We start from the raw sequence: 57671 nt of genomic DNA on the forward strand, positions 1-57671 counted from the left end.
CTAACCTTACGAGTAACCTAATGGAATTCATCCCTAAGTACCTTAACAGTGTCTAAGTGAGTTTCTATGTTCAATTGACCATGAGCCTAGACAATTAGCTCATCATCTTTCATCTGATTAAATTAAATGAACTGAGGTTCGCTTCAAGTCCTAACTGATAAGTATAAGTTAAAGAGAACTTATAAGTTACGGGGAATAGGATGAGGATAGGTAATACTTTAAAGCTAACTCTTAGAGTAACTCTTAAAGTAACTTTGAGAGTTTCATTTCCTTCTCCTGTGCAACTTAATTATTTCACCTTTTTTAGGGCGTAAAATACAGAAGCCAATGCTGACGCGCGACCGTAGTAACTGATCCAAACTGTGACGTGCATTGTGGCAATGGCTAGAGCGCAGATAAACTATTAACCGAACAGCAACTTAGGCACAGTTTTATGGGTAGGGCGGTTAAGGTTTAATTGCGCGTGGTCTCCTGCACCTCGTAACATTTGTTTTTTAACGCCCAACAAACTAAAGTGACCAATCGACTTTCCTAATGACGTCTTCCAAAATGTGATACTCTAATCCTTCAACATTATATGTATCAAATGTAAGGGTCCCAATTTTGTGCCCCATCAATCGCTGAATTTCACGATCCATAACTCGTGCGTTTTCTAGCTTGTTGGTAAATCCGTGTCTGAAACTGTGAAAAACTTTTGAGCGAGTTTTGAAACCCAACTTTTGCTTAAATGCAGTAAATTGGCGAGATAGTGATTTTGATGAAAAAGAGTAATTTTGCCAAACTTCAACATCGCGGTAAATTTCTGGGTGACAAGGTATTATTCGCGGCCGCGTCTCGCGTTTGGTTTCATTCAAGAACAAGCTTCTTCCATGCTTTTCGTCCCTCACTTCAAGCCTCGCGACGCCTTGTGTACCAGCACCCGTATGAGCCGCTATACGAATGGCTAAATAAAGATCATCTCGCCCGAACTTTTGACATTCGTTCAACAAATACCAATATTCTTCATTTATCCATTTGAGAACGACAACGGATTCTACGGAGGACGCCATGCCTTTTATAGACCAAATGTTACTTGGTAGACCAATCTGCTCCCATACGCCTTTAAACGCGCCACAGTAACCTTTTACAGTTCTAGGGTTTAGCTCTTCGAGAAGTTCTGAGAGGAATTTCTTTGCCTTCCTCACGGTCACATCTTCAATATATGTGAACTCATTCAACAACGTGCTTATTGCTTTGTCATATCTGTAAAGTGTTGAGGTGTTGAGATGTCGTTTGGTTTGCAACCATTCGTCCGCCAATGGGCGTATTGGAGTTAGTTTTCTGGACAACACTTTAGATGCTTGAATGATCTCTTTGCCTTCAGGAGACGCCCTCACTTTTTCTTGTGCTTTTCGATAAGATTCCTCATCTTGATCAAGAGGGCGAAACTCTGGTTTCATTAGGAGTTCTTCGAAGCTTTCGTCTAATGCAATCTCAAAATTTTCAATTTCTTCGTATTGATCACGCTGTACTGCATCAAATGCCCATTCTTCATATCGGTTAAAATTTTTGGACTGCCTCTGCACCGTCGATCTAATTTTGTTCTTGGTTCTACTTTTCTCCCAAATTAAACTTAATTCGGCTAACCTCTTATCCCTACGTAGCCTTGCCTGCCTAATATCGCGAGTTCTAAGTGTTTCAAATTTGCTGGGAGAACGGTCGCTGTTAAAACCACTCCAAACATCTTTTGGTACATCATATCTAAGGTGGAAAATACCGTTGCGAGAGATTAAGTGATGATCTTTATTTTTCATAGCGTTCAACTTTGTAGCAAAATTCGTAGCATAAGTTTCATGAAAACCATTTTATTACAACAAATTAAAGGATGAGCGAAGGATTCAATTCGATTCCCATCACCCGCTCCATTCCACCATCTTTGACTTGTCCAACCGCAATGTAAGCGATACTCATTTGCGCATGTCTACACCCGAATCCACCAGCGCGATTTCCGAAGAACGCGCCAAGGGCAAAGATGTCGGCGCATTGCGCGGCCTCTATCCCTTTTTTAAACCATATAAATGGATGACGATTGCCGCGTTGTTCATGTTGACCTTTACCGCATCGATTTCGTTGATCATGCCACTGGCCGTGCGCCAAGTGGTAGATGGGTTCAACACCGATGATGTATCGGTGATGGACAGCTATTTCATGATTGCAATTGCGGTTGCGGGATTGTTGGCAATTGGTACGGCTTTTCGATATTATTTTGTCACACGGCTCGGTGAACGAGTGGTCGCGGATATCCGCACTGCCGTTTATAATAAAATGATCGGGATGAGCCCCGCATTTTATGAAAAACTGATGACTGGCGAAGTGTTAAGTCGCATCACAACCGATACATCGTTGATCCTGTCTGTGATCGGATCATATATTTCATATGCGCTGCGCAATATGTTGATCTTGGTCGGCGGTTTGATTTTGATGTTATTTACATCGGGGAAACTGACGGGTTTGGTATTATTACTGGTGCCATTCGTGTTAATCCCAATTTTTACCATGTCGAAAAAAGTGCGGGTTTTGTCAAAGTTAAACCAAGACAAAATCGCGCAAAGTTCAGGCAACGCATCCGAAACATTGTTAGCGGCGCAAACGGTTCAGGCGTTCACCCATGAAACCGCCAGCCGTGGAACGTTTTCACGTGTGACAGAACAGGCATTTGATGCCGCGCGCCAACGCATCGGTATGCGCGCAATCATGACCATGATCGTGATTTTTCTAATATTCACAGGCGTTGTTGCTGTGTTGTGGATTGGTGCACGCGATGTGCGTGATGGCAATATGTCCGCAGGGGTTTTGGTGCAATTTGTGATCTATTCGGTGATGGTTGCAGGGTCCGTTGGGGCATTGGCCGAATTTTGGGGCGAAATGCAACGCGCGGCGGGTGCAACTGAACGTTTGGTTGAATTGTTAAACGCCGATGACTTGGTCGAAGACCCTGATCAGCCCGCAACGCTCGCTACACCTGTACGTGGTGCGATCACATTTGATGATGTGACATTCCGTTATCCCGCGCGCCCAAAAGTGGCCGCGTTGGAAGGGTTTTCGTTGGATATCAAGGCGGGGGAAACCGTTGCACTCGTTGGCCCGTCTGGAGCGGGTAAATCAACCGTGTTTCAATTGCTTTTGCGGTTTTACGATTTGTCGGCGGGTTCAATATCCATTGACGGAATGAAAATCACCGATATGGCACGCGAAGAATATCGCAAACATATCGCGCTGGTTCCACAAGATGCGGTTATTTTTGGCACCTCTGCGATGGAAAATATCCGTTTTGGGCGCCCTGATGCGAGCGACGATGAGGTTATTGCCGCGGCAAAGGCCGCAGCTGCGCATGATTTTCTGTCAGCGCTGCCCGATGGATATGAATCCGATGTGGGTGAGCGCGGTGTGATGCTATCAGGTGGGCAAAAACAACGCCTTGCAATTGCGCGCGCGATTTTGCGCGACGCACCGATCCTGTTGTTGGACGAGGCGACATCAGCATTGGACGCGGCCAGCGAACAAGCAGTGCAAAAGGCCGTGGATGCATTGGCAAAAGAGCGCACAACATTGATCGTGGCGCACCGTTTAGCGACCGTGAAAAAGGCGGACCGCATTGTTGTGCTGGACGAGGGTCGGGTTGTGGCCCAAGGCACGCATAGCGAATTGGTTAAACAAGGCGGACTTTATGCTCAATTGGCAAAACTACAGTTCACTGACCAAGTTTAATCGACTTTTTTCGCGGATTTACTTGCAATTTAGCACAACCCGCCCCAAATCTTACTGGGGCGGATAAATCGCCCAACAGTTTAAAAGGAGAGTACGATGGGTCTGTTAAGTTTTGTGAAAAATGCCGGTAAATCTTTGTTTGGCGCGGCTGAGGCTGCTGAACCAACAGCGGATGTTCTGCAAAAAGAAATCAAAGAGCTGGGTCTGGATGCATCTGGTCTGGATATCACTGTTGATGGTGACAAGGTAACGGTTGGCGGCAACGCGGTTGACCAAGAAACCAAAGAAAAAATCATTCTGGCCGTGGGTAACGTCGAAGGCGTTGCCGGTGTAGAAGATAACGCAGGCGGTGGTGGTACATTCCACACAGTTGAAAAAGGCGATACGCTTTGGGCGATTGCGGAAAAAACAATGGGCAATGGTTCAAAATACACTGCGATTTTCGAGGCAAACAAGCCAATGCTGTCTGATCCAGACAAGATTTACCCAGGTCAAGTTTTGCGTATTCCAGTATAATCCTTTCGTATTATACGATTGACGGAACGAAATTTTGAACAAGGGCGGGTTTTCCCGCCCTTTTTTTGCATTTGTACGTACCGTAAGCCTTGCTCGTGATGTGTTTTTTCACCATGCTACGCCCCTATAAGAGCAGCACAGACTGCCTGTTTTGGGAGGAACACATTGACATATCCATTTCGCGACGCCGCCGATATCACGGCGGTTGAACAAAAAGAGCCACTAGGATCCGCTTGGGAATCGAAAACTGTTTATCAACAGCTATCAAAAACCACTGCGCGTTTTCCAAATAACAACGCGGTAAGTTTTCAAATTAAATCTGGACCAAAAGACAAGGCGACAACGCTGACGTGGACAGATTTAAAACGCAACGTAACACAGGCGGCGAACCTGTTTCGTTCACTTGGCGTTGGCGAAAAAGATGTGGTGGCATATTTGTTGCCAACGACACATGAAACATTGATCACGCTTCTTGGCGGTATGACTGCGGGCGTTGTTGCCCCGATCAACCCCACGCTTGAACCTGATCAAATTGCTGCATTGTTGCGCGAAACAGGTGCCAAGGTATTGGTCACGCTCAAAGCATTCCCAAAAACCGAGGTGGCGCAACTGGCCGCGGCTGCGGTTGCAGCGGCGCCAAATGTAAAAACGGTTATTGAAATCGATTTGGTGAAACACCTATCGCCACCAACATCTTGGATTGCACCGCTGATCCGCCCGAAAAACCCAGTGACCCATTCTGCGAATGTGATCGATTTTGATAAATCTCTGTCGCGCCAAAATGGTGATGCATTGGACTTCGAAGAAAACCTTGATGACCGCTTTTGTGCATATTTCCACACAGGTGGTACAACGGGCATGCCAAAAATTGCACAGCACCGTCATTCTGGTGTGATTTATAACGGTTGGATTGGTGGCCGATTGTTGTATTCGGAAAAAGACGTTGTTCTGTGCCCATTGCCATTGTTCCACGTTTTTGCGGCCTATCCGATTTGGGCGGGTTGTATGCATTCTGGTGCACATATGATTTTACCTACACCTGCGGGTTATCGTGGGGATGGCGTGTTCGATAATTTTTGGAAACTGATTGATCGTTGGAATGCGACATTTATGGTGACGGTTCCAACCGCGGCGGCGGCGTTGCTGCAACGCCCTGTGGGTGATGCGGATATTTCCACCTTGGATGCGGCGTTTTGTGGTTCCGCACCTTTGCCAATTGAATTGTTCAAAAAATTCCAATCCGTTACAGGTGTTGAAATTGTCGAAGGCTACGGCATGACAGAGGCCACATGTCTTGTGTCCTGTAATCCCAAGGACGGGTTGCGCAAGGTTGGGTCTGTGGGTATCCCATTGCCACATACCGATGTGCGCATTTTAGATTGCGATGCTGCTGGCAAAGTTACGAAAGAAATGGGCGTCGATGAGGTTGGCGAAATCTGCGTGTCAAACCCCGGTGTTGCGGTTGGCGAAACCTATACCGAGGCTGCGAAAAACAATGGTTTGTTTGCCGATGGCGGCTATCTGCGCACAGGTGATTTGGGTCGTATCGACAGCGATGGATATTTGTGGATCACGGGTCGTGCAAAAGATCTGATCATTCGCGGTGGCCACAATATCGACCCTGCCTTGATCGAAGAAGCATTGGCAGGCCATCCAGCAATCGCATTCGCAGGTGCCATCGGACAGCCCGACGCGACGGCGGGCGAATTGCCTTGTGTTTACGTTGAACTAAACGATGGCGCACAGGTGGATATCGATGAACTGGCTGCGTTTTGTAAGGAACATGTACCAGAACGCGCTGCTGTTCCGAAGTACATCGAAATCATGGATGAATTGCCGAAAACAGCCGTGGGGAAAATCTTTAAACCCGATCTACGTCGTTCTGCGATCACACGCGTTTATAACGCTGCATTGGCCGATGCGGGGCTTGGCGCAGAGGTAAGCGAAGTGATTGAGGATAAGAAACGTGGGCTAGTTGCACGCCTGAGCAAAACAGGTGACGCGGATGATGCGGCGGTGACTGCGGCATTGGGTGGGTTTGTGCGCCCGTGGGAATGGAAATAATTTCCACTACATATAATTTGAAAAGAGCGCGGAGGTTTCCGCGCTCTTTTTTGTTTAGGCTGTTGCCGTTGCCAGCGCCTGATCCAAATCGGCGATTAAATCTTTGGGGTCTTCGATCCCAATCGACAGGCGCACAACGTTTGACGCGGCACCCGCAGCCTCGCGCTGTTCATCGGTTAGCTGGCGATGTGTGGTCGATGCAGAATGGATCACCAAAGAGCGTGTATCGCCAAGGTTTGCGACATGGCTAAACAAGTTCAAACTATCAACCAGTTTCACACAGGCATCATATCCACCTTTGACGGCGATGGTGAAAAGGCCACCCGCACCTTTGGGGCAGATTTTTGCGATACGGTCGTGATAGGGCGATGATTTCAGCCCTGCATATGTGACCGCCTCGATCCGTGGATCGGCTTCTAACCATGTTGCGAGTTCCACTGCGTTGCTGACGTGGCGTTCCATGCGCAGGCTCAGCGTTTCAATTCCCATCAACGTGTAATGTGCTGCCTGTGGGTTCATTGTCATGCCCAAATCACGCAATCCAATGGCGATGGAATGGAATGTGAATGCCATTGGACCCAATGCTTCGTGGAATTTAATCCCATGATACGCAGGTTCTGGGGCAGATAGGGACGGAAATTTATCCGATGCTGACCAATCAAATTTACCAGAATCAACAACCGCACCACCCATGACCGTTCCATTACCGGTCAGGTATTTGGTGGTGGAATGGACAACCAATGTCGCACCGTGTTTAATTGGATTGCACAGGTATGGTGTTGCGGATGTGTTATCCACGATCAACGGAATGCCAGCATCATCTGTGATTGCTGAAATCGCATCCAGATCGGTGATATATCCACCCGGATTGGCGATGGATTCACAAAATACCGCACGGGTATCATCATCAATCGCCGCCTTCACTGCATCCAGATCATCAAAATCGACGAATTTCGCAGACCAGCCGAATTTTTTGATGGTCTGGTTGAACTGTTGCACCGTCCCGCCATACAGGCGCGTTGATGCAATCACATTTTTACCTGGTGACATCAGCGGGAACAGCGCCATAAGCTGTGCCGCGTGCCCTGATGAACAACACACCGCACCAGCGCCGCCTTCCAATGCAGCAATACGGTTTTGTAGTGCGCCAACGGTTGGGTTGGTCAGGCGCGAATAAATATATCCGACTTCTTCGAGGTTAAATAATTTCGCCGCGTGATCCGCATCGCGAAAAACATAAGCGGTTGTTTGATAGATCGGTATTTGGCGTGCGCCAGTGGCGGGATCAGGTTCGGCACCTGCGTGCACCTGTAATGTATCAAAGCCAAGGGTGGGGGTATCGGTCATGCTGTCCTCCGTTAAAAACAGGCTGACTATATCCCCACTAATTTTCTTTGCAATCGGATTAGGCGTTTTGCCCCGCAAATCGTGCTTGCATTTCATCGCGTTGATCATCGCTGATTTTTGCGAACATTACGTCTGGCACGCTAAATGCATGACCCGCGGGCAGGGCGTTTAATGCCGCTCCAACATCCTTGGGCCATTCAATGCCAACATTCATCGCATCCGCCATGGTTTTTGCGGCGTCGGGAATGAACGGTTCGGACAATGCCGCATAAAGCGGGATCAGGTTTAATGCAAAACGCACGGATGTTGCCGCCGCATCTGGGTTTTCCTTGAACACAGTCCAAGGTGCCGCCGCTTGCAAATATTCATTACCAGCAACCCAAATCGCACGCAGATCACCCGTGGCCTTGCGCATTTCCATCGCCGCCATATTGGTTTCATATGATTTAAGGCGTGCAGTGATGGTTGCAATCACATCCAATTCCGCAGCACCATATTCGCCCCCTGCGGGGACCTCTTCGCCGAATTTAGCGCGGCAAAATTTGGTGATGCGCGATACGAAGTTGCCCAAGACATCGGCCAAATCTTTGTTCACGCCTTGTTGGAAGCTGTCCCATGTGAATTCGCTATCCGATCCTTCTGGAACGTGGGTCATCAACCACCAGCGCCAGTAATCAGAAGGCAGGATATCCAAAGCTTCGTTCATGAAAACGCCGCGCCCTTTGGATGTGGAAAACTGGCCGCCATCATAATTGAGGTAATTGAACGACTTGATGTAATCGACCAGTTTCCAAGGTTCACCCGATCCCATGATCGTGGCGGGAAATGACAGCGTGTGAAAGGGGACGTTATCCTTGCCCATGAATTGGACGTAATTCACATCATCCGCACCCTTATCTGTGCGCCACCAGCGTTCCCAATCGGCATCGGTTTTGCCATTGGCGTCGGCCCATTCTGCGGTGGCGGCGATATATTCGATGGGGGCATCGAACCAAACATAAAATACTTTGCCTTCCATCCCACCCCATTCAGCGTCGCCGCGTTTCACGGGCACGCCCCAATCCAGATCACGCGTAATCCCGCGATCTTGTAATCCATCCCCATCATGGAGCCATTTTTTGGCAATTGATGTGGTCAGGATTGGCCAGTCTTTTTTGGTATCAATCCATGCATCCAATTTATCGCGCAGCTTTGATTGGCGCAGATACAGGTGTTTGGTTTCGCGCACTTCCAAATCTGTCGAACCTGAAATTGCGGAACGTGGGTTGATTAAATCGGTTGGCTCCAACTGTTTCGTGCAGTTTTCACATTGATCGCCGCGTGCACCGTCATACCCACAATTGGGGCATTCGCCCTCGATATAACGATCGGGCAGGTAACGGCCATCTGCGTTGGAATAAACTTGTTTTTCCGACACTTCTTCGATCATGCCCGCATCGGCCAAACGCCCTGCAAAATGTTGGGTCAGAGCATGGTTGCGTTGGCTGGATGATCGCCCGTAATGATCGAATGACAGGCGAAAACCACGTGCCAATTCGGCCTGAACATCGTGCATTTCTGCGCAAAAATCGGCAACATCTTTGCCAGCCTTTGTCGCGGCCAATTCGGCGGGTGTGCCGTGTTCGTCAGTGGCACAGATATACATCACCTCGTGCCCGATGGCGCGACAGTATCGTGCGTAAACATCAGATGGCAATTGGCTCCCGACAAGATTGCCAAGGTGTTTGATGCCATTGATATAGGGCAGGGCGGATGTAATCAGGGTGCGTGACATTTTGCGTACCATTCTATTGCGTGTTTGCGTTGATTTAACGCAAACTAACGCCGACTGCTAGTCGCGTTTTTGACGTTTTAACAGCTTGCCAATTTGAAACGACGTGCGCGGCATATAGCGATAGCTGGTGCGTTTTGTAGCTGAGGGGCGCGCCAACATGCGCCAGCCACCAAAAATGACAAGACCAAAATGCGCAACAGATATAAAGGCGAACAATGCAGTCGGGCCATGTGATTGGATCAGGCTTGATGCAATAAGTGGACTGAAAATAGCGCCAATACCGTAACAAAACATCAGGGATGCGTTCAATTCCACGCGTTTTTCTGCGGTGGTGAAATCATTGGCGTGGGCGGCTGAGACAGAGAAAATTGGAAATGTCGTTAACCCAAATAATGCCGCCATTGCATAAACGCCCATTGGATGGGTATTGCCAAACATGGTGAGCAGAATGCAAACCGCGATGCTTGCCAGTGATAACCAGATCAGAACCCAACGGCGATCAAATTTATCGGCCAGATAACCGACCGGAAATTGTGCAATCGCCCCCCCGATTAAAACCGTTGCCAGAAATGTACCAATTTGACTGCGCGTTAATCCAATTTCGCTGCCGTAAATCGGGCCGACCATACGAAACGCCGCAGATGAAACACCGGCGACAACCACACCTGCCACACCAAGCGGTGATGTGATTGCTGTGCGGATAGGATGGAGGCGGGGCGCGGATGGCACCGCGGGTTGTTGCGATGTGGTAAGTGTCAGCGGCAAAATACAGGCACAGGCCAATATCGCGAGGATATTATATGACACATATGATGCAGGTTCCAAAAACGCGATCATGGTTTGCGCCAAAGCAGATGCAGAAATATCGACGACACGATATGCGCCCATCACGCGCCCGCGAATTTCATTGGTGAGTTTCGCTTGAAACCATGCCTCGATCACAGTGTAACATCCCGCGACGCAAAGTCCGCTTAGGATACGCAAAAACGCCCATGCGTTGGGTCCGATGATAATCGGGTGCGCCAACGCGCCAATTGCACCCATGGCGGCAAACACGGCAAACGCGCGCGAATGCCCGATTGTGCCGATCAATCGTGGTGACCACCAACAACCGATGAAAAAGCCCAGAAAATGGGACGACCCAAGCAAACCAATTTGTGTGGTCGTGAAACCTTCTTGGATGCCAGACAGCACATCCAACGGGCCAATCGCACCAGATGACAATTGCAACAGGGTGATCGAAAACAAAAGTGCCGCGAAGGAAATTAAAAGACGCATTGGAAACTGCCGTGCTGTTTTTGGCACTATGGCAGTTTTTGCCGATTAAGAAAGAGGGGAATGTTAACGAATTGTCATACGGCGAAGCGTGTCATCGCGTTTGATGAAATGGCGATACAATGCTGCCCCTGCATGGGCGAGCGCCAGGATCACCAATAGGGTGGCGGCAATTTCATGTATGCGAAATAAAATCAGTTCTAATGTTTCATTTTCGGGTGCGATATTTGGCATGTTCAACAGGTTGAAAAACGATGCGCCCAATCCGCTTGCCGAACTACCTGCCCAGCCAAGTAATGGTACCAAAACCATCAACAGATACAGGATGCGATGCATGATTTCCGCCAACCGATTGGCACGCGCGTCATCACCCAAAGGTTTTGGCGTAGGGTTTGATTTGCGCCAAAATATACGCATCACGATCAACGCGATTAGCAATATGCCAAATGATTTATGTAAACCGTAGTAATAAATTAGATCACGGCTGGGTGGCAGGCCCGTCATATATCGCCCCATCCCAAACATCGCCAAGATCAAAAACGCCATCACCCAGTGAAATGATTTTGTTATCGTGCCGAAACGATCCTTGGAATTGCGCCACATGTTATTGTGCCTGAATTTTTGCGTCGATGGCGATGCGAAGAATATCGCCAACCTCTTTGGCGTAACCTGTTGCACCAAACTCTGTGCGATCAATCTGGCCAGTGATTTTAAGGGTTAGGCTGTCACGTTCATCCGCTGTTGTTCCAACTGCACGAAATAACTTTGCTGTCAGGGTTAATGGTTTGGTGATGCCGCGCACTGTCACATTGCCATTGATGGTGGCGGTATTCCCATCCCCTGTGATGCTGGTTGATTGAAAGGTAATATTGGGAAAATTATCAACGTTCAAAATTTTCTTTGACCGCAATGCTTGCGTGGCAAATGGAAACCCGGCCGTGGCCCTGGTTGTATCAAGGCGCACATTAACGGTACTGTTTTTCACGCGGTCAAAATCAATACGCAAATCGGCGTCATAATCATTGAACTTGCCCGTGATTATTTCTGGGCCAAACCGATAGGTGAAACCAACAACACTCGCATCCTTGTCAATGTCATAGCTGATCGGCGCAGCAAATGACATTTGCACGGATAACAGGATGGTTGATATGATCACGATCAATCGCACATGCACACCTTTCATTGATGTATCATGGTCAGATTGTAGCTCGCTTAGCAAGCAAAGCTTGCGTGATTAGGCGAATGCCTCTGGGTTGATGGCGCGTGCCATGTGATCCAATACCGCGTTTACAAAGTTCGCTTCGCGACCCTCTGGGAAAAACGCCTTGGCGACATCAACATATTCGCTGATGGCAACACGTGGGGGCGTTTTACCCAAAACCAATTCGGCACCTGCGGCGCGAAACAGAGCGCGTAATGTGGGATCAATACGATCAATCGGCCATTTTGCCACCAATGCCTTGTCGGTCATCTGGTCAATTTTGGCCTGTGAATTCACTGCCTCGAATATCAACGATTCAAACAGATTGACGTTACCATCTGCCATCTGACCCTCAGCCATTTCGGCACCAAATCGGTGGTCAATAAATTGTTGGCGCACCTCGTCCAATGTTTGATCGGATGCTTCCATTTGAAATAATGCCTGTACGGCATAAAGCCGTGATGCAGATTTCATTTGGCGTCGGTCTGTGCCTGTCATGTTGTCTTTTTTCCCTGATCGCGTTCAGCGATCAAAATATGTTCACTGGCAGGCTTAAAGCCGATGCCCTTCTTTTCGCCGTTTAACTTTCTGAACAGCGAGATCAAGTGCAAAGCGGCGGCTGCGGCATCACCGCCTGCATCACCGCGTTTGACACTGGCATCTTTAAAAAGGTTTTTACGGCTGTCGGAACAGATGACGCCCATCCCAATGGCAAAGCCTTGTGTGCTGATCTGGGTGATGGCTTGAACGCATTGAGCATAGATGGTTTCTTGGGCGATATCGCCATCAACAACGCCACCCAAGACGATATAGGCGTCAAAATTTCCCGTATTGATTGCCATGCGCAATGCAGGCGCCAGTTCAAGAACACCAGGAACCTGATGGATTTCAAAATCGGCATTTGATTTGCGTAACCGTTCGCGAGCACCGTCAACCAATGCCTGTTCAACATCTTCGTAATATTGCGCGGAAATCACAATCACGCGTGGCGGGTTGTCGCCAAAATCATGCGTTGGTTTTACATTCGTTTTCGTCGCACCCAGCATCATAGCCCCCTATATTTGCCGCAGTTCAACCAAGCGCGAAACATATCGCGCCAAGGTGTCAATTTCCAGATTAACCTGATCGTTAAGCGCCACATCACCCCAAGTGGTATGGGTTTTTGTGTGCGGAATCAGGTTTACATCAAATCGATTTTCGGTGACGCCGTTTACCGTCAATGACGTGCCGTTCAACGTTACTGAACCCTTTTGCGCAATGAATTTTGCCAAATCTTCGGGCACTTCAAATTCAACGCGAGTGCTGTCGCCATCGTTTTCAATATTGGTAATCACGGCGATGCCATCAACATGACCAGACACCAAATGCCCGCCCAATTCATCGCCAACCTTTAATGCGCGTTCCAAGTTGAGACGGCGGCCAATTTTCCATCCATTTTGCGCGGCACCAATATTAGTTTTGGAAACAGATTCCGCCGAAATCTCAACGTCAAACCAATCCGTGCCTGTTTCGATGACGGTCAAACAAACACCGTCATTTGCAATGGACGCGCCCAAATCGATGGTGTCTGTTTTGAATGCCGTTTTGATACGCGCACGCAAATCACCACGCTGTTCCAATTCGATTATTTCGCCGATGTCGGTAATGATCCCAGTGAACACAACTTTATCCTTTTACAGTTATCGCGCAGATATATTTTGTTTGCGTGGCGTGCAAGCCTAACCGCGTGAATACCTTATACATAAAACAACACTGTCGCACAGAATTGTTTGTAACTTTCTCATTCGCCACGATGTGGCCATGTTAAATGATTATTGTTGTTGTATTGATAAATAACTGTCAGATATTATCTGTTCATAATTGGTGATCGTACAAGGGGATGTAAATGTCTGAAAAGGCATCGCAAAATCAAAAACACTTTGTGTTTTTACAAGGTCCCCATGGCCCGTTTTTCTTTGAACTGTCGCGAACATTGATGGCGTCAGGCGCCAAAGTTACCAAAATCGGATTTAATCAGGGTGATCGTCATTATTGGCGTGATGCGAAAACCTATGTCCCATTTGCAGATGCAGGCGATCAATGGGCAGAATTTTTCAAAAACCTGTTGGGGCAGGGTATCACCGATTTGGTTTTATATGGCGATGTGCGATCGCATCATAAAACTGCGATTAAAATTGCCGAAATCCACAATGTCACCATCCACTGTTTCGAAGAGGGTTATTTGCGCCCCTATTGGGCAACCTATGAACGGGGCGGGGTAAATGGACATTCACGCTTGATGGATATGAGCGTGGGCGATATGCGCAAATCGCTCGCCAAAATTGACGAAACTCAGCCAGAGGCGCCCGCGCGCTGGGGTGACATGCGCAAACATATATTTTTCGGGGCGATGTACCATTGGCATGTAATGTTTCGAAATGGAAAATACCCACATTATCGCCCGCATCGCAATCTGCCTGTGTCGCGTGAATTTTGGCATCATTTCAAAAAACTGGTTGGCTTGCCGATACATTCTGCATTGCGTTTCGCCGCGACAAGACGGCTAAAACGGAGCGGGAATGTATATCATCTGGTGTTGTTACAGCTGTCCCACGATGCATCCATTCAAGACCATAGCGATTTTGAATCCACCAGCGAATTTATGGATCTGTGTATCACGGAATTTGCCGCAAACGCGCCGCGACACCATCATTTGGTGATCAAGGCACACCCGCTGGAGGATTACCGCATACCGTTGGAACACTTGGCGCACAAAATGGCTGATCAACATGGGCTGGCGGATCGGTTGCATTTTATTCGTGGCGGCAAATTGGCGGAACTGCTGGATTACGCACGCTCCGTCGTCACGGTAAATTCCACGGCCGCGCAACAGGCCTTGTGGCGTGGATTGCCGATACGCGCATTGGGCAATAGTGTTTATTCAAAACCTGAATTCACGTCGAACCAACCGCTGGGTGAATTTTTTGCTCATCCACGTAAACCAGATTTAAACGCGTATCGCGATTACCGCCGCTATTTATTGGCCACATCACAGGTTTCAGGCGGATTTTATGCACGTACCAGCCGTGTGCGATTGGCACGCCAAGTTGTCGATATGGTGCTGTCGGATCGCGATCCATATGATCTGTTATTGCAATCTGATGCTGCACCCGTGCAACAGTTGAAACTAGTACTGTAAATGTCATCCTATCTTTGCTAGAAATTCGTCATTGCGTTGAGGATACTTCAGGGCAGAATCATAATGCGCTGCTTTGAGGAGCAATAAATGAATTTTTCAAACGTCATCAAATTCGCAACGATACTTGGTGTTTCCGCTGCGCTGGCTGGTTGTGCGATCTTGCCGCGAACGGGCCCAAACAAATCGGAAATCTACAAAGGTAGCGTAAACAAAGGTGGCAACGCCTATGTTATCGGGGTCGATGATCGGGTTGCGAAAACGGCCAATTTGGCGCTGCGCTCCGGGTTTAGCGCGGAATTCCGCAATTCTGGCGCGGTGGTTACGGATCTGGTGCGTCCGGGCGATGTTTTGGTGATTTCCGTTTATGAAAACGTTGAAATTGGTGTTTTGGGCACCGCTGGTGTGCCATCCAACCTGAATGAAATTCAGGTCGATCGTTCTGGCAATATCTTTATTCCATACGCAGGGCGCATTCGCGCAGCAGGGCGCACACCTGACAATTTGCGCCGTATTTTGACGAATATTCTGGCCAGCCAAACGCCCGATCCACAGGTGATTGTGCGCCGCGCCTCTGGTGGTGGTTCAAGTGTTTCCGTCATCGGTTCGGGTATTCAAGGTGTTTATCCAATTGAACAGGAAACAACCCATCTGTCGGGCATGTTGGCGCGTGCTGGCGGTGTGAACACCGAACCAGAGGTAACCCGCATCACCGTCGTGCGCGGTAAAAACCGTGGGTCAATTTGGTTGCGCGATTTGTATGAACATGTGGATCAAGACATCCACCTGCGCCCAGGTGATCGCATTATCGTCGAAGAAGACATTCGTCGTTTCTCCGTTCTTGGTGCGATTTCGTCGCAAGGGTTAACAACATTCCCCAAGCCAACCATGAGCGCGCTGGAAGCGGTGGCATATGCGGGTGGTTTGTCCGGGCAAACATCTGATCCAACGGGTGTTTTTGTGATCCGCGATGAACCTGCATCTGTGGCGAATACGGTGTTGGATCGTTCCGATATTACAGAACCTGTGCGCATGGCATATGTGTTGAACCTGACCAAAGCGAACGGTCTGTTCACCGCGCGTGATTTTGATATTCGCGATGGCGACACGTTATACGTGACCGAAGCGCCATATTACCAGTTCACCAAGGTTATCAGCTCGCTATTGTCACCAATCAGCGCCGCTGGGCAAATCAATCGCACACTGAACTAATATGAAAACAAAACCAAAGACGGGGCTAGGAACAACGCGGCCGCGTCTTTTTGTTTACAGTCTGGGTCTGATCTTTCGCCCGCGTATCCGGCGAATTTTACGTGCCAGCGGTTGGTCAGTGCGCATCGGTATCCCACGTAAACATCGCGATAGTGTTGGTGTCTGGGGGCGTAAAAACACATATCGCCGTGGTCAACGCATGGCACAATGGCGCAGTGTTCCCATGGTCACAGTCGAAGACGGCTTCGTGCGATCCATTCGCACGGGACGCCAAGGCGAGGCGGGCTTAAGCGTTATTATTGATAAATCGGGTGTGTATTTTGCAACCGATAAAGCAAGCGACCTGCACGATTTGATTTTATCTGCCGATACCATGCGCCCCTTGGAATTGGAACGTGCCAAGACGGGTATTCAGTCACTGCGTGAAACGCATTTAACCAAATATAATGCGAACGATTTATCGCCTCCCGTGCTGCCCGACGAATTCGTTTTGGTGATTGATCAAACCCGTGGCGATGCATCCATCACGCTGGGTGGGGGTGATGCAAATACCTTTGCATCCATGCTGTTGATGGCGCGCACAGAACATCCAGATAAAACTATTCTGATCAAAACTCACCCTGAAACCAACGCGGGCAAACGCAAAGGGCATTTTCAAAAATCCGATATTGATGCCAATTCGATTTTGTTCGACGATGCTTGTTCGCCGTGGCACCTGTTCGATCGGGCCAGTGCGATTTATTGCGTGACCTCGCAAATGGGTGTTGAAGCCATTTTCGCAGGCAAAAAACCAATTGTATTTGGACGGCCGTTTTATGCGGGTTGGGGGCTGAGCGATGATCGTAATCCTGACCAAACCCAACATGAAAAACGCAGCGCGGAACAATTATTTTGGGCGGCATATCTACGCTATACACGTTGGTACGATCCCTATTTTGATCGTGCATCGGATTTTTTCAAAACTGCACAGGTGATGATCGCGCGGCGTCGTGCGTGGATCGTGGCACGAAAACCCGTTGTGGCATATGGCATGCGTATGTGGAAACGCGGGTTTTTGCGTCGCTATTTGAGCGCTGCAAACAGCGAAATACGCTTCACATCCGATCCAATTATTGCGGTCAATCTGGCGCGTGAAAATCAGGCGCAATTGCATGTTTGGGCTGGCAAAGAACCTGCCACTATGGCGGGTGAGGCGGCGCGCCAAAACGTGCCATTGATCCGTGTTGAGGATGGTTTTCTACGCTCTGGCGGATTGGGGGCGGCATTGGTGCGCCCTGCGTCATTGGTGTTTGATGATCTGGGGATTTATTATGATCCCAAACGCGAAAGCAGGTTGGAATATCATATTAATCACAGCGCAAAATTGAACGCGCAGCAATGCGAACGCGCCCGCAAAATTCGCCAAGCATATGTGAAACTGGGGCTGTCAAAATACAATCTGCAAGGCGCGCGTTTGGATATTAATCCAACGGGACGCCAAAAGGTGATTCTAATCCCTGGACAGGTCGAAGATGACGCATCCATATTAACCGGGGCGGGTGACATTCGCACCAACAAAGATTTGGTTTGGGCCACGCGCCAGATGTATCCAAATGATTACCTGATTTACAAACCCCATCCCGATGTTGCGGCAGGTTTGCGCAACGGGGTTGTGGAACGCGAGATTTTGAACGGTTTGGTTAACAAAATAGCAACGGATGTCGATATTTCCAGCCTGTTGGGACAGGTAGATCGTGTGGCGACCATCACGTCGCTCACTGGGTTCGAGGCGTTGTTACATGGGAAAAAAGTGACCTGTTTTGGCACACCATTTTATGCGGGATGGGGTTTGACGGACGATCACATAAGCGCACCAGCACGGCGCGTCGCACGCCCAAGTTTGGATCAGTTGGTTCATGCCAGCTTGATCGATTATCCAATGTATTGGGATCCCGTGACGGGCGCACCTTGTCCGATTGAAATCGTGGTTGAGCGGTTTGAAAAAAAACAGTTTGGCAAATCGGGCGCGGGTGTTCGCACATTGTCAAAACTTCAAGGTGTGTTCGCAAGCTATGCGCATTTATGGCGCTAGGATCGCGACCAAGTTGCCATGACATCGCCATCGAAATTTTGCATGGATTGCAATGCGAAACGGGGCGCGTCGGATAGCTTTTCAACACCCATTGATGCAAGCGAGGCTGTGCCATCGCCACCAATTGCAACACCCGCCTGAAATGTGATCAGTTGATCCACCAGATTAGCGCGCAACAATGCAGCGGCGAGTGTGCCGCCGCCCTCACAAAAAATCCGGGTTAATCCACGTTGGCCAAGCTGTTTTAAAACATCGTATAAATCCAAGCCTTGGGGTGCATAATTGCATTTTATCAAAGATGCTGCATTATCCGCCCAAGCGGCAGTATCCGCATTTTTCCCATGGCAAAGCCATACTGGGGTATCATTCGCTGTTTGCGACAATCGGCTATCAGTTGGGGTTTTTAGATTGCTATCCAACACAATGCGCACTGGATTGCGATCACCCAAACCCACGGTGCGAACGCGCAAATCGGGGTTGTCCGCTAGCGATGTGCCGCGTCCAACCATCACCCCATCATGGGTGGCGCGCAACATATGAACATAGGCACGCGACTGTGCGTTGCTGATCCATCGGCTCTCGCCTGTGCGGGTTGCAATGCGCCCATCAATGCTATTAGCGAGTTTCAATGTCACCATCGGGCGACCATTTGTGATGCGCATAAAAAATCCGATATGCGCGGCATTCGCTTGATCTTTCAGGCATCCGATATCAACAGTGATCCCTGCGTCGCGCAGCATTTGAAACCCTTTGCCGCTGACCCGTTCATCGGGGTCTTGGGTGGCGCAAACCACACGTTTGATGCCCGCATTAATCAACGCCTGTGAACAGGGTGGTGTTTTGCCATGATGCGCACAGGGTTCCAACGTGACATAGGCCGTCGCACCGCGTGCGGCGACACCTGCCTGTGCAAGCGCGACAACCTCGCCATGAGGGCGGCCCGTGGGTTGGGTCCATCCGCGCCCCAAAACAATCCCGTCTTTGACAATAACACAGCCCACGGATGGGTTGGGCCAGACACGGCCCAATCCGCGCGCACCCAATGCGAGTGCAAGGCGCATCCAGCGTTCATCAATGGAACGCGACGGCATGGTTATTTGTCTTCTTTGGGGGCGGGTGGGCGCAATTCGTGAACAAAATCCTCGAAATCATCCGCCGCCTGAAAGTTTTTGTAAACTGAGGCAAAGCGGACGTAAGCGACCGTATCAATCCGCGCCAAAGCGTCCATTACGATTTCGCCGATTTTATCGCTATCAACATCGCTATCGCCAAGGCTTTCAAGGCGGCGCACGATGCCGCTGATCATTTGATCAACGCGTTCAGGTTCGATTGGGCGTTTTTGCATGGAAATTCGGATCGAGCGATCCAATTTATCACGATCGAAATCTTCGCGTTTGCCGTTCTTTTTCACTACAACCAAATCGCGCAATTGCACGCGTTCGTATGTCGTAAAACGCCCGCTACATGCGGGGCAGAAACGGCGCCGACGAATGGCGACGTGATCTTCCGCAGGGCGGCTATCTTTGACTTGGGTGTCGGTATTTCCACAAAACGGACATCTCATTTGGCCTGTTCCTCGATGTTTTCTTCTTTTTATTGTGGATAACTATAAATTATTTGGCACTGCTTGGGTAGAGTCTATTGCGCAACACTAAATAATGTATGAACGACTAGTTCGCCGTGTCATCACCGATGGCCGCACGCCAGTGTTTTCGACACAGCGAAACATAGGTATCGTTGCCGCCAATCAGGATCTGATCACCTGATTTTTGCACTTTCCCATTGGCATCTTTGCGTACAACCATTGTCGCCTTTTTCCCGCACCAACAGATGGTTTTGACCTCTCGCATTTCATCGGCCATGGCAAGCAATGCGGCGGAACCTGGGAACGCATGACCCAGAAAATCCACGCGCAATCCATAACACATCACGGGCACGTTCAGATCATCCACTACGCGTGCCAATTGCCAGACCTGATCTGGAGTTAAAAATTGGGCTTCGTCAATGAAAACACAGGCAAATTCATCGCCGGCCAAGGCGGATTGAATGGTGCCAAACAGATCGGTCTCTTTGGTGTAACGTGTGGCATCTTGGGAAATGCCGATGCGCGAAGCAATTTTGCCCGCACCAGCGCGATCATCAAATGCAGCCGTGAGCAAAAACGTATCCATGCCCCGTTCGCGATAGTTATAGGATGCTTGCAACAACGCCGTCGATTTACCCGCATTCATGGTGGAATAATTGAAATATAACTTTGCCATGAACGCCCCCAGATCGCTGTTCAACCCTTGTGGCGGATCACTTGGATTCGGGCAAGGCTTGGACGCAGAAATATTCAAGAAATTTTGAACGCACGTGCGACGGAAATCAGTTTATGATCCGTATAAATGAAACACCCCCAACAAGGAGAGACCAAAATGAACAGAATGACCGCAAAGGATTTCGATCAGGAACTGCTTGATTTATATGACTATTATGCCCATGGCATGATGTCGAAACGCGAGTTTTTGGACAAGGCTGGCAAGTTTGCCGTGGGTGGGATGACTGCTGTTGCCTTGCTCAATATGTTGTCGCCTGATTATGCGATGGCCGAACAGGTCTCGTTTAATGACCCTGATATTTTGGCCAGTTACGAGATCTATAATTCGCCAAACGGGAACGGCGATATCGAAGGTTACATGGTGCGCCCCGCCAATGCGACGGGCAAGTTACCAGCGGTGTTGGTGATCCATGAAAACCGTGGTTTGAACCCCTATATCAAAGATGTTGCACGCCGCGCTGCCAAGGCTGGATTTTTGGCATTCGCACCTGATGGATTGTCATCTGTTGGTGGCTATCCTGGCAATGATGTTAAGGGCAAGGAATTACAGGCCACGGTGGATAACGCCAAGTTAATGAACGATTTTTTCGCAGGGTTTGAACATTTGTTGAACCATGCAGACAGCACCGGCAAGGTTGGCGCGGTTGGTTTTTGTTACGGCGGTGGCGTGTGTAATGCGCTGGCGGTTGCTTACCCTGAAATGGGGGCATCTGTGCCGTTTTATGGCCGCCAAGCATCCGCCGAGGATGTGCCAAAAATCCAAGCACCATTGTTGTTGCAATATGCCGGTCTTGATGAGCGCGTGAATGCGGGCTGGCCGGCGTATGAAGCGGCGTTAAAGGAACATGGCAAAACCTATACCGCGCATATTTACGAGGGCGTGAATCACGGTTTCCACAACGATTCAACGCCGCGTTATGACGAAGCCATGGCAAAATTGGCATGGGATCGCACGATCGCATTTTTCAACGAACATTTGGCGTAAAACCAGCGTAGGACACGTGTCGGACAACCGTGCGACATGTGTCAGACACCCGTCGGACAGATTGTCAGGCGAAATGTGCAACAACGCGGCGTGCATGTGGCGCGTCGCGATGTTCAAACAGATAAATCCCCTGCCACGTTCCCAGCGCCATGCGCCCGTTTGAAACGGGAATGTTTAATGACACGGGCATCATCGCCGATTTGATATGGGCGGGCATATCATCAACACCTTCGTAGGTGTGGGTGAGGTATGACATTGATGGATCACTGGTGGGGGGGACAAGACGCGCGAAATAATTGCGCAGATCGATTTGAACCTCTGGGTCGGCATTTTCTTGGATCAACAATGAGCAAGACGTGTGTCGCACGAATAAGGTTAGCAAGCCGTTACCACATGCCCCTGAAATCTACGATTTCACGTCGCGGGTGAATTCATACAACCCTTGGCCGTTGGTGTGGATTGTGAATGTATCCTGCATCTTATGTGAACCACACGGCCAGCAGGGCGATTGTGGCAGGAACCGTTTGGACATAGAGGATTTTTTTGGATGCGGTTGCGGCACCAAAGATCCCAGCCACCGCGACAAAGATCAAAAAACACGTTGCCACATTACGCGCCCAAACGGGATCGTTGATGAACAGCGCCCAGAGCAATCCAGCCGCCAGAAACGCATTATAAATCCCTTGGTTTGCTGCCATTGATTTTGTTGGTGTGAACAAATCCTTGGGGAAGCTCGCAAAAACTTTGGGCCCACGTGTTTCCCACGCAAAGATTTCAAACCACGCGATATAAAGGTGGAGAAGAGCGATCAAAGTAACGAGGATGATGGCGAGCATGGACATGGGGTGCGGTTCCTTTTTGAGGAACCTAGCATGTGGGGAAGGTTTGTAAAATAAAACGGAGCGCTTGGTCATACGGAGTCAGTTTTCAGGCTCAAAAATTTGAATTTTTGATAGCGATGCGTCAAAATTAAGCGCCCAATGTTTTGCGCGGTCTACAAGGCGTGTATCGGCATTTATTAGAAAGAACGTTCTTGAACTTCCATATCGAACACGAATAGCTAGTTTGGAATTTAGCTGTTTAATCCAATATTTAATTTCATTCTCATGGCCACCTTTGAAGCGTGTATTGTGGTGATAAATTATCGCTGGGCGTCCCCGTGATAATGCGTTCACTTCGGAAACAGGAATTCGTTTCCACATTTTTCGATTTCCCGATTTGTAGGTACTCGTAAGGCAAAGTCCGTTATCTGGATCGGCAAAAACAATACTACAATCCTGAAGGGTGTTTTGCACTCGATCAAACCATCCCTTTCGCCATTCGGATCGCTCGCAATAGTTTCCGCTGTTGTTTGATAAAATTTCTCGCGCATAGGCGCGTGCATTCAAAATTTGTAGCTGTTCGATAGAATGAAGGTTTCGTTGACCTCGATCAATTAATAACTTTAATTTTTTGAAAACAGTTGGATCTTTATTTTCCCATTTATCGGCACCAGCCAAATAAGTGATATGCTTTCCGTCGTTATTATGCCCTTCGTTGGGATAATAATACCAAGCAATACCAAGATTTCGATCGGTACTTAGGGCATTGATTAGCGAATATTTTGCGTAATCACCGATGTCACCTACATACCGATCTTGCATTTTTTACTGATCCAAGAAACTCCGCAACTTGCGTGATCGCGACGGATGTTTCAGTTTCCGCAGTGCTTTCGCCTCAATCTGGCGGATACGTTCGCGGGTTACGCTGAACTGTTGACCGACTTCTTCGAGCGTATGATCCGTGTTCATGCCAATGCCAAAGCGCATGCGCAGCACGCGTTCTTCGCGTGGGGTCAGGGACGCCAGCACGCGTGTGGTGGTTTCCTTGAGGTTGCCTTGGATTGCGCTATCCAGTGGTAGGATCGCGTTTTTATCCTCGATGAAATCGCCCAGTTGTGAATCTTCTTCGTCACCAATGGGTGTTTCCAGCGAAATTGGTTCCTTGGCGATTTTCATCACTTTGCGAACCTTTTCCAGTGGCATTTGCAGCTTGGCTGCCAATTCCTCGGGCGTGGGTTCGCGACCAATTTCGTGCAACATTTGGCGCCCTGTGCGCACCAATTTGTTGATCGTTTCGATCATATGCACCGGAATACGGATCGTGCGGGCCTGATCGGCGATGGAACGCGTGATCGCCTGGCGTATCCACCATGTGGCATAGGTTGAAAATTTGTAACCGCGACGGTATTCGAATTTATCCACCGCTTTCATCAGACCGATGTTACCTTCTTGGATCAAATCAAGGAATTGCAGACCACGGTTGGTGTATTTTTTCGCAATCGAAATCACCAGACGCAAGTTTGCCTCGACCATTTCTTTTTTGGCGATGCGGGCTTCTTTTTCACCCTTTTGCACTTGGTTCACGATGCGGCGGTATTCGGGAATATCCACGCCCACATATTGGCCAACTTGTGCCATTTCAGCGCGAAGCTCTTCGGCCTTGTCACGATGCTTTTCAATGAAGAGCTGCCAGCCGCGCCCGTCTTTTTCGGCGATTTTATCAAGCCAATTTGGATCCAGCTCTTCGCCGCGATAGGCGTCGATGAATTCACGACGGTTGATGCGGCTTTGGTCGGCCAGTTTCACCATGCCACTGTCCACAGACATGATTTTGCGGTTGATGCCGTAAAGCTGATCAATCAAGGCTTCGATGCGGTTGTTATGCAGGTGAAGCGAATTTACCTGTTCCACAAGCGTTTTGCGCAGTTTTTGATAGGATTGCTCGGATTTGTCGGAAAACTTTTCGCTTTCGTTCAATGTTGCCGAAATCCGCACGTCCTGCATATCGGACAGTTTTGCGTAGTTTTTCGCGATTTTTTCCAGCGTGATCAACACTTCTGGTTTTAGCGCTGCTTCCATCGCGGCGAGGGACAGATTTGCTTGTTCGTCCTCTTCGTCATCGTCATCATCGGTGCTGATCGGGTTGCCGTCGGCGTCCAATTCCTGTGCTTTTTCGGAATCGTCGCTGTTTGCGGCTGGGGTCGCTGTGACCTCTTCTTCTTCGCCCTCTTCGAGCGTGTCGCCAAATGTGGTTTCCAGATCAATCACATCGCGCAGCAAGATTTCCTCTTCCAACAGCTCGTCACGCCAAATGGTGATCGCTTGGAATGTGAGGGGGCTTTCGCACAGGCCTTCGATCATGGTTTTTCGACCCGCTTCGATGCGTTTCGCAATCGCGATTTCGCCTTCGCGAGACAACAATTCAACGCTACCCATTTCGCGCAGATACATGCGCACGGGGTCATCTGTGCGATCAAGCGTTGCCTTGCCAGTTTCGGCCAATGCGATATCTTTTTTGCCATCATCAACGATGGTCACGTCCTTGGGGCCGTCATCTTCGTCGACTTCGTCATCTTCGATAATATTAATGCCCATTTCGGACAGCATCGACATCACGTCTTCGATTTGTTCGGAGGATACCTGATCGGGGGGCAAAACTTCGTTCAATTCGTCGTATGTGATATAGCCACGCTCGCGCGCAACGGCGATCATCTTTTTGACGGCGGCTTGGGACATATCGCCCATGCCTTCTTTTGCGTCGCCTTTGTTTTGCTCGTTGGTGTCTTTTGCGGCCATGTGATGCTCCTTAAGCGGTGCGGTGTTCGCGAATCATGCGAATCAGTTAATTATAGGCGAATCAACACGACAGGTGACTGATTCGCAATGCTATTAGCGTTTTTTCTTTACCCAAATCTCGTCATCGAGCATTTTTTGAAGCTGATTTTTCAATTCTTGCGTGTTTTCATTGCTTGAACCTTGGTCATCGTCCTCTGCGCGGATGGCTTTTTCGCGTGCTTGGGTGGATTGTTGGATGCGCCATGTGATGCCCTCATCGGCGAGACCTTGCAAATCTTGCTCTGCTTCTTTTATTTCGTGGGCAGAGCCGATTAATGCCGCATGTTTATCTAATTCTTCTTTAAGAGTGCGTTCGCTGAATTCTAAATCTGTATTCGCCTTTAAATAGGGATGTTCGCGCACAGGTTTTAGCGTGAACAGCCGTTCAATGGGGTTATAGCCAAGCTGTTCTGACATCGCTGAAATAAGCGTATCAGAGGCATCTGAATTAGATAGTTCGATATGTAGCTTTGCCAAGAGGGCGTTTTGAATTTCGTGCAAATCGGGTGTGGAAATTGGACAACGTTCCAGTGCCGTTTCAAATTTTTGCGCCGCCAACGGATTGCGGATTGCCGCGGCAAGGATCACAGATTCACGCAATCGCGCCATGCCCTGATCGGTGGGGGATGCCAATAGCGACGATTTGGTGCCTGCAAGGGCGGGTGCATTGATTGGTTTTCGCGCCGTTCCTGGTTTCCAATTGGGTTGCCACGGGCGATTGGTTCCCGCATTTTTTGGGGCGAATAATGTTGCGCGCAAATCTTTGATCGCGGCACCATAGTGATTGCGGATTGATCGATCCTGAATGGTTTTGATTGCATTGCGCAGGCTTAAATCCAAGGCGGCACGCCGCTCTGGGCTGTCGAAAACTTTGCCCTCGATTTCGCGCTGCCACAACAGATCGACCATCGGTTTTGCATCGTTTAGCAGATTTTGCATCGCATCCGCGCCTGATGATTTTAACAAATCATCGGGATCAAGCCCCTCTGGCAACACACAGAAACGCAACGATTTTCCAGCCTCAAGCAATGGCAGTGCGAGATCAATTAATCGTAGTGCCGCGCCCATTCCCGCCTTGTCACCATCAAGGGCAATGATCGGTTCGGGATGGATGCGCCACATCAACGCGAGCTGATCCGCGGTGATCGCAGTGCCAAGGGGGGCAACCGCGTGGTTAAATCCAAATTGCGCCAATGCGATCACATCCATGTAACCCTCGGCAACAATCAGGCAATCAGCCTTGCCCGCGGCCTCTCGTGCGGGGGCGTGGTTGTATAATGATTTGCCCTTATCAAATAGCGGGGTTTCGTTGGAATTGAGGTATTTAGCCCGTGCGTTTGGGTCCATCGCCCGCCCGCCGAATGCAGTACATGCACCTTGGGCATTGCGAATGGGGAACATGATGCGCCCGCGAAAACGATCATACGGATGGCCGCCATCTTCGGGTTTGATCGCCATGCCACATTCCACGATTTCATCAATCTTGGCCCCCTTATCCAACAGATGTTTGGTCAATGCGCCGCGATCATTTGGGGCGTATCCCATTTCAAATCGCGCTTGGATTTCACCGCTTAAACCACGCCCATTGATGTAATCACGCGCAGCAGCACCAGCGCCCGTATTTAATTGCAGACGAAAATATTGCACCGCCTGTTCCATAACGCCTGCCAAAACTTTGTTACGGTCATATTTTTCCTGTGCCTTGGGATCACGCGCGGGCATGGGCATGCCTGCTTCGCCCGCCAAAATTTCAATCGCCTCCATAAAGCCAACATTTTCGGTTTCGCGCACAAATGTGATCGCGTCACCTTTTTGGTGGCAGCCAAAGCAATAATAAAAACCCTTGCGATCATCGACGTGAAAACTGGCGGTTTTTTCGGTGTGAAATGGGCAGGGTGCCCAATAATCACCCTTGGCGGCATTGGTTTTTTTCGATTCCCACATCACCTTGCGCCCGACAACATCGGACAACGATAAACGATTGCGCAATTCTTCGACAAAACCGGGTGGTAAACTCATGTTGTGAATATCTGTTTTGTGAACGTCTGATGCAAGTGTATAGCGATGGTATGGACAGAAAAACTTTTGATGAATATTGCGCAGGGCTTCATGCCAGCGAAAATGTGATCCAATGGGGAAATGCATCGGTTTGGAAAATCGGTGGCAAGATTTTTGCGATTTGTTCCAATTGGGGGCAGGGCGCGGGCAATATCAGTTTCAAATGTTCCGATTTGGCGTATCAGGTGTTAACCGATATGCCCGACATAATTCCCGCACCATATTTGGCGCGCGCAAAATGGGTGCAATTGGCCGCGCCCGACGCATTGTCGGATGATGAAGTTCGCGCACATATTGATGCGGCCTATGACATAATCGTACGAAAATTGACACGGGCGAAACGCGCTGAACTGGGTATTGTCGTGACCTAGGTCATTTCACATTCAGCGTGTGGCGCAACGCACCATCGGCACGATTGTAGATCAATATTTGGTCATCATCCGTGACAATCGCATACCAGTCATCCCCTTGGGTAAATGCCGCAGCGTTCGTTCCATCGGGCAGGGTGATTTCATTCGGTAACGCGATTGTCGCAGGTTCTTGCGAGAAGCGCATGACAAACAGAAAAATCAACGCTACAAAGCCAACGATCATTGTGATCAGCAGGATTGTAATCAAGCGACGTAGAAAGCGCAGGTTGGCTGGTTCTGGCATTTCTTCTTGGGACGTTTCGCGCATGGTTGACCTTTCTGATGATATTCTTGTTTTGACGGTAACAGAAACACCGCCACCGCGTCTTGATAAAGCCTTGGCCGAGGTTGTGCCAGAGGGTGTTGTGTTATCGCGCTCGCGTTTGGGTAAGCTGATCGAAGTAGGTGCGGTTCGTGATGGTGATGGCCGCGTGATTGATGCGCTGAAATTCAAGGCAAGCGCGTTTCAGGTATTTCACGTTCAAATGCCAGCGCCCGAAAATTACGAGGCAGCAGCACCCGAAAATATTCCACTGGATATTGTTTATGAGGACGACCATTTGATCGTCGTGAACAAGGCCGCCGATATGGTTGTGCACCCCGCACCCGGATCGCCAAACGGGACGTTGGTTAACGCATTGCTTCACCATTGTGGTGACAATTTACAAGGTGTGGGCGGCGAAAAACGCCCTGGTATCGTGCATCGTATCGACAAGGGCACATCGGGCATTTTGGTTGTGGCAAAAACCGATGCAGCCCTGAATGGATTGGCCGCGCAATTTGCGGATCATTCGATTGATCGACGTTATCAAGCGATCGCCATAGGCGTGCCCAGTAAATCAGACCCGCGTTTGGCGGGAATTTCTGGTGTTGGTTTCGAAGACGGCGGCGTGGTGCGTATTGCCACCAATATCGCGCGCCATAAAACCGATCGTAAACGCATGGCAGTCACGGCCCATAGCGGGCGTCATGCCATCACCCGTGTTGTGGTTGTTGAACGGTTTGGTGATCCAGACCGCCCGAATGCATCGCTGGTGGAATGTCGTTTGGAAACAGGGCGCACCCATCAGATTCGCGTGCACATGAGCCATATTGGCCATGGCTTGGTCGGTGATCCGATTTATGGGCGGCGGCGCAAACTGGCAACAAGCGGTTATTTGCCTGATGATGCTGTCTTTATAGACAGTTTCCCACGTCAGTGTTTGCATGCCAAAAGTTTAGGGTTTATTCACCCGGAGACCCAAGAATTCATGCAGTTTGAGGCGAAAATGCCAGCGGACATGCAGCGAATACGCGAAATTTTGCTGAGCTAATTTGTTATAATAATGTCAAAGATATTTACTGTGATATAGTGGAATTTACATGAAATAACGCTGCGTATCGCATACAGATACTTGAAATTAACGAGTCGCGTACATAGGTCAACGATGCAGACCTAACTATGCAAGCCTGGGGGGCAAATATGAGCTACCAAAATTTACCAGCACCATCACCCGAACAAGGGTTGAACCGCTATATGCAAGAAATCCGTACCTTTCCGATGTTGGAACAGGAACAGGAATATATGCTGGCGAAGTCATGGGTTGAAAACGAAGATACAGACGCCGCGCACCAATTGGTGACGTCGCATCTGCGTTTGGCTGCGAAAATTGCGATGGGTTATCGTGGTTATGGCTTGCCCACAGCAGAGGTGATTTCAGAGGCAAATGTTGGCCTGATGCAGGCGGTGAAACGGTTTGATCCGGAAAAGGGTTTCCGTTTGGCGACCTATGCCATGTGGTGGATACGTGCCAGCATTCAGGAATATATCCTGCGTAGTTGGTCATTGGTAAAAATCGGCACGACATCGGCACAGAAAAAGCTGTTTTTTAACCTGCGTAAGGCCAAGAATAAAATTGGCGCGCTCGAAGACGGCGATATGCGCCCTGAAAATGTGAAACGCATTGCAACCGAATTAAACGTGACCGAGGATGAAGTGATCGCAATGAACCGCCGTATGTCGGGTGGGGATGCGAGCCTGAACGCGCAAATCGGCGACAGCGAAGAGGGTGCCGCCGAATGGCAAGATTGGTTAGAGGATGAAACCGCTGACCAAGCGGGCGATTATGAAAAGCACGACGAATTGCAAACACGCCGCGAATTGATGGCCGATGCTATGAGCGTGTTGAATGATCGCGAAAAAGACATCCTGATGCAGCGCCGATTACAAGACCGTGCAACAACATTGGAAGTGTTGTCCGAACAATATAGCGTTAGTCGTGAGCGCATTCGCCAAATCGAAGTGCGCGCATTTCAAAAGTTACAACATGAAATGCGCAAACTCGCGGTTGAACAGGGTTTAATGGCGCCACGCCCGCGCGGAAAGTAAACCCGAAAGGTTTCTTGCCTGCCAGTTATTCTGGCAGGCGATCACGCAAAACGCGGATCATATTTTCACCCATGACTTTGCGAATTTGTTCCGCGCTCAAACCAAGTGCGATCAGTTCATGGGTTAGCGCGGCCAATTCAGATGTATCATACCCAACCCGAACAGAACCATCATAATCCGAACCCAATGAAACGTGATCTTCGCCAAGCAATTTGATCGCGGCGTTGATTGTGGCAGCAACACCCTTGGGCGTGGCATCACAGGTGACATCTGCCCAATACCCAATGGCAATCACGCCCCCCTTTGCTGCGATTTCTTTCATCAAATAGTTGGGATAGTTTCGCTTCGCTGGGCAATGATTATAAATGCCGGTGTGGCTAACCACGATGGGGGTGTTGACGATGTCCAACACATCTTTGGCTACTTTGGGGCTGGAGTGCGCAAGATCAAGGATCAGTTTTTCGTCGTTTAGGCGGCGCACAACAGCACGGCCAAGATCGGTTAGCCCTTGGTTGCCAACACCGTGCAGCGATCCGCCCAATGCGTTGTCAAAGAAATGTTGCAAACCAAACATGCGATACCCCGCGTCAATCAGGCGATCCAGATTGTCGATGTCACCCTCCAACGGGTGCGATCCTTCGATCCCCAGCAATCCGCCGATAATATTTCTACCAGCTGCGCGTTCGGCCAACACAAATTCCAAATCACGTTGATTGCGGATGATATGCAAATCGTTTGGCGATTTTTCTGCAAATTTGTGAAGCTTACCTGCCTGATAAACTGCGCGTTCAAACAGACTATTCCATGTGCGCAGAGGCCACATCTGTCCCATGGCGAGCAGAGTGATATTATCACCTGCATCGGCTGAATTTTTTTCGTAATTTTGATTTTTCGGGCTTTTGGTGACGGCGGTGAACATCTGAATGGCGACGTTTCCCTCTTGTAGACGCGGAATATCTACATGCCCGCGATCCGCACGTTTCAACAGATTGCGTTTCCACAGCAAGCTGTCAGCGTGCCAATCCCCGATGGTCAGTGTTTGATGCAAAGCGGTCGCATCACTGGAAACAGGATAGGGTTCATGGGTTAACATCGTGTTTTGCTGCTTTTCAACGATTGCAGGTGCAAAAATCAGAAAGGCGGCAATTCCCAAGATGGCCAACACGGGCAAGGTGATCGCAATAAATTTGATGAAACGCATGATAACTCCTCCAGATTGTTGCCATGCAAACAGAAAGTTTTGCGCCTGAATAGCCCTGACGTGGCGTTGTTTCGCCTTGTCCAAACTTTCCCATTCGCTAATGTCTGACTATGTCATTGAGCAAAGCCCATAAACGCGCCGAACTTTGTGTTGCAGATTTTCAGCAGACTCATTTTTGCGAGGAAAAATTTACGCTGAAACGCTTGAACGGTAAAACCAACGAAGTGCATGACCATCATGTGTTTTTAATGAAAAGTTCCGCGCGTAAATTGGTGCTAAAGCTGTGTTTTATCGCACGCGAAAAACATGGTCTGGGTGAAGAATTTTCCAATCTTGAAAACGTTTACAAAGACTTGGGTAACAAGGGGGATTATCGTGTTCCCAAACCCATCGCGTATTGCGACGAGCCACGCTATTTTGTTTGCGAATACATCGCAGGTAAAACGTTTTTTGATCTATTGAACAGCGCAAAAAACAACGCCGAACGCGATAAGTTGTTCACCAAGCTGGGCGAATTTACCGCCGCCTTGCATTTGTCAACGCATGTTGAAACACGCCCCTTCTGGCCAAAGTTCTATATGTCACGGCTGAGTGCGCGTTGGGATGAAGTCAAAGATATGGATCTGTGGAAGAACCGTAATGCGGGCGCTTATGTGAACGAATTACGCAAACAAATGAAACACGTACGCGGGCGCGACGTGATCAAGGTGTCATCCCATGGTGATCTACACGCGCGCAATGTGATGTTGGATTCTAACGCCGTTTGGGGAATCGATTTTGCAGGTGCTGGGCATATGATGAATGTGATCGATGTAACAGGTTTGATGATTGCAGCAGATTGCAAGGTTCCAACTCTTGGCGGTGCGTTGTCCGATCTTGGGCTGGTGCAGTCGCATCAAGACGCATTTTTTAACGCCTATGCCCCTGCGGGGGAAGTGACCGAGGTGATGGCGTTTTCCATGCGCGCAAATATGTTGCGCACATGGGTGGGGTATAGTGACCAAGATTACACCAGCACCAAAAAACGCAAATCATTTGCGCTGATGGAAGCACGTGTGAAACACGCCTTTGGCGATTAATCTTCCATCGCTTCCAATTCATCGATCATGCTGGAAATCAGTGATAAACCCTTGTCCCAGAATTTTGGATCGGATGCATCAAGCCCAAAGGGTGCCAGCAATTCTTTGTGGTGTTTTGAACCACCTGCCGACAGCATTTCGAAATACTTGTCTTGGAAATCTGCGCCACCTTCTTCGTAAACAGCATAAAGCGCATTTACCAATCCATCACCAAATGCATAGGCATAGACGTAAAATGGTGAATGGATGAAATGGGGGATATAGGCCCAAAATGTTTCGTAACCGTCGCCAAATTCAAACACGGGGCCAAGGCTTTCGCCTTGTACGGACATCCAAATATCATTGATTTGATCAGGTGTTAATTCGCCATCGGCACGGGCTGCGTGTAATTTACATTCAAAATCGTAAAACGCAATTTGGCGTACCACGGTGTTGATCATATCCTCGACCTTGCCCGCCAACAGAATTTTTCGCGCCGCCTGATCGGGGGCGTTATCCAGCAATTTGCGAAAGGTTAGCATTTCGCCAAATACGCTGGCGGTTTCGGCCAAAGTCAGCGGGGTCGAAGATAACAATTCACCTTGGCCTGCGGCCAGAACCTGATGCACGCCGTGCCCCAATTCATGCGCCAAGGTCATCACATCGCGCTGTTTGCCCAGATAGTTCAACATCACATAGGGATGCACATCAGTGACCGTTGGATGCGCAAATGCTCCCGGTGCTTTGCCAGGTTTTACACCCGCGTCAATCCAACCTTTGTTGAAAAACGGTTCGGCTATTTCCGCCATCTTTGGTGAAAACGCACCATATGCGTCCATCACCATTTTCTTGGCGTCATCCCATTGCACGACAGTGTTGTCTTCGCGCGGTAAGGGGGCGTTGCGATCCCATGTTTGCATGGTTTCAAGACCAAGCCATTTCGCCTTAAGCGCGTAATAACGATGGGACAGTTTAGGATATGCCGCGACAACAGCGTCGCGCAATGCTTGTACAACCTCGGGTTCCACATGGTTGGCCAAATGACGACCTGCTTGTGGTGTTGGTAAACCGCGCCAGCGATCTTCGATCTCTTTTTCTTTGGCGAGTGTGTTGGTGATGCGTGCAAATAGATTAATGTTATCGGCGAACACGGCGGATAATGCATGGGTTGCCGCCTCGCGGTTTTCACGATCTGGATCGGACAGTAAATTTAGCGTCGCTTCCAGATTTAATTCATCATTGCCCACAATGAATGTCAGGCTTGCCATGGTTTCATCAAATAAACGGTTCCACGCGGTTGCGCCCACAACAGATTGGTCGTGCAGGAATTTTTCCATTTCATCAGATAACTGATAAGGTTTCATCGCACGGGTTTTTTCGATGATTGGGGTGTAACGTGCCAGATCATCATTTGCCGCCAACAATGCGTTAAGCGCATCGTCATCAATGCGATTCAATTCCAATGAAAAGAAAACCAGTGGTGTTGAAAAATCCGTGATTTTTCCCTGCATATCGGACATGAACTTTGCACGTTCCGTATCGGTGGTATTTTGATAATAACGTAATCCCGCAAAAGACATAATACGCCCGCTAATCGCCTGAATTTGTTCATAGCGTTGAATACATTTCAACATGCCAGCGGCATCCAATGAGGCCAATTTACCCTCGTAATCATTGGCAAATGCGGCACATTCAGTCTCCAGCCAAGCCATATCTTGGGTGATTTTTTCGCCATCCGTATCGGGATACAGATCTGACAAATCCCATTCTGGCAAATCGCCAAATCCATCTGCATTTTGCGCATCACGTGCATCAAATGTCATTTCGGGGCGAGGCATTGGGTGAAACATAGCAGAATCCTATTGTTGGGTCAGCGAAACCTAAATTGAACGGAAGGGATGGTCAAAGGCCAAAGCGATTATAATTCGATTTGCTCTTTGGGTGGTTCGGGTTTGATCAGCTTGGGTTCGGGGGCATCTGGTTTGCGCCGAATGATGATATCGCCATTTGGTAAAACTTCTGGCGTTTCATAATAATTCAAATCTCCGATTTGATCGCGCAATGCTTCCAGACTGGGTGCGAATTCTTCGATCATATCTTCCAGAATTGCAGGGGCTTCTTGGGAAAAAAGTTCAAGCAATTCCATCAACCGATCCGCAGGCTTTTCTTGTGCAGCGGTGGGTGTAGATTGAAGCGCAAGCGCGCATAATATCGCAAATCTTGTTTTCATAAGGTAAATATGGGTGAAACGGAGTTGAATTTCCAGCCCCTACGACGTTGCAAAATCAATCGTCACAGGGAAGTGATCGGACGCAAGCAACAACGCTTTGCGCAGTTTTGGTTTGTCAAAACATTTTGGATGATCAAACGGGTGCCAAATTTTCCAGTGTGGGGACAAGGATTGGGAAATGTCATTGGATACCATGATATAATCGAGCAGGGCATTCAGATATGTTTTGGTGCGGTGATTATAAAACCGCGATGTGGTCGGCATCGCACCAATTCGCGCAGCAAATGCGGTTGCGGCATTGGGGTCAAACAGGTTCATTGTCTTGTCCGTATTATTGCCCAATACGATTTCAACACCCGATTGGCCAAACAATTCTTCGTAAACATCGAGCCCAGGGCCATCATTAAAATCGCCCATCACAATCACGTTTTCACCGTTGGCCAAATGGGTGTCAACACGCTGTCTTATCCAAATGCACTGCGCCAATTGTTTGCGACGATTGGCGATGGAAATCGAAATTTCCTCTTGTTCGTTTTTTGCGCCATGTGGTGCCTTTGATTTGGCGTGAACCCCGATCAAGCGAAACGTTTCACCTGTGGATGTTTGCATCGCGACCTCTAGTGGGGGTTTTGAAAATGTGACCAAATCGGGTTTTCCATCGGTATCAAGATCAACCTTGAACACGCTGTCAAAACGCGGTGCATTGCGCGCACCCAACTCGGTGCTGGCAAACCCGATTGGATCATGTTGCACTGTCATCACTTTGGGATCATACAACAGCGCGATTTCTTGTTGTGTGTCATTTTCAAAACCGACCAAGGCTTGGTTCTGGCGCAAGTTGAAATGCGCGGCAAAATTTTCTAACGCCGCTTTCGTGGATTGGTTGTTGCCTGAATTTGGAGCTTCAATGATCATAATAGCATCGGCATTTATTGTGCGAAATACGCGACCCAATGCTTTGATTTGTTGACGTTTTGTCACATCATATCGGCCTGACCAACTGTCGTCATTCACCAAATTATTCTGGTGGTCGAACAGATTTGCAAACCATTCGACGTTATATGTGGCCAATCGCATTATGCTGGCTCATGCGCTTCGTAGATTTCTTCCCATGCTCTGTTTGCGGCGATCATGCGTTTTGTTGCCATGCTGATTGCCTCTTCGGGCAACCCTTGTGCCATCAATTGATCGGGATGGGTTTCACGAATGATCTTGCGCCATTTTGCGCGCACTTCGTCAATTGGGGTGCCAACATCCACGCCCAAAACATCATATGCATCGGGTTCTGCATCGGGCACAAAACGGGTGCGCAAACCACGAAAGCTACGCTCATCAATGCCAAATTTGCGTGCAACTGTGTGTACAAAATCATCCTCGGCGGGGTGGTATTGGCCATCGGCCATTGCGATATGGAACAAACCTTCGACCAAGTTTTCCAGCACAGCACTGTCATTACGGAACATTTTGTAAATGGTGCTGGCGTAAACTTCGTATCCCGCGACATCTGTGCGTGCTAGATTGAATACTTTGGCGGCCTGTGCTTCGTCGCGTTTGGCGATATGGAAAACTTGGCGAAATGCGGTGACCTCGTCTTTGGTAACCAATCCGTCGGCCTTGGCCATTTTCGCACCTAATCCAATCACTGCAATGGTGAACGCGATGGATCGCTCTGGCTGTGTACGTAATTTTTCCAATACGGTGGACAGGCTTTCGCCCTTGCTTAACGCGCCGATTGCGTCCGATATGCGAAGCCAAATTGACATCTAAAATCCCTCATTATTCATTTTGACAAAATTTTCTGCATTAATACCAAATCATGCCATCTGGAAAATTTATAGCCCACTTCGGGCAACGTGGCGACAGCGGAAAATCCAATTTTTTCATGAAATCGGATACCTACAGTGTTTTCTGCGCTGACACCCGCCATCAAACAATGCACGCCATTTTCACGGCAATGGTTTTCCAAGGATCGCATCAGCGCGCCACCATATCCCAATTTGGACGCATCGGGGGCGAGCATCACGGTGTGTTCCTTACTATGGGCATAGCCAACACCCGCCCGAAACGCGCCATAGGTTGCAAATCCAATTACGCGGCCATCACATTGTGCACAAAACACAGGGTGATTTTCATCGGCTTTTTGTATCAGCATGGATTTGACGTCAGCGGTTGATTTTTCCGCCGCATTAAATGTCGCAATGGTTTCGCGGATATAATGGTTCCAAATATCCGCGATGGCCTGCGCATCAGAAGTTTTTGCAAATCGTATGGTCATCATTTTAGTTTGAGCACAAATAGTCGAAGTGCAAGCGCGTTTTCGCGTCTCAATGAATTGACATCGTTCAGAGAAGACGTTGTTATCCGCGCAAACAAAGGAATGGTTATGAAATACAATGAATTAGGTGAAACTGGAATTAAGGTTTCACAACTTTGCCTTGGGTCAATGACGTGGGGCACGCAAAACACCACGGCAGAGGGACATGCGCAAATTGATATGGCCTTGGATCACGGGGTGAATTTTATCGACACGGCGGAAATGTATCCGGTGAACCCGTTGACCAAGGATACCCAAGGCGACTCTGAGCGGGTTATCGGCGAATGGCTCGCCAAATCTGATAAACGTGCCGAAGTTGTGATCGCGACCAAGGTATCTGGGGCAGGATATAAAAATGTACGCGACGGCGCCCCGATTTCACGCAAAACGATTTTGACCGCAGTTGAAAATTCTTTGCGATCTTTGCAAACCGAATACATTGATTTGTATCAGCTTCACTGGCCCAACCGTGGGTCATATATGTTTCGCCAAAACTGGGCGTTTGATCCGACGTCCCAAGATAAATCACAAACCATTGATCATATGAACGAGGTTCTGAGCGTTCTGGATGAATTGGTAAAGGCGGGTAAAATTCGCGCGGTTGGTTTATCAAACGAAAGCGCATGGGGAACTACGCAATGGGTGCAACAGGCCGGTTTGCATGAATTGCCACGTATGGTGAGCATCCAAAACGAATATAGCTTGCTGTGTCGTTTGTTCGATACTGATCTGGCGGAAACAAGTCACAATGAAAATGTTGGGTTGTTGGCGTATTCGCCGTTGGCCACGGGATTGTTGACGGGCAAATATCAGGGTGGGGCGGTTCCCGCAGGATCACGTAGATCGCTGGTTGGCAATCTGGGTGGGCGTACATCTGATCGGGTTTGGGGCGCTGTTGATGCCTATCTGGATGTGGCGCAAAAACATGGAATTGATCCCACGCAAATGGCATTGGCATGGTGTTTAACACGTCCGTTTATGACGTCTGTTATTTTTGGCGCGACGAATTTGGAACAGCTTGAAAATAGCCTTGGCGCCGCGCGTTTGGTGTTGAGCGACGATGTGATGCGTGACATTGCAACCGCGCACAAAGCGCATCCAATGCCATATTGATGGCACGCATTTAATGGCATTGTGGATACCCATAACGATTGGCGCAGCTTTTGCGCAAAATTTGCGGTTTATGTTGCAAAAACATCTGCGTGCAACGGGATTGTCAACGGGTGGTGCAACGTTTGCTCGGTTTGTTTTTGCATTTCCGTTGGCTGGGATATTGGCTGGGGCTTTGTTGATCATGCGCGGGGAAACCTTGCCCACATTTGGCGCACGGTTCTGGATTTTTTCCAGCCTTGGCGGGTTATCGCAAATAATTGCAACCATGTGTGTGGTGGCGTTATTTGCACAACGTAATTTTGCTGTTGGCATTACATTTAAAAAGACAGAGGTCGTTTTAGCGGCGATTTTCGGGTTTGTCGTTTTGGGTGATCGCATTTCAACCAACGGCTTTCTCGCGATTATTGTCGGCCTGATTGGCGTTATCATCTTGTCGGACAAGCCCGATTTGAAAAGCGTTAAGAAATGGTATCATCCCCTTTGGAATAAATCGGCGGCACTGGGGATTACATCGGGGGCATTGTTTGGGTTTTCAGGCATTGCATATCGGGGGGCCTCATTATCGCTTGGGCATGGTGATTTTTTGTTGCGTGCGACAATAACCTTGGCCTGTGTTACCGCGTTTCAAACGTTGGTTATGGCGATATTTTTATGGGTGAAAGAACAAGGCGAATTACAGCGCGTGTTCGCCGCGTGGCGTGTAACCGCGTTGGTTGGATTAACGGGCATGATTGGATCATGGTTTTGGTTTATGGCGTTCACCTTGCAAAATGCCGCATATGTAAAGGCACTTGGCCAAATTGAACTGGTGTTCACGTTTATCGGGTCATATTTCGTGTTCAAAGAACGCAACAGCACACGCGAATTGATCGGGATCGCATTGGTGGTTTTGTCGATTTTATTGCTGGTCTTGTGGCGTTAGGATGCGTTGGCAATGATTGCGGCCAATGCGATGGACGCAAGGCGTGCCTCTGCTGGGTCGGCGCGGCTGGTCAATAAAATCGGGACCTTGGCCCCCATCACAACGCCTGCGGCACATGCACCAGCCGTGTAAACCAATGCCTTGAACAACGCGTTACCCGATACAATATCAGGTACGATAATGGCATCGGCATTCCCCGCCACAGGATCATCCAAACCCTTGGTCTTTGCCGCATCGCGCGACAGGATCAAATCCATTGCCAGCGGGCCAGAAACATCTGCATCTGGTACTTCGCTTGCTGCCCAATCCGATAAATCCTTGGCGTCAATTGACGACGGTACCGATGGTATGGGTGTTTCGGTGGCGGATAGGATTGCAATTTTTGGGCGCTGTTGACCAAGCATTCGCATCAGCTTAGCACATTGGATTACGGCGGATTGGCGGGTTTTGATATCAGGTGTTACATTCACCGCCGCATCGGAAATCAACAATGGGCGACTGTCGCCTTGGGTCATGTGAAAAATATGGACCAAACGTTCATCGGTGCGCAGCCCCGCATCGCGGTTCAATGCGGCCTTCATAAACACATCTGTATGCAAATGGCCCTTCATTAAAACATCGGCGCGGCCTTCGCCGCACAATCGCGCGGCGGCGATTGCACTGTCTTCTTCGCCGTCTGTGTCAACAATTTCAAACTGCGAAATGTCCCAGCCCAATGCGATGGCCTGTACGGAAATTTCATTGGCGTCACCCGTGAAAATCGGTGTCATTAATCCCGCTTGTGTTGCTTCCATTGCGGCTTGCATGGGCAATGTTGCACCTGCTTGTGCAATGACAACGCGTGGGGCAGGGCAATTTTTTGCCTGTGCTAACAAAGATTTTGGTGCTGTGATTTTGGTGTCGTTCAAAAAAGCAGTATTCATGAGTTGTTTCGTTCCCAAACGCGTTTGGCGAATCCTAACAAAGCGATCAACAGATGAAAACCCACTGATGTGGTGTACTTAGGTGGTTTTGCCAAATCCATGCATGCGCTTGGCCCATTGCAATGCCACAAATGCACCTTTGATCCGCGGTAAGAAATAAAGTGCGAACGCCACGAACAAAATCGAAAAACCAACGCTCATCACTAACGGTTCTGGTTCGTATTTTTCGAACACGAATAACATCAACGGCCCCAATAAATGCGCGGACACTAATATGGTCACATATGCAGGTCCATCGTCTGCACGTTGGTGATGCAATTCTTCGCCACATACGGGGCAGGTATCGCGTATTTTAAGATACCCATCCATAATCGCACCCGTTCCGCAATTGGGGCACAGGCGTTTCCAGCCACGTTTCAGCGCTGGTTTTACGGGGCGTTCATCTGACATTGGATTCTCGATCTTTGTTTCCATCCTGATGATATAGGGGATTTGTGGCCCATTCGCAGTGGGACAACCTGTCTTGCGGCGGGATGTCGCAAATTTTTTTGTTTTTCTTGCGACGGAAGTTCTGCATTTGCGCGTTTTACACTTGAAGCGCACAAAATGGCGCTGAGTAAACTTATGGAGCAGTAAATGAAAAATTATGTAACCTCAGCAATGATCGCGGCAATCGTTGCAACAAGTGCAAGCCTTGCATTTGCACCAATAGCATCGGCAAAATCTGGCCCTCAACGCCACGGCATGTCATTTGAAACATTAGACATGGACAAAGATGGTTTTGTGACCGAGCAAGAATTGATTGCGCATAAAACCACGCGTTTTAACGAAATTGATGCAAACAAAGACGGTGGCATTACCCAAGAAGAAATGGGCGAACACATGAAAGCGCGCGCAGAAGCGCGTGCCGAGAAACGGGCCGAAAAGAAAGCTGAAAAAGAAGCCATGAAACAGGCTGATCCAGAACGCGCTGAAAAACGCATGGGCCGCATGTTTCGTGCCATGGATGAAAACACCGATGGTAAAATCGTGATCAGCGAATTGGGTGGGCCAGATGCCACCAAGATCGTAGAGCGTCTTGACACCGACAAGGATGGCAAAATTTCAAAAGATGAAATGGAAGCCGCCAAAAAGATGCACAAAGGCAAGAAACCTGGGAAACGTCATTCACACGACTAACCTGTTGCAAGCCAGAGAGTGATCTCTCTGGCTTGTCCACCAAGGGGTAATGGGTTAGGCAAAAGGGATATGATGGCCTTTGATGCAACAAATGAAGTAAGCGATGACGCACTGATGGTGCTCTATGCCAATGGGGATCCGCAAGCAGCGAGCCAATTGGCGTCACGACATGTTTCGCGCGTATTGGCGCTGGCTTATCGGATGTTGAATGATCGTGCCGAGGCTGATGATGTCGCCCAAGATGCCATGCTGCGCTTGTGGAAAATCGCACCGAAATGGCGCCAAGGTGAAGCAAAGGTTTCAACGTGGTTGTATCGTGTCGCATCAAATTTATGCACGGATCGCTTGCGTAAAAGACGCAGCACGGGTTTGGATGACGTGCCAGAAATAGAAGACGACGCTCCATCGGTCGAGACAGACATAATGACACGTGATCGCGCGGTTGCATTGCGCAACGCATTGCAACAATTGCCCGAGAGACAACGATTGGCGGTTACGTTGCGCCACATCGAAGAATTGGCAAACCCAGAGATTGCCGAAATTATGGATATCAGCGTAGAGGCGGTTGAAAGCCTAACAGCGAGGGGAAAACGTGGTTTGGCAGAACTATTGTCAGATCAGAAAAGTAAGATTGGATTAGAGACATGAAATCAATTCAAAATGAACAAGATGCGTTTTTGAACGATTTTTTCGATGCTGAAAAAGCGTCGCCTCCGATGGTGACTGATCAATTGATGGTCGCTGTTTTGGATGATGCGGCAACGATGCAAACGCCCCAGGTTGTGAGTGCTGCGCCACTGAAAAAATCAAGTTTTTGGGAACAAATTTCCAATGTCTTTGGCGGCTGGCAGGTTGCCGCGACGTTTGCAACATGCGTTTGTCTTGGAATTGGATTGGGATATTCAAGTTCGATTTCTGAACTGGTCAGCACAGATTACGCCGTTGCAGGCGAAGAAGAGTTTCAACTTGGCCTGAGCGGGCTGTTTGACGTTGCAGAATTGTAGGATGAGATAACCATGGGCGACCAAATTAAACACACAAAAAACTGGAAAAAGTACTTATTAATTGGTTCGGTTGGGCTCAACTTGATCTTTGCTGGTTTGATTGTGGGGGCGGTGATTAAAGGGAAACCAGAGCAACGATCTGCGGCTCCCATGGGAAATATGCGTGCGGTAATGTCGGCGCTGCCAGATGAAAAACGCAATGAGTTGCGCGCGATATTTGACCAAAATAAATCCAAGAACAAATTTGATAGAGCTAAATTTCGCGCAGCTGCTGAAAGCATTTCGAAGGCAGTAGAGGCCGTGCCGTTTAATCGCGCCGCTCTTGAAGCTGCGTTCGATCAACAGCAAAATATGGTATCAGTTGCCGCAAAATCAGGTAGTCAGGCATTTGTCGAAGTCATTTCGAATATGACCGATGAAGAACGTATGGTGTTTTCCAAACACATGCGTGAGAACCACAAAAAATCAAAGCGCAAAAAAGATAAATAATTCATGTGCCACAATAATTGTACTGATCGCGTCCATGCGTTTTAGACTGGAATAATGCAGAGTCAGCGCGCGAAATAAATTTTTCAGCAGCTTCATATCCATCATGTATGGCAATACCGATGCTAGCGGTTACACGAACCTGTGTGCTAAATTCATCAGAAATAAATTGCGCTGTTCGAATTTTGTTTAAAATTCGTTTGGCGATAGATTGTGCGGTGGGCAAAAAACAATCGGGTAGCATCAATAAAAATTCTTCTCCGCCCATGCGCATGATCATGTCTGCGCTGCGGATGCAGTTTTTGAGCAATCCGCCAAGCTCCTTTAATATTTGATCGCCAATCACATGGCCATATGTGTCGTTCAACGCTTTGAAATTGTCCAAATCTAACATCATAACCGCAAGTGGTTTGGTCATGGAACTTGGCTGGCGCATTAAGTGGGACAAATATTTCATGCCATAACGACGATTATAAAGCCCGGTTAAGGGATCAATTTTCGATTCTTGCACATGATTGGATAATATATCACCCGCGGATGATTTGCGTCTGGTAAAATGAACCATGGATTGGATCCGCAAACCAAGGCGATCAAGGTTTTCAGCGCCACAGGAATATTCCGACAACCCCAACCGCACAGCCATCGCATGGGACTGTGCATTGGTATGTTCAAAAACAACCAATACAGGTTTGTCGGTTTCTTTAATGAGACTGTTAATTTTCCAGACAAGCGATTGATCAGATCGAAATAATTTATCAAGAAACGGAATGATAATGATGTCCGCACGGGCGGTTTCATGGATCAATGCACCAGTATCGCAGTTTAACCCGATGCGTTGTGATTTGGTTCGCGTAAGGACCCGCATAATCTGATCACAAAGGGATGATCCGTCATTCAATACGCAAACATTAAAACGCCTTTTGACATGTTGAAAGGTGCTGGTGGTGTTCTCTGAAAAACCAGCCAATTCAGCAGTGCGCAGATGGGTAAGGCTTGCGTCCAATTCCGCCTTTCGACGATATAATGTGCGAATGCGCTGGATGAGGTAAGTGGGGTCATTTTCGGTTGATATCAAATCATCCGCACCACAGTTTTCCGCCGAAATCCAATCGTGAGGAGGCACATTATTGATTATTATGACGGGAAGATCGCAGGTTTTCGGGTCCGATTTTATCATGCGACAGATATTAAACCCTGTCGTTTTTGCAAATCGTTCGGACACCAAAACCACATCTGGTCGTTGTTTTTCGATTGTATCACCGATAGTTTCATCACAGCCCGTTACGCAGAGATCAAAGTATTCTTTCGCCAGCAACATTTTGAATGCGATGCGGTTGGTTACGATTGGATCCGCGATCAAAATTTTTCCCGGCATTTTCCACATTCCACGATAAAAGTTATGGTGAATTGAACGCTTTTTCTGTTAACGAAAGATTTACAATTTTAGGAAAATTGAGGAAAAATGAATGTCGATGACGAAAGATCGTGCCGAAACAATTGGTTTGCAATGTTTGGAATGGCTGGTTGGCAACGACGAATTGTTACCAGTTTTTCTTGGGGCAACAGGGGCATCGGCACAGGATTTGCGTGATGGTGCCGATCAACCCGATTTTTGGGGGGCAGTCCTTGATTTTTTGCTGATGGACGATAATTTTGTACGCGATTTTTGCACGGCGCAAAACCTGTCCCCCGAATGGCCATATATGGCGCGTCAGATGTTGCCAGGTGGTGACATTCCCAATTGGACCTAAAGCTGGGAAAAACCGCGCTCTTCACCATCAAGCAATTTATTGAGGATGTTTTCAAGCTGTTCCAATTCAACGGGCGACAGCTTTTCGCGAAACCACTTGCCGATAAATGCGACGCGTGGAATGGCTTGGTTCAATATCCCTTGGGCTTTGTCTGTCAGGGTCACGTTTGTGCTTCGTTTATCGCCAAGCCCGCCCGTGCGAACAATCAATCCTTCGGCTTCCATCTGGCGCAGGGTGCGCGATGCGGCGGTTCGGTTTATTCCGATAAATTCGGCAATTTGTGATGGTTGGTGTAGTTTTTCTTCGCCAACGGCGACCAAAACACACCATTTCATACGGGTAAGCCCTAATTTATGGAGCTCAGCTTCGAGCCTGCGTGAATTGGTTTGGCCGATTATGGTAAAACGATACCCAAATCCCGTTTGTAAATTATAGCGTTTTGCATTCGACATAGTTCGCAATGTTAATTAACTTGCACCTCGTGTCAAACGCAAATACGAAAGCTCTCCTCATGCCACAGCCCAAAATCAAAGCCGTTCTTTTTGACAAAGACGGGACATTATTTGATTTCAACGCGACGTGGGCTGCTTGGTGTAAAAACGTGATTTCTTTGCTGGCGCCCAATGATTTGCCTCGTCAAATTCGTTTGGGCAATTCATGCGGGTTTGATGTTGAAACACTGGCGTTTGAAACAGGTTCAATTATCGTGAATGGCACCGCAGAGGAAACCGTTGGTGCATGGATGGCGGCGGACAGCTTGTTATCGCTTGATACAATCGAACACATCGGGCGGGTGGAGTTTCAAAAGTTGCTGGCTGTTCCAGTGAAAGAACTGGTGAAAACCCTGCACGATTTAAAATCGAGTGGTTATGCGCTAGGCGTTGCAACAAATGACCTTGAAGAGAATGCGGTGAAACAACTGCTTGATGCGGGGATTTTCGAAATATTTGATTTTGTCGTCGGTAGCGACAGCGGCTTTGGTGGTAAACCTGATCCAGGAATGATATTTGGATTTGCCGATGCAATTGGCGTTCTCCCAGCCAACATCGCCATGGTCGGTGATAGCACCCATGATTTACACGCAGGTGATGCCGCTGGATGTTATCGCGTGGGGGTTTTAACAGGGCCCGCGGTGCGCGACGAAATCGAACATGCCGCTGACATTATATTAAATGACATTTCCGAATTGCCACGGCATCTTTTGAATTAGGGGCAATTTTCGCCAACTCAGACGCTCAAACGTCGCTTCTGCGCATTATTTGTTCTTGTGCTTGCTAAGCTGTTGGAAAACAGCGGAGGTTCAAGTGGCTACAAGAAAAAGAGGCGGGGGGCGTGCTGGAAACCAACGCCGCACAATCAAAACGGCGATTTCACAAATGCCGTTTCGCCAACCCGTCAATATCGATCGCCCCACCGAACCGCTGGGCGAAGATGGAATCGATGCCATTCATAACGGTGCGATGGACATTTTGGAAAACATCGGCATTCAATTTATGAACCCCGAAGCCTTGAAAATCTTGCGCGATTTTGGCTGCACTGTGGATGGCGAAAATGTACGCATGGGGCGCGATATGGTGATGGAAATGGTTGGGAAAGCACCATCAGAGTTCACCATAACCCCTCGTAATCCAGCGCGCAAAATCACGCTTGGCGGCAATCACATGGCGTTTGTGAATGTGTCATCCCCGCCCAATATGTGGGATCTGGAACGTGGAAAACGACCTGGCGACATGGAAGGGTTTCGCGACTTCATGAAGCTAACGCAATATTTCAACTGTATCCATGTGGCAGGTGGTTATCCCGTGGAACCCGTGGATGTTCATGCATCGGTGCGTCATCTGGATTGCTTGTTCGAAAAACTCACACTCACGGACAAAGTTGTGCATGCCTATTCTTTGGGTAAAGAACGGGTCGAAGATGTGATGGAAATGGTGCGTATCGCGGCTGGGCTGACCCATGATGAATTTAATGAAACACCGCGTATGTACACGAATATCAATTCGGTGTCCCCGCTGAAACATGATTTCCCGATGCTTGATGGAACCATACGTCTTGCACGCCGCGGCCAACCCATTGTGGTGACACCATTTACCTTGGCGGGCGCAATGGCGCCGGTAACGATGGCAGGGGCCGTAACCCTTTCATTGGCCGAAGGTTTGGCCGCGATTGTTCTGATCCAAATTATCCGTGCAGGTTGCCCATGTTTGATTGGCACATTTACATCGAACGTTGATATGAAATCAGGCGCACCAGCATTTGGAACACCTGAATACATTCGCGCAACCCAAATGACAGGACAGATGGCGCGGTTTTACGGATTGCCGATGCGATCATCGGGTGTTTGCGCGGCAAATGTTCCCGATGGGCAGGCAATGTGGGAGACATCAAATTCGTTGTGGGCAGCGGTGCAATCGGGCACGAATTTAGTGTATCACGCGGCGGGTTGGTTGGAGGGTGGCTTGATCGCCAGCCCCGAAAAATTTGTGATGGATTGCGAGGTTTTGCAACATATTCAACGCTACTTTGCCCCATCAATCACGGCAACCACACCCGATGACATCGCCATTGATGCCATTCGCGAGGTGGGTCATGCACCAGGCGCGAACTTTTTCGCCATTGACCATACCCAAGATCGGTATGAAACCGCGTTTTACGCCCCATTTGCATCGGATTGGCGAAATTACGAGGCTTGGGAATTGGATGGTGGCGTGTGGACAGCAGAACGCGCCCATAAGATATACAAAGATATTATTAACACGTTTGAGCCACCAAAAATGGAGATGACAATAAAAGAAGAGCTTGGCGAATACGTTGCAAAGCGCAAATCCGAGGGTGGCGCACCTACTGATTTTTAGCTCTCAAATTTGTATCAAATTTGAAATTTGATCAATTTGTTAACCATTTTTTGCAATAGTTTAGCAAAGCGAGAAGGAGTGGTTGTGCACGGGATCGTAAATCAGGGGCTACAGTGTTTTATTCGCGATATTTATGGTGCGCAAGCTTGGTATCAGGTGCGTGAAACCGTTGGGCTGACCTTTTCAAATTTTGAAACGATGCTGACATATGAAGACGTGATTACTGAACAAATTATCGCATCAATTTGCGACACGACGCGGCGCAATCGCCATGAAATATTGGAGGATTTCGGAACCTATTTGGTGTCCGAGCATAGCCCGCCTTCGGTGTTGAAACTATTACGTCTTGGGGGTGAAAACTTCACGGATTTTTTATACTCGCTCGAGGATGTGAACGATCGGGTGCATATAGCGATACCGCAATTGGATTTGCCGCATTTCACGCTGTTTGAATTTGATGCCAAACGTTTCCAATTGAAAAGCGAATTTCATCACACCGGATATGGCGCGATTTTTCTCGGGTTACTATGTGCAATGGCTGATCATTACCAAACGTTGGTGTCGATATCGCGGCGCAACGAATTTGTCGCCGGTCAGACCTATGATTTGTTTGATATCGAAATTCATCACCAAAAATGGGCCGCCAATAAATCGGCGCGCAATCGAACGGTGACATATGTCTAAAACAACTGTCAGGTTAGGCCAAAATGATCTTGCGCGTTTCATGCCCATGTATGTGATTGTTGGCGTGGATGGCAAAATACGCGATGTGGGGCCATTGCTTCGAAAGGTATTGAAGGGCACGCGATTCAAAGGGCGCGATTTCATGTCGTTGTTCGAATTTCACCGCCCTCAAGGATTTGGCGAGTTTGATCGCATTGAAACCTTGCTCAATGCCAAAGTCTTGGTGAACACGCGTTGCAACAGGCTACGTAAAATGGCGTGTGTTTTTGCGCCACTACCCAACGATGATGGTTTTTTGGTTAACTTCAATCTCGGCATCGGGTTGGAAGAAATCGTTGACGAGAAACATTTGGTCGCAACCGATTTTGCCCCAACCGATGTGAGCATTGACTTGCTTTATATGGTTGAAATGCAAAAGGCCGTTTTGGGCGCTGCACAAGGTTTGAACCATCAACTCAACGGGGCCAAAATAGAGGCCGAGGAAATGGCGATCACCGATCCGCTGACTGGGTTGGGGAACCGCCGCGCATTGTTAAGATTTGTCCGGCGGCTGCTTTCGCGTGATTTATCCAAAAAATTCGCTGTGATTTTGATGGATTTGGATCACTTCAAAGCGGTGAACGATAATTTTGGCCATGCTGCGGGCGATTATGTGTTGAAAACAGTTGCCAATCGGTTGCGATCCGAAACACGCCCACTCGATATGGTTGCACGCTTGGGCGGTGATGAATTCGTCGTGGTCTTGCCGAATTTTGGCAATGTCAAAACCTTGGAATCATTTTTTGATCGCATTATTCAAAAGATTTCAGAGCCCGTTCAATTTAATCAGGATACCTGTGAAATCGGGATCAGTTTGGGCGCAATTGTCACCAACGGAGATCCGTTTGATTCCATTGATCAAATTTTGTCAGTGTCAGATACCGCACTTTATGAATCAAAAAACCAAGGGCGTGGGCGATTCACAATTGTTTCGCATTGAACGGAACAGGCGGGGCGCATTTATTGTACATTTTTGAAATGGTACCAGCGCCCCGGCTCGAACGGGGGGCCTCTTGATCCACAATCAAGCGCTCTAACCTACTGAGCTACGCCGGCACTGGGCGTCAATTAGCGATCCTCGCAAAGGATTGCAAGCCTTGATCGACCTCTTGCATGAAACTTCTCTTATTGTTAGCGAGTTTAACAAAAAGGAGAATGTGATGGGTATTAATACACCAAGTGATGTCGAAGCAAATCTACAAATAGGCCCAACCACCGATGGTATGGTACGGTTGTTTATTTTGGGAGAAGCATTTGAAATTCCAATGGATTTTGAACCCGAAGAGGCAGAAGAAATCGCCGAAGAAATCAAAGCCGCCGCCGCGCAAGCACGCAATGTGAAGAACGCAAAATAAATTAGATTCGCGGATCAATCTGTTGATGAAGACGTTGCGCGGCGCATCTGGCGAAATTCAAAGCTATTTTTTTTCTTCGTGCTGCGTTTAAAGTTGTTAGCGATGATGGTCGATGGATAGCACCACCATACGAATCCGCAAAAATTAATCCGTATTCCGTGGGTAAAATATCGGTGGAAAAATCAGGCGGTATGGCGAAAAAAAATTTATCGCACCAATCGAGATAACCCTGCCATTTATTATCGGATGCGAAATCTGTACGACTTGATTTGCATTCAACAATCCAGATTTCCCCCTTTGGGGTGATTGCCATAACGTCAACGCGTAAGCCGCGTGTGGGAATAAATTCCGTAATACTCGCGAAATTCATTTCATGGAGCAGCCGCTGAACGCCGCGCGCCAAAATTTGCCCTGCCTGAAGTTCATGAACCATACACAATGGTATCGTTTGTGTGCTTTGACGGTCAAGTTTGTTAAATGACACCGATCTCTTGCAAACGTTCGCGACAACGCTGGGCGTACCGTTCGGGGGAGTATCGTGTTTGAATGTCCTGTTGCCCGAGTGTTGCGCGTTGTTTGGCAACATCATATTCGGTGTATATTTGGTACAAGTTGGCTGCGATTGCGTCGGGTGAAATATCTGCCCACTGCGCGTTTTTCGTTGGGTAAATGGCGTGAGATTTTGGCACGTCGATCATGGGTGCGACAATGGGATAGCTGTTGTTGTAATTGCAAAAATCTCGGGTGCCGCCGAAATTAGTGACGATCAGTGGTTTTGCCAATGCCAGTGCATAGGCCGCAAAATAACCAAATCCTTCGCCCCGATGGGGTGAAATCATACAATCCGCTGATGCAAGCAATCGAAAATAATCCGAATGTGTCATGATTGATTCACAAATTTTTATTCGGCTATCTAAAAATGCGATACGGCGAATTTGGCCAATCTGATCATTGGGATCGCCCCAGTGATCAGATTGTGTCGGGGTGGTTTTGACTATCAATTCACAATCGGGAAAGCTGCGACGTGGGAATGCCTTTTGAAATGCGTAAACGGCGGCAATTGGATTTTTGCGTTCAACAGACGAGTGAAAATCAAACGCGGTTATGCATCTAAACTTATCACCGTCGCGGAGCTGAGTTGTTGATAATACGTCCAATAAATCAAGTTCGGGAATGGATTTCCCCATAAGCTGAATATTTGTTGTTTGGCTGGCATAGAGATCGGAGACGAATTTGCTTGGCACCCATAACTCGTCCAGCATTTCAATGCCAAGCCGATGTATGTCTGGTATTTGTGACAATTCCCAAAGCGGAAAGCCGATTTGATATATATCACCACGGCGCGCCAATTCGGGGCTGATCAGCTGAAATGGCACACGTTCAGCATTTACATGATGAATCATCACGTTGCGCTTTGGGCTGATTTCAGTTTTTGAACGGCGTGCAGAACATAAATTCGCGTTGAATGTATCGGATGTTTCAAACTTCAACCCAATTGAATTGAGTGCATCTTGCGTCATTCGCAAATTTGCAGCGATTCCAGAACTGCCAGTGGTCACCCCATTCAACAGTAGTTTATGTGCCAAGCGAGGAGAGCAAGCCGAGGTATTGATCTGATCACGCACACCTGCGGGGCGCACGTTCGCATCAAACCACTGCACGATGCGAACATCGCGCCAAAGCATATCGGCGACACTTGATTGCGAATGAACGCCGCATAGCATCGCAAAAAAGAGCATTAACCCTGTTGGGCCATTCGCGTGTCTTTTTGCTGCAAATAATTTTTGCAATCGTTTTGGAAGCGCGTCGAAGTTTATATCACCATCCAAGAACGCGATGATTTCATCGCAATAAGGTGTTCTAAAGAACGCTGAACGCGTGTTTGATGGTTCGCAAATGCCACGTGGGACCCATTTGGCAGGGACTTTTTGATGGGCGTGTTTCTGAAACCAGTCCAAAAACGCGCGGCGACCATGTGACGTTGAAAGATTATAACCTGATTGCAGATTATACACTTGGTAAACATGCAACATATATCGCGTGATGCCCGCGTATTGCGTTGATTGTTGTGCCAAATCCAGTGGATTTTTAGTGATGTGAGAATGTGATTTATCGTTGCTTGGCCAAACTTGATTGGTGATACGATGCACCAATTCATGTCGAGAAATCTGTGGTGATAATGCCAGGCGGCAAAGCGTTGTCAGATCCGTATCTTTGTGTCGGGTTGCACGCAGATGTCGCAAAATATGATGTGGATTTAGTGGGCCAGTTTCGAATTCAAAATTGGCATGGCGGATAAACTGTTGCACCGCATCGTGGCGATCAGATTTAGCTGCTATCTGGGTTAGCGCGTCAATTTCATTGGTATGTGTTACATAGCGAATGTTTGCCCTTGGTTTTGTGAAAAACATAGATTTCATAAACCATAGCCGTTCGCGCGCAGTTCCAACAAAAACCACATCTGCATTTAGATTTACGAACTGTCGCACCATATGGATCATACGGCGCCGCTCCTTGATCCGTTTCCATGGATGATCGCCGTGCAATTCTGGTTCAACAATGCTATCTAAATATATGATAATATGCGAATATTCTGTGATGCTTCTGGTAATGGGTGCAAGGCTTGTCTTGTATTTATGGGGCGTGATGAATGTTAATTTATGTTGGGCAACATCCGATGAACCACCCGAAACAGTCGTGATTTTAATGTTGCTTGCCAAAGCTCCGGAAACCAATTTCATTGCATCAGAGTTGGGATTTTGTTCCGGTGAAAATCGCCCATAGACCAAAAGCTTGGGTGCGGTTTTACCTTCTGCGGAGGGTGTCGAAATTTCGTTTGAATTTAACGCCGTGAGTATTTGATGTTTCATAGCAATCCTGCATAAAATATGACACTGATTTAAGCGCTGAAAGTTAATGGGGATTTAATGAAAATTGTCTTTGTTACACCCTCTTGTGAAAGGCGCGCAGAACGACTATCTTAACGCTTGGCGGGTTCTGCCCTTTTGGTGAGAAGTCCTATTCCAGTGGCCGATAATTTTTTGAGAGGGAGCTGGCTCTGCGACTGGCCGTGGCCTATCATAACTGGCACCCACCTGGTACTCCAGGCTCTCGGGAATAACCCACTTCCACCTCTGCGATCCTTCGGGAATGCGGGCTCGCCACATTAACGAAATCGGTCACAATGAATACATCAGAACTAAAATCAATGGCACGCAAAGCTGCCTTTGGCGAACGTAGAATCGCACATGGGCAGGGGCTTGATAATGATGCGAATGCGCAATTAACGTCATATTTGAAACAACAAGACGCCGAATTGGTGATTGCGGCATATATGCCCATCCGCACAGAGGTATCGCCATTGCCTTCGATGAAACGTATGGCAATGCGAGGGCGGCGCATTTGCGTGCCCGTGATAGTGGGCGATGAGCAGCCGCTTGAATTTCACGAATGGACGCCTGCTTGTGAAATGATTGATGGCCCGTTTGGCGCGTCTGTACCAAAGGACGGCGCGATATTAATTCCCGATATTATCATCACCCCGCTCGTGGCATTTGATCCATCTGGATATCGCTTGGGATATGGCGGCGGATTTTATGATCGTTCATTCGAACAAATTAGCGAGCAAAAAAGCATTATGGCCATCGGTTTTGCCTATAGCGAACAGGAATTGATGATCGTACCCCGCGAAGACACGGATTATAAGCTAGACGCGGTGATAACTGAAAAGGGCATCTTGTCCTTTTAATCTGCACACGATACCCAAGGATTATGAGATTATTATTCCTAGGTGATGTGATGGGTCGTGCGGGTCGTGCGGCGATATCAGAGCGGCTTTCAAATCTGCGCAAAGAATGGCGATTGGATTTTGTCGTGGTGAACGGTGAAAATGCAACGGGTGGCATGGGGCTGTCTGGTGCGCATGCCAAGATTTTGTTGGACGCAGGCGCGGATGTTATCACGCTTGGCGATCATGCGTTTGATCAGCGCGATATGATGACATTCGTTGAATCCGAACCCCGTATCATTCGCCCACTGAATTATGCGGCAACCGCACCGGGTAAGGGCGCGCGACTATTCACTGCCCAAAACGGGAAAAAGGTTTTTGTCGCTCAGGCCTTGGGGCAGGTGTTTATGAAAAAACCTTTTGCTGACCCGTTCTCTGCATTGGATCAGGCATTAAAGGCCGCACCAATGGGTGGGTTGGCCCAAGCCGTAATCGTTGATTTTCATGCAGAGGCCACATCAGAAAAAATGGGCATGGGCCATTGGCTGGATGGGCGTGCATCATTGGTGGTGGGGACACATACGCATGTACCAACATCAGATACGCAAATCTTATCGGGTGGCACTGCGTTGCAATCGGATGCGGGCATGTGTGGTGATTATGACAGTGTGATCGGCATGGAAAAACTGGAACCGATGCGCCGTTTTGTAACTGGCATGGCCAAGGGGCGGTTTACGCCCGCGGGTGGGGATGCAACCCTGTCTGGTGTGTTTGTCGAAACCGATGACAAAACTGGATTGGCAACTTCTGTTACCCCCATTCGTTTGGGTGGCCGATTGCAACAATCCATTCCACAATAATCCTTTATTCATCCAGACTATTTATCGAATAATGATAACGGTACTTGAGCAGTGCCCAAACAGTGTTAAATATGTGTTTAACACGCAAAGGGGCATTCAATGCTAGCGAACTATATTCCTGAAACTTGGCACGCATTTATGTCGATGGGCGTTGTTGCCGTCATGTTTTATATGTTCATTAAAGAACTCTACCCAACAGAGGTTGTCGCCCTGTCGGGAGCATCATTTTTAATGCTTACTGGCATTTTGCCATATGAATCTGCGCTAGAAGTGTTTTCAAACCCAGCCCCTTGGACAATTGCGGCGATGTTTATTCTGTCGGGCGCGTTGATACGCACGGGCGTTTTAACCAGCCTGACGAACCAAGTGACGACTTATGGTGAAAAATACCCGATTCCGGTTCTGATCGGGCTGGCTATATTCGTGGTGGTGGCATCTGCGTTTATGAATAATACGCCAGTGGTGGTGATTATGATCCCAATCGCGATGCAAATGGCCAAGCTGTTTAATGTGACCGCATCCAAAATGTTGATCCCGCTGTCATATATGGCAATTTTGGGGGGCATACTTACGCTGATCGGGACATCAACAAACCTGTTGGTTGACGGTGTGGCCCGCGCCGAAGGTCTGGAACCATTCACCATGTTCGAGGTCACACCACTTGCGATTATTCTGGTGGCGTTTGGTGCCGTGTATTTGTGGCTGTTTGGGAACCGTCTGTTACCCAGCCGCGAGAGCATGTCTGATCTATTGCGTGATAAAACCACCATGCGGTTTTTTACCGAAGTGCTGATCCCTGAAAACAGCTCGTTGATCGGATCGATTCCTGTAGAGGTTGATGAATTTAAACGCGACAGCGGGCGCGTGATCGACGTGGTGCGCGGTGATAAATCATTGCGACGTCGTCTCAAAACCGTAGAGCTAGAAGCCGGGGATCGCGTTGTCCTCAAAACCGCTGTGACCGAATTATTGGGTCTTAAGGAAAACAAAGACGTTGTTGTCGCCGATAAGGTATCATCAAGAGAGGCAACAACGGTCGAAGCTTTGATCAGCCCAGGGTGTAAATTGATCGGCAAGCGTTTGGGCAATATGCGTCTGCGCCGTCGTTTCGGGGTTTACCCATTGGCGCTCCATCGTAAAAACCAAAACATCGGGAGCCAGCTTGAAGACATCGTGGTCAAAGTTGGCGATACACTATTGTTGGAGGGTGCCCCCGACGATATCCATCGCATGTCCGAAGAATTGAACATGGCCGAATTGGCCGAACCAACCGCACGACCATATCGCCGTCAAAAGGCACCGATTGTGATTTTAGCGCTGGTCGCGGTGGTTGTGTTGGCGGCCATCGGGGTCGCGCCGATTTTTGCCGTGGCTGGTGTTGCCGTGGCGGGTGTGTTGCTAACCCGTTGTATTGATGCTGAAGAGGCATTTGAATCCGTTGATGGTGCGTTACTTGTGCTGATTTTTTCCATGTTGGCCATTGGGGCAGGGTTACAGGCATCGGGTGCGGTTGCGTTGATCGCCAATGCGGTTGCGCCTATGCTGCACGGGTTGCCACCATTTTTTGTTGTGTGGGCGATTTTCTTGCTGACCTCAGTGTTAACCGAATTGGTATCGAACAACGCGGTTGCGGTTGTGGTCACACCCATTGCGATTGCGCTGGCATCCGCGCTTGGGGTTGATCCTCGCCCCTTGGTGGTGGCGGTTATGGTTGCCGCATCAGCCAGTTTTGCAACACCCATTGGCTATCAAACCAACACGCTGGTCTATGGCCCAGGTGGGTATAGCTTTACCGATTTCATGAAAATTGGTATTCCGCTGAACCTTTCAATTGGGTTGTTGACCAGCCTGTTGATCCCATATTTCTGGCCGCTCTAAAGCAGTGATCTGTTGTGATCGAATTGCGATCACTTGAAACCCGCCGCGCATCTTTCTATAAGGCGCGAAAGCTGTAATATAAAAGAGGTTCGCACATGGCTGGCCATTCCAAATGGGCAAATATTCAACACCGCAAAGGACGTCAGGATAAACTGCGCTCAAAACTGTTTTCTAAACTGTCCAAGGAAATCACAGTTGCGGCGAAAATGGGCGATCCTGATCCTGATAAAAACCCACGTTTGCGTTTGGCTGTAAAAGAGGCGAAATCAAATTCCGTCCCCAAAGACGTGATTGATCGTGCGATTAACAAAGCGTCCGCCGCGGATGGTGAAAACTACGAAGAAATTCGTTACGAGGGGTATGGCCCAAATGGCGTTGCCGTGATTGTCGAGGCAATGACAGACAATAAAAACCGTACCGCATCAACTGTGCGTTCCACATTCACAAAATCGGGTGGTAATTTGGCGGAAACGGGTGCGGTTTCGTTCATGTTTGAACGCAAAGGTTTGGTTGTTTATCTGGCCGAAGCAGGCGACGGCGATACGATTTTTGAACACGCAATCGAAGCAGGCGCCGAAGATGTAGAAAGTTCAGAAGACGGACACGACATTTATTGCGCTGATACGGATTTGCACGCGGTATCAACCGCGCTTGAAGCCGCATTGGGGGAATCAGAATCAACAAAATTGATTTGGAAGGCCACAACATCCACAGAAGTGGACCTTGAAGGCGCTGAAAAGCTGATGAAATTGATCGAAGCGCTGGAAGATGACGATGATGTTCAAGTTGTGACAACCAATATGGATGCATCTGACGAGGTTATGGCACAGTTGTAATTTTTACAGAATTTGACAAAAGCGTGGCGAAATTGGCCGCGCTTTTTTCGTTTTAATACAGATGTTTGGGGGTGAAATAGGTGCTTCACAATTCCCTGAAAAATCATCCAAAATGCGCAATTTTTGATCGAAAAACCAATCATTTCGCAAAATATATTGCGCGTTGCCGTAGGGTATTTTGTAAATTTGCCAGTTTGCCGCATGACCAACCCGTAAATCGGTGCTAAGACCGCCAACATGTGTATAAATCCGCTAGCATCCTCGCTGGCGACGCTTGAACAAAGGAGGTTTGTCATGCGCATAGGGACTCCGAAGGAGATCTTTGAAGGCGAAACACGGGTGGCGATGACACCCGCATCCGCGCTGGAATTACAAAAACTAGGATATGAATGCTTGATCGAAAAGGGTGCTGGCGCTGCTGCACGGTTTTCGGATGAGGATTACAAGGACGCTGGCGTCACGGTGGTGCCAACCGCTGCGGCACTGTTTAAACAGGCCGACATCGTCGCTAAAGTGCGCCCACCAGAAGAAACAGAAATCAAACGTCTGCGCAAAGGCCAGACATTCATTTCATTCTTTTATCCTGCTCAAAATGAAGAATTGATGAATGCCGCCAATAAAAAAGGCGCGCATGTGATCGCAATGGATATGGTGCCACGTATTTCGCGTGCGCAAAAAATGGATGCATTGTCATCCATGGCCAATATCGCAGGCTATCGCGCGGTGATGGAGGCGGGCAATAATTTTGGTCGTTTCTTTACTGGTCAAGTAACCGCAGCGGGTAAAGTTCCACCAGCCAAGGTTTTGGTTGTCGGTGCGGGCGTTGCAGGTTTGGCCGCGATTGGCGCGGCGACGTCCCTTGGTGCGATGGTTTATGCATTTGACGTGCGCCCAGAGGTTGCGGAACAAATTGAATCAATGGGCGCGGAATTTGTATTCCTCGATTTTGACGAAGAACAAACAGATGGCGCCGAAACGGGTGGTTATGCCGCCCCATCAAGCCCGGAATTTCGTGAAAAACAGCTGGAAAAATTCCGTGAGCTTGCCCCTGAAATGGACATCGTGATTACTACAGCG

The 57671-nt window shown here is 48.6% G+C and carries 57 protein-coding genes, 1 tRNA gene and 1 pseudogene (1 of these 59 running past the window's edge); 28 read left to right on the forward strand and 31 right to left on the reverse strand.

Translation table 11 applies throughout. From position 1 onward, the window contains the following. Positions 1-509: 509 nt before the first annotated feature. The gene (locus tag IE094_RS10030; RefSeq protein ID WP_189640579.1) at positions 510-1793 is read right to left on the reverse strand and encodes a DUF6538 domain-containing protein; all 1284 of its coding nucleotides are present in this window, start codon (positions 1791-1793) and stop codon (positions 510-512) included. 163 nt (positions 1794-1956) lie between these two features. On the opposite strand from IE094_RS10030, the gene IE094_RS10035 reads away from it, so the two are divergent. The 3 genes from IE094_RS10035 to IE094_RS10045 all read left to right on the forward strand — a co-directional run bounded on the left by IE094_RS10035 (position 1957) and on the right by IE094_RS10045 (position 6327). Continuing rightward, the gene (locus IE094_RS10035; RefSeq protein WP_189640580.1) at positions 1957-3747 is read left to right on the forward strand and encodes an ABC transporter transmembrane domain-containing protein; all 1791 of its coding nucleotides are present in this window, start codon (positions 1957-1959) and stop codon (positions 3745-3747) included. A gap of 96 nt (positions 3748-3843) precedes the next feature. Beyond that, positions 3844-4263 (forward strand): peptidoglycan-binding protein LysM, encoded by a 420-nt coding sequence (lysM, locus tag IE094_RS10040; protein WP_189640581.1) that lies wholly within the window; start codon positions 3844-3846, stop codon positions 4261-4263. A 165-nt stretch (positions 4264-4428) separates the two neighbouring features. After that, on the forward strand, positions 4429-6327 hold the full coding sequence (locus IE094_RS10045; protein WP_189640582.1) for an acyl-CoA synthetase: 1899 nt from the start codon (positions 4429-4431) through the stop codon (positions 6325-6327). Between the two features lie 54 nt (positions 6328-6381). Here the strand turns inward: IE094_RS10045 and IE094_RS10050 are convergent, their stop codons facing one another. The 8 genes from IE094_RS10050 to IE094_RS10085 all read right to left on the reverse strand — a co-directional run bounded on the left by IE094_RS10050 (position 6382) and on the right by IE094_RS10085 (position 13585). After that, the gene (locus tag IE094_RS10050; RefSeq protein WP_189640583.1) at positions 6382-7674 is read right to left on the reverse strand and encodes an O-acetylhomoserine aminocarboxypropyltransferase/cysteine synthase family protein; all 1293 of its coding nucleotides are present in this window, start codon (positions 7672-7674) and stop codon (positions 6382-6384) included. A 58-nt stretch (positions 7675-7732) separates the two neighbouring features. Next, the gene (metG, locus tag IE094_RS10055) at positions 7733-9448 is read right to left on the reverse strand and encodes a methionine--tRNA ligase (RefSeq protein ID WP_189640584.1); all 1716 of its coding nucleotides are present in this window, start codon (positions 9446-9448) and stop codon (positions 7733-7735) included. Between the two features lie 57 nt (positions 9449-9505). After that, the gene (locus IE094_RS10060; protein ID WP_189640585.1) at positions 9506-10726 is read right to left on the reverse strand and encodes an MFS transporter; all 1221 of its coding nucleotides are present in this window, start codon (positions 10724-10726) and stop codon (positions 9506-9508) included. A 63-nt stretch (positions 10727-10789) separates the two neighbouring features. Next, a complete protein-coding gene (locus IE094_RS10065; protein WP_189640586.1) occupies positions 10790-11326 on the reverse strand; it encodes a cytochrome b in 537 nt (178 codons plus the stop codon). A gap of 1 nt (position 11327) precedes the next feature. Next, entirely contained in the window at positions 11328-11942 is a 615-nt protein-coding gene (locus IE094_RS10070) for a YceI family protein (RefSeq protein ID WP_229802229.1), read from the reverse strand. 15 nt (positions 11943-11957) lie between these two features. Next, positions 11958-12422: a transcription antitermination factor NusB gene (nusB, locus tag IE094_RS10075; protein WP_189640588.1), complete on the reverse strand. Its 465-nt coding sequence runs from the start codon at positions 12420-12422 to the stop codon at positions 11958-11960. Further along, entirely contained in the window at positions 12419-12973 is a 555-nt protein-coding gene (locus tag IE094_RS10080) for a 6,7-dimethyl-8-ribityllumazine synthase (RefSeq protein ID WP_189640589.1), read from the reverse strand. Before IE094_RS10080 ends, nusB begins: the two co-directional genes overlap by 4 nt. Before the next feature lie 6 nt (positions 12974-12979). After that, positions 12980-13585: a riboflavin synthase gene (locus IE094_RS10085; RefSeq protein ID WP_189640590.1), complete on the reverse strand. Its 606-nt coding sequence runs from the start codon at positions 13583-13585 to the stop codon at positions 12980-12982. Between the two features lie 224 nt (positions 13586-13809). Here IE094_RS10085 and IE094_RS10090 point away from each other — a divergent pair, with 224 nt between their 5' ends. From IE094_RS10090 to IE094_RS10100, 3 genes are all read left to right on the forward strand, one after another. Then, positions 13810-15102, forward strand: coding sequence for a capsule polysaccharide biogenesis protein (locus IE094_RS10090; RefSeq protein WP_189640591.1), 1293 nt, complete (start codon positions 13810-13812; stop codon positions 15100-15102). Between the two features lie 87 nt (positions 15103-15189). Next, on the forward strand, positions 15190-16311 hold the full coding sequence (locus tag IE094_RS10095; RefSeq protein ID WP_189640592.1) for a polysaccharide biosynthesis/export family protein: 1122 nt from the start codon (positions 15190-15192) through the stop codon (positions 16309-16311). Between the two features lies 1 nt (position 16312). Next, a complete protein-coding gene (locus IE094_RS10100) occupies positions 16313-18382 on the forward strand; it encodes a capsule polysaccharide biogenesis protein (RefSeq protein ID WP_189640593.1) in 2070 nt (689 codons plus the stop codon). Here the strand turns inward: IE094_RS10100 and ribD are convergent. The 3 genes from ribD to IE094_RS10115 form a co-directional block, all read right to left on the reverse strand. After that, positions 18379-19473, reverse strand: a complete 1095-nt coding sequence (gene ribD, locus IE094_RS10105; RefSeq protein WP_229802231.1) for a bifunctional diaminohydroxyphosphoribosylaminopyrimidine deaminase/5-amino-6-(5-phosphoribosylamino)uracil reductase RibD — start codon at positions 19471-19473, stop codon at positions 18379-18381. The two genes, IE094_RS10100 and ribD, sit on opposite strands and share 4 nt — an antisense overlap. A 2-nt stretch (positions 19474-19475) precedes the next feature. Further along, positions 19476-19946: a transcriptional regulator NrdR gene (nrdR, locus tag IE094_RS10110; protein WP_099592736.1), complete on the reverse strand. Its 471-nt coding sequence runs from the start codon at positions 19944-19946 to the stop codon at positions 19476-19478. A 106-nt stretch (positions 19947-20052) separates the two neighbouring features. Beyond that, complete coding sequence (locus tag IE094_RS10115; protein ID WP_189640594.1) at positions 20053-20643, reverse strand: thymidine kinase; 591 nt, start codon at positions 20641-20643, stop codon at positions 20053-20055. 156 nt (positions 20644-20799) lie between these two features. On the opposite strand from IE094_RS10115, the gene yghX reads away from it, so the two are divergent. After that, positions 20800-21687 carry a YghX family hydrolase gene (gene yghX, locus IE094_RS10120; protein ID WP_189640595.1) on the forward strand — a complete coding sequence of 296 codons (888 nt, stop codon included), beginning with the start codon at positions 20800-20802 and terminating at the stop codon, positions 21685-21687. 64 nt (positions 21688-21751) lie between these two features. Here yghX and IE094_RS10125 read toward each other — a convergent pair. From IE094_RS10125 to dnaG, 5 genes and pseudogenes are all read right to left on the reverse strand, one after another. Continuing rightward, a pseudogene (locus IE094_RS10125) lies at positions 21752-22165 on the reverse strand (secondary thiamine-phosphate synthase enzyme YjbQ). 1 nt (position 22166) lies between these two features. Next, positions 22167-22529: a DUF1304 domain-containing protein gene (locus tag IE094_RS10130; RefSeq protein ID WP_189640596.1), complete on the reverse strand. Its 363-nt coding sequence runs from the start codon at positions 22527-22529 to the stop codon at positions 22167-22169. Between the two features lie 78 nt (positions 22530-22607). Beyond that, the gene (locus tag IE094_RS10135; protein ID WP_189640597.1) at positions 22608-23330 is read right to left on the reverse strand and encodes a hypothetical protein; all 723 of its coding nucleotides are present in this window, start codon (positions 23328-23330) and stop codon (positions 22608-22610) included. A 3-nt stretch (positions 23331-23333) separates the two neighbouring features. Further along, positions 23334-25304 (reverse strand): RNA polymerase sigma factor RpoD, encoded by a 1971-nt coding sequence (gene rpoD / locus IE094_RS10140; RefSeq protein WP_189640598.1) that lies wholly within the window; start codon positions 25302-25304, stop codon positions 23334-23336. A 93-nt stretch (positions 25305-25397) separates the two neighbouring features. Next, complete coding sequence (gene dnaG / locus IE094_RS10145) at positions 25398-27362, reverse strand: DNA primase (RefSeq protein WP_189640599.1); 1965 nt, start codon at positions 27360-27362, stop codon at positions 25398-25400. A 50-nt stretch (positions 27363-27412) separates the two neighbouring features. Here dnaG and IE094_RS10150 point away from each other — a divergent pair, with 50 nt between their 5' ends. Continuing rightward, positions 27413-27772: an MmcQ/YjbR family DNA-binding protein gene (locus IE094_RS10150; RefSeq protein WP_189640600.1), complete on the forward strand. Its 360-nt coding sequence runs from the start codon at positions 27413-27415 to the stop codon at positions 27770-27772. Position 27773: 1 nt separating this feature from the next. On the opposite strand, the gene IE094_RS10155 is transcribed toward IE094_RS10150, so the two are convergent. Beyond that, on the reverse strand, positions 27774-28079 hold the full coding sequence (locus IE094_RS10155; protein WP_189640601.1) for a DUF6476 family protein: 306 nt from the start codon (positions 28077-28079) through the stop codon (positions 27774-27776). Between IE094_RS10155 and IE094_RS10160 the strand changes: the two genes are divergently transcribed. Together IE094_RS10160 and rpoH are read left to right on the forward strand one after the other, a co-directional pair. Next, positions 28078-29124 (forward strand): RluA family pseudouridine synthase, encoded by a 1047-nt coding sequence (locus tag IE094_RS10160; RefSeq protein WP_189640602.1) that lies wholly within the window; start codon positions 28078-28080, stop codon positions 29122-29124. The two genes, IE094_RS10155 and IE094_RS10160, sit on opposite strands and share 2 nt — an antisense overlap. 149 nt (positions 29125-29273) lie before the next feature. Then, the gene (gene rpoH / locus IE094_RS10165) at positions 29274-30179 is read left to right on the forward strand and encodes an RNA polymerase sigma factor RpoH (RefSeq protein WP_189640603.1); all 906 of its coding nucleotides are present in this window, start codon (positions 29274-29276) and stop codon (positions 30177-30179) included. 25 nt (positions 30180-30204) lie between these two features. Here rpoH and IE094_RS10170 read toward each other — a convergent pair whose 3' ends face one another. Continuing rightward, positions 30205-31380: a dipeptidase gene (locus IE094_RS10170; RefSeq protein ID WP_189640604.1), complete on the reverse strand. Its 1176-nt coding sequence runs from the start codon at positions 31378-31380 to the stop codon at positions 30205-30207. Between the two features lie 110 nt (positions 31381-31490). Between IE094_RS10170 and IE094_RS10175 the strand changes: the two genes are divergently transcribed. Further along, complete coding sequence (locus IE094_RS10175; RefSeq protein ID WP_189640605.1) at positions 31491-32459, forward strand: aminoglycoside phosphotransferase family protein; 969 nt, start codon at positions 31491-31493, stop codon at positions 32457-32459. On the opposite strand, the gene IE094_RS10180 is transcribed toward IE094_RS10175, so the two are convergent. The 5 genes from IE094_RS10180 to IE094_RS10200 form a co-directional block, all read right to left on the reverse strand. Continuing rightward, positions 32456-34276 (reverse strand): M3 family oligoendopeptidase, encoded by a 1821-nt coding sequence (locus IE094_RS10180; protein WP_229802272.1) that lies wholly within the window; start codon positions 34274-34276, stop codon positions 32456-32458. The genes IE094_RS10175 and IE094_RS10180 overlap by 4 nt on opposite strands. Positions 34277-34356: 80 nt before the next feature. Continuing rightward, a complete protein-coding gene (locus IE094_RS10185) occupies positions 34357-34668 on the reverse strand; it encodes a hypothetical protein (RefSeq protein WP_189640607.1) in 312 nt (103 codons plus the stop codon). A 39-nt stretch (positions 34669-34707) separates the two neighbouring features. Further along, the gene (locus IE094_RS10190; RefSeq protein ID WP_189640608.1) at positions 34708-35745 is read right to left on the reverse strand and encodes an endonuclease/exonuclease/phosphatase family protein; all 1038 of its coding nucleotides are present in this window, start codon (positions 35743-35745) and stop codon (positions 34708-34710) included. Further along, a complete protein-coding gene (locus IE094_RS10195; protein ID WP_189640609.1) occupies positions 35745-36431 on the reverse strand; it encodes a molecular chaperone DjiA in 687 nt (228 codons plus the stop codon). The genes IE094_RS10190 and IE094_RS10195 overlap by 1 nt, the downstream gene beginning before the upstream one ends. Positions 36432-36448: 17 nt before the next feature. Continuing rightward, positions 36449-36946, reverse strand: a complete 498-nt coding sequence (locus IE094_RS10200; protein ID WP_308429214.1) for a GNAT family N-acetyltransferase — start codon at positions 36944-36946, stop codon at positions 36449-36451. 105 nt (positions 36947-37051) lie between these two features. Here IE094_RS10200 and IE094_RS10205 point away from each other — a divergent pair, with 105 nt between their 5' ends. Both IE094_RS10205 and IE094_RS10210 read left to right on the forward strand, forming a co-directional pair. Then, on the forward strand, positions 37052-38095 hold the full coding sequence (locus IE094_RS10205; protein WP_189640611.1) for an aldo/keto reductase: 1044 nt from the start codon (positions 37052-37054) through the stop codon (positions 38093-38095). 13 nt (positions 38096-38108) lie between these two features. Then, on the forward strand, positions 38109-39017 hold the full coding sequence (locus IE094_RS10210; RefSeq protein WP_189640612.1) for an EamA family transporter: 909 nt from the start codon (positions 38109-38111) through the stop codon (positions 39015-39017). On the opposite strand, the gene IE094_RS10215 is transcribed toward IE094_RS10210, so the two are convergent. After that, positions 39014-39940 (reverse strand): bifunctional enoyl-CoA hydratase/phosphate acetyltransferase, encoded by a 927-nt coding sequence (locus IE094_RS10215; protein WP_189640613.1) that lies wholly within the window; start codon positions 39938-39940, stop codon positions 39014-39016. The two genes, IE094_RS10210 and IE094_RS10215, sit on opposite strands and share 4 nt — an antisense overlap. A 78-nt stretch (positions 39941-40018) precedes the next feature. After that, entirely contained in the window at positions 40019-40390 is a 372-nt protein-coding gene (locus IE094_RS10220; RefSeq protein WP_229802232.1) for a DUF983 domain-containing protein, read from the reverse strand. Between the two features lie 186 nt (positions 40391-40576). Between IE094_RS10220 and IE094_RS10225 the strand changes: the two genes are divergently transcribed. From IE094_RS10225 to IE094_RS10240, 4 genes are all read left to right on the forward strand, one after another. After that, positions 40577-41119 (forward strand): EF-hand domain-containing protein, encoded by a 543-nt coding sequence (locus tag IE094_RS10225; RefSeq protein WP_189640615.1) that lies wholly within the window; start codon positions 40577-40579, stop codon positions 41117-41119. Positions 41120-41191: 72 nt separating this feature from the next. Continuing rightward, positions 41192-41767 (forward strand): RNA polymerase sigma factor, encoded by a 576-nt coding sequence (locus IE094_RS10230; RefSeq protein ID WP_189640747.1) that lies wholly within the window; start codon positions 41192-41194, stop codon positions 41765-41767. Continuing rightward, positions 41764-42123, forward strand: coding sequence for a hypothetical protein (locus IE094_RS10235; RefSeq protein ID WP_189640616.1), 360 nt, complete (start codon positions 41764-41766; stop codon positions 42121-42123). Before IE094_RS10230 ends, IE094_RS10235 begins: the two co-directional genes overlap by 4 nt. 12 nt (positions 42124-42135) lie before the next feature. Further along, positions 42136-42612 carry a periplasmic heavy metal sensor gene (locus IE094_RS10240; RefSeq protein ID WP_189640617.1) on the forward strand — a complete coding sequence of 159 codons (477 nt, stop codon included), beginning with the start codon at positions 42136-42138 and terminating at the stop codon, positions 42610-42612. 1 nt (position 42613) lies between these two features. Here IE094_RS10240 and IE094_RS10245 read toward each other — a convergent pair whose 3' ends face one another. Further along, positions 42614-43984 carry a diguanylate cyclase domain-containing protein gene (locus tag IE094_RS10245; protein WP_189640618.1) on the reverse strand — a complete coding sequence of 457 codons (1371 nt, stop codon included), beginning with the start codon at positions 43982-43984 and terminating at the stop codon, positions 42614-42616. A 91-nt stretch (positions 43985-44075) separates the two neighbouring features. On the opposite strand from IE094_RS10245, the gene IE094_RS10250 reads away from it, so the two are divergent. Beyond that, positions 44076-44360, forward strand: coding sequence for a DUF3572 domain-containing protein (locus tag IE094_RS10250; protein WP_189640619.1), 285 nt, complete (start codon positions 44076-44078; stop codon positions 44358-44360). On the opposite strand, the gene IE094_RS10255 is transcribed toward IE094_RS10250, so the two are convergent. Beyond that, positions 44357-44812 carry a MarR family winged helix-turn-helix transcriptional regulator gene (locus tag IE094_RS10255; protein ID WP_229802241.1) on the reverse strand — a complete coding sequence of 152 codons (456 nt, stop codon included), beginning with the start codon at positions 44810-44812 and terminating at the stop codon, positions 44357-44359. The two genes, IE094_RS10250 and IE094_RS10255, sit on opposite strands and share 4 nt — an antisense overlap. Before the next feature lie 59 nt (positions 44813-44871). Between IE094_RS10255 and IE094_RS10260 the strand changes: the two genes are divergently transcribed. The 4 genes from IE094_RS10260 to IE094_RS10275 all read left to right on the forward strand — a co-directional run bounded on the left by IE094_RS10260 (position 44872) and on the right by IE094_RS10275 (position 48878). Continuing rightward, complete coding sequence (locus tag IE094_RS10260) at positions 44872-45570, forward strand: HAD family hydrolase (protein ID WP_189640621.1); 699 nt, start codon at positions 44872-44874, stop codon at positions 45568-45570. A 94-nt stretch (positions 45571-45664) separates the two neighbouring features. Continuing rightward, on the forward strand, positions 45665-47215 hold the full coding sequence (locus IE094_RS10265) for a trimethylamine methyltransferase family protein (RefSeq protein ID WP_189640622.1): 1551 nt from the start codon (positions 45665-45667) through the stop codon (positions 47213-47215). A gap of 84 nt (positions 47216-47299) precedes the next feature. Continuing rightward, positions 47300-47899 carry a heme NO-binding domain-containing protein gene (locus tag IE094_RS10270; protein ID WP_189640623.1) on the forward strand — a complete coding sequence of 200 codons (600 nt, stop codon included), beginning with the start codon at positions 47300-47302 and terminating at the stop codon, positions 47897-47899. Next, on the forward strand, positions 47892-48878 hold the full coding sequence (locus IE094_RS10275; RefSeq protein WP_189640624.1) for a GGDEF domain-containing protein: 987 nt from the start codon (positions 47892-47894) through the stop codon (positions 48876-48878). Before IE094_RS10270 ends, IE094_RS10275 begins: the two co-directional genes overlap by 8 nt. 39 nt (positions 48879-48917) lie before the next feature. Here the strand turns inward: IE094_RS10275 and IE094_RS10280 are convergent. After that, a tRNA-His gene (locus IE094_RS10280) sits at positions 48918-48994 on the reverse strand. A 104-nt stretch (positions 48995-49098) separates the two neighbouring features. Here IE094_RS10280 and IE094_RS10285 point away from each other — a divergent pair. Beyond that, positions 49099-49293 carry a DUF6324 family protein gene (locus tag IE094_RS10285; protein ID WP_189640625.1) on the forward strand — a complete coding sequence of 65 codons (195 nt, stop codon included), beginning with the start codon at positions 49099-49101 and terminating at the stop codon, positions 49291-49293. Position 49294: 1 nt separating this feature from the next. Here the strand turns inward: IE094_RS10285 and IE094_RS10290 are convergent, their stop codons facing one another. Continuing rightward, positions 49295-49882, reverse strand: a complete 588-nt coding sequence (locus IE094_RS10290; RefSeq protein ID WP_308429215.1) for an MmcB family DNA repair protein — start codon at positions 49880-49882, stop codon at positions 49295-49297. Next, positions 49767-52163 (reverse strand): glycosyltransferase, encoded by a 2397-nt coding sequence (locus IE094_RS10295; RefSeq protein WP_189640627.1) that lies wholly within the window; start codon positions 52161-52163, stop codon positions 49767-49769. The genes IE094_RS10290 and IE094_RS10295 overlap by 116 nt, the downstream gene beginning before the upstream one ends. A 314-nt stretch (positions 52164-52477) precedes the next feature. Here IE094_RS10295 and IE094_RS10300 point away from each other — a divergent pair, with 314 nt between their 5' ends. The 5 genes from IE094_RS10300 to IE094_RS10320 all read left to right on the forward strand — a co-directional run. After that, positions 52478-53041: a 5-formyltetrahydrofolate cyclo-ligase gene (locus IE094_RS10300; protein ID WP_189640628.1), complete on the forward strand. Its 564-nt coding sequence runs from the start codon at positions 52478-52480 to the stop codon at positions 53039-53041. 23 nt (positions 53042-53064) lie between these two features. Then, on the forward strand, positions 53065-53880 hold the full coding sequence (locus IE094_RS10305) for a TIGR00282 family metallophosphoesterase (RefSeq protein ID WP_189640629.1): 816 nt from the start codon (positions 53065-53067) through the stop codon (positions 53878-53880). 99 nt (positions 53881-53979) lie between these two features. Beyond that, entirely contained in the window at positions 53980-55758 is a 1779-nt protein-coding gene (locus IE094_RS10310) for an SLC13 family permease (protein WP_189640630.1), read from the forward strand. A gap of 95 nt (positions 55759-55853) precedes the next feature. After that, positions 55854-56594: a YebC/PmpR family DNA-binding transcriptional regulator gene (locus IE094_RS10315; protein WP_189640631.1), complete on the forward strand. Its 741-nt coding sequence runs from the start codon at positions 55854-55856 to the stop codon at positions 56592-56594. Positions 56595-56888: 294 nt separating this feature from the next. Further along, positions 56889-57671, forward strand: partial view of a Re/Si-specific NAD(P)(+) transhydrogenase subunit alpha gene (locus IE094_RS10320; protein ID WP_189640632.1) — the 5' portion only. It continues 786 nt past the right edge of the window; only the first 783 of its 1569 coding nucleotides appear in the window; the start codon lies at positions 56889-56891; its stop codon lies off the right edge, out of view.

The sequence above is a fragment of the Paramylibacter ulvae genome (assembly GCF_014652655.1).
Taxonomy (GTDB): domain Bacteria; phylum Pseudomonadota; class Alphaproteobacteria; order Rhodobacterales; family Rhodobacteraceae; genus Amylibacter; species Amylibacter ulvae.

Bases quoted from the DNA above. Each gene is read 5' to 3' on its own strand.
- IE094_RS10100 (WP_189640593.1), top strand. From the start codon at position 16,313: ATGAAAACAAAACCAAAGACGGGGCTAGGAACAACGCGGCCGCGTCTT.
- IE094_RS10260 (WP_189640621.1), top strand. From the start codon at position 44,872: ATGCCACAGCCCAAAATCAAAGCCGTTCTTTTTGACAAAGACGGGACA.
- IE094_RS10060 (WP_189640585.1), bottom strand. From the start codon at position 10,726: ATGCGTCTTTTAATTTCCTTCGCGGCACTTTTGTTTTCGATCACCCTG.
- IE094_RS10180 (WP_229802272.1), bottom strand. From the start codon at position 34,276: ATGCCTCGCCCCGAAATGACATTTGATGCACGTGATGCGCAAAATGCA.
- IE094_RS10095 (WP_189640592.1), top strand. From the start codon at position 15,190: ATGAATTTTTCAAACGTCATCAAATTCGCAACGATACTTGGTGTTTCC.
- rpoD (WP_189640598.1), bottom strand. From the start codon at position 25,304: ATGGCCGCAAAAGACACCAACGAGCAAAACAAAGGCGACGCAAAAGAA.
- IE094_RS10195 (WP_189640609.1), bottom strand. From the start codon at position 36,431: ATGTCAATTTGGCTTCGCATATCGGACGCAATCGGCGCGTTAAGCAAG.
- IE094_RS10275 (WP_189640624.1), top strand. From the start codon at position 47,892: ATGTCTAAAACAACTGTCAGGTTAGGCCAAAATGATCTTGCGCGTTTC.
- IE094_RS10050 (WP_189640583.1), bottom strand. From the start codon at position 7,674: ATGACCGATACCCCCACCCTTGGCTTTGATACATTACAGGTGCACGCA.
- IE094_RS10170 (WP_189640604.1), bottom strand. From the start codon at position 31,380: ATGCGTTTCATCAAATTTATTGCGATCACCTTGCCCGTGTTGGCCATC.
- yghX (WP_189640595.1), top strand. From the start codon at position 20,800: ATGAACAGAATGACCGCAAAGGATTTCGATCAGGAACTGCTTGATTTA.
- IE094_RS10225 (WP_189640615.1), top strand. From the start codon at position 40,577: ATGAAAAATTATGTAACCTCAGCAATGATCGCGGCAATCGTTGCAACA.
- lysM (WP_189640581.1), top strand. From the start codon at position 3,844: ATGGGTCTGTTAAGTTTTGTGAAAAATGCCGGTAAATCTTTGTTTGGC.
- IE094_RS10200 (WP_308429214.1), bottom strand. From the start codon at position 36,946: ATGATGACCATACGATTTGCAAAAACTTCTGATGCGCAGGCCATCGCG.
- IE094_RS10130 (WP_189640596.1), bottom strand. From the start codon at position 22,529: ATGTCCATGCTCGCCATCATCCTCGTTACTTTGATCGCTCTTCTCCAC.
- IE094_RS10190 (WP_189640608.1), bottom strand. From the start codon at position 35,745: ATGCGATTGGCCACATATAACGTCGAATGGTTTGCAAATCTGTTCGAC.
- IE094_RS10295 (WP_189640627.1), bottom strand. From the start codon at position 52,163: ATGAAACATCAAATACTCACGGCGTTAAATTCAAACGAAATTTCGACA.
- IE094_RS10220 (WP_229802232.1), bottom strand. From the start codon at position 40,390: ATGTCAGATGAACGCCCCGTAAAACCAGCGCTGAAACGTGGCTGGAAA.
- nusB (WP_189640588.1), bottom strand. From the start codon at position 12,422: ATGACAGGCACAGACCGACGCCAAATGAAATCTGCATCACGGCTTTAT.
- rpoH (WP_189640603.1), top strand. From the start codon at position 29,274: ATGAGCTACCAAAATTTACCAGCACCATCACCCGAACAAGGGTTGAAC.
- IE094_RS10235 (WP_189640616.1), top strand. From the start codon at position 41,764: ATGAAATCAATTCAAAATGAACAAGATGCGTTTTTGAACGATTTTTTC.
- dnaG (WP_189640599.1), bottom strand. From the start codon at position 27,362: ATGAGTTTACCACCCGGTTTTGTCGAAGAATTGCGCAATCGTTTATCG.
- IE094_RS10245 (WP_189640618.1), bottom strand. From the start codon at position 43,984: ATGCCGGGAAAAATTTTGATCGCGGATCCAATCGTAACCAACCGCATC.
- IE094_RS10210 (WP_189640612.1), top strand. From the start codon at position 38,109: ATGGCATTGTGGATACCCATAACGATTGGCGCAGCTTTTGCGCAAAAT.
- metG (WP_189640584.1), bottom strand. From the start codon at position 9,448: ATGTCACGCACCCTGATTACATCCGCCCTGCCCTATATCAATGGCATC.
- IE094_RS10215 (WP_189640613.1), bottom strand. From the start codon at position 39,940: ATGAATACTGCTTTTTTGAACGACACCAAAATCACAGCACCAAAATCT.
- IE094_RS10115 (WP_189640594.1), bottom strand. From the start codon at position 20,643: ATGGCAAAGTTATATTTCAATTATTCCACCATGAATGCGGGTAAATCG.
- IE094_RS10135 (WP_189640597.1), bottom strand. From the start codon at position 23,330: ATGCAAGATCGGTATGTAGGTGACATCGGTGATTACGCAAAATATTCG.
- IE094_RS10290 (WP_308429215.1), bottom strand. From the start codon at position 49,882: ATGATGTTGCCAAACAACGCGCAACACTCGGGCAACAGGACATTCAAA.
- IE094_RS10160 (WP_189640602.1), top strand. From the start codon at position 28,078: ATGGTTGACCTTTCTGATGATATTCTTGTTTTGACGGTAACAGAAACA.
- IE094_RS10285 (WP_189640625.1), top strand. From the start codon at position 49,099: ATGGGTATTAATACACCAAGTGATGTCGAAGCAAATCTACAAATAGGC.
- IE094_RS10150 (WP_189640600.1), top strand. From the start codon at position 27,413: ATGGACAGAAAAACTTTTGATGAATATTGCGCAGGGCTTCATGCCAGC.
- IE094_RS10065 (WP_189640586.1), bottom strand. From the start codon at position 11,326: ATGTGGCGCAATTCCAAGGATCGTTTCGGCACGATAACAAAATCATTT.
- IE094_RS10240 (WP_189640617.1), top strand. From the start codon at position 42,136: ATGGGCGACCAAATTAAACACACAAAAAACTGGAAAAAGTACTTATTA.
- IE094_RS10035 (WP_189640580.1), top strand. From the start codon at position 1,957: ATGTCTACACCCGAATCCACCAGCGCGATTTCCGAAGAACGCGCCAAG.
- IE094_RS10300 (WP_189640628.1), top strand. From the start codon at position 52,478: ATGAATACATCAGAACTAAAATCAATGGCACGCAAAGCTGCCTTTGGC.
- IE094_RS10090 (WP_189640591.1), top strand. From the start codon at position 13,810: ATGTCTGAAAAGGCATCGCAAAATCAAAAACACTTTGTGTTTTTACAA.
- IE094_RS10205 (WP_189640611.1), top strand. From the start codon at position 37,052: ATGAAATACAATGAATTAGGTGAAACTGGAATTAAGGTTTCACAACTT.
- IE094_RS10080 (WP_189640589.1), bottom strand. From the start codon at position 12,973: ATGATGCTGGGTGCGACGAAAACGAATGTAAAACCAACGCATGATTTT.
- IE094_RS10255 (WP_229802241.1), bottom strand. From the start codon at position 44,812: ATGTCGAATGCAAAACGCTATAATTTACAAACGGGATTTGGGTATCGT.
- IE094_RS10310 (WP_189640630.1), top strand. From the start codon at position 53,980: ATGCTAGCGAACTATATTCCTGAAACTTGGCACGCATTTATGTCGATG.
- IE094_RS10155 (WP_189640601.1), bottom strand. From the start codon at position 28,079: ATGCGCGAAACGTCCCAAGAAGAAATGCCAGAACCAGCCAACCTGCGC.
- IE094_RS10030 (WP_189640579.1), bottom strand. From the start codon at position 1,793: ATGAAAAATAAAGATCATCACTTAATCTCTCGCAACGGTATTTTCCAC.
- IE094_RS10175 (WP_189640605.1), top strand. From the start codon at position 31,491: ATGTCATTGAGCAAAGCCCATAAACGCGCCGAACTTTGTGTTGCAGAT.
- nrdR (WP_099592736.1), bottom strand. From the start codon at position 19,946: ATGAGATGTCCGTTTTGTGGAAATACCGACACCCAAGTCAAAGATAGC.
- IE094_RS10305 (WP_189640629.1), top strand. From the start codon at position 53,065: ATGAGATTATTATTCCTAGGTGATGTGATGGGTCGTGCGGGTCGTGCG.
- IE094_RS10185 (WP_189640607.1), bottom strand. From the start codon at position 34,668: ATGAAAACAAGATTTGCGATATTATGCGCGCTTGCGCTTCAATCTACA.
- IE094_RS10230 (WP_189640747.1), top strand. From the start codon at position 41,192: ATGGCCTTTGATGCAACAAATGAAGTAAGCGATGACGCACTGATGGTG.
- IE094_RS10315 (WP_189640631.1), top strand. From the start codon at position 55,854: ATGGCTGGCCATTCCAAATGGGCAAATATTCAACACCGCAAAGGACGT.
- ribD (WP_229802231.1), bottom strand. From the start codon at position 19,473: ATGCCGTCGCGTTCCATTGATGAACGCTGGATGCGCCTTGCACTCGCA.
- IE094_RS10250 (WP_189640619.1), top strand. From the start codon at position 44,076: ATGTCGATGACGAAAGATCGTGCCGAAACAATTGGTTTGCAATGTTTG.